Annotated in this window: 23 protein-coding genes (1 of these 23 running past the window's edge); 14 read left to right on the top strand and 9 right to left on the bottom strand. The window is 73.3% G+C overall.

Translation table 11 applies throughout. From position 1 onward, the window contains the following. The 3 genes from ACT2CW_RS29020 to ACT2CW_RS29030 all read left to right on the top strand — a co-directional run. On the top strand, positions 1 to 366 hold a 366-nt coding region (locus tag ACT2CW_RS29020; protein WP_445518749.1), incomplete at its 5' end, for a nitrilase-related carbon-nitrogen hydrolase. Beyond that, entirely contained in the window at positions 363 to 1,766 is a 1,404-nt protein-coding gene (gene hydA / locus ACT2CW_RS29025) for a dihydropyrimidinase (RefSeq protein ID WP_445518750.1), read from the top strand. The genes ACT2CW_RS29020 and hydA, both read left to right, overlap by 4 nt. A gap of 22 nt (positions 1,767 to 1,788) precedes the next feature. Further along, on the top strand, positions 1,789 to 2,787 hold the full coding sequence (locus ACT2CW_RS29030) for a TIGR03842 family LLM class F420-dependent oxidoreductase (RefSeq protein WP_445518751.1): 999 nt from the start codon (positions 1,789 to 1,791) through the stop codon (positions 2,785 to 2,787). A gap of 13 nt (positions 2,788 to 2,800) precedes the next feature. Here the strand turns inward: ACT2CW_RS29030 and ACT2CW_RS29035 are convergent, their stop codons facing one another. Next, complete coding sequence (locus ACT2CW_RS29035; RefSeq protein WP_445518752.1) at positions 2,801 to 4,375, bottom strand: MDR family MFS transporter; 1,575 nt, start codon at positions 4,373 to 4,375, stop codon at positions 2,801 to 2,803. 195 nt (positions 4,376 to 4,570) lie between these two features. On the opposite strand from ACT2CW_RS29035, the gene ACT2CW_RS29040 reads away from it, so the two are divergent. From ACT2CW_RS29040 to ACT2CW_RS29050, 3 genes are all read left to right on the top strand, one after another. Next, positions 4,571 to 5,134: a TetR/AcrR family transcriptional regulator gene (locus ACT2CW_RS29040; RefSeq protein ID WP_445519001.1), complete on the top strand. Its 564-nt coding sequence runs from the start codon at positions 4,571 to 4,573 to the stop codon at positions 5,132 to 5,134. A 98-nt stretch (positions 5,135 to 5,232) separates the two neighbouring features. Further along, positions 5,233 to 6,924, top strand: a complete 1,692-nt coding sequence (locus ACT2CW_RS29045; RefSeq protein ID WP_445518753.1) for a phospholipid carrier-dependent glycosyltransferase — start codon at positions 5,233 to 5,235, stop codon at positions 6,922 to 6,924. A gap of 351 nt (positions 6,925 to 7,275) precedes the next feature. After that, complete coding sequence (locus ACT2CW_RS29050; protein ID WP_182472617.1) at positions 7,276 to 7,842, top strand: CAP domain-containing protein; 567 nt, start codon at positions 7,276 to 7,278, stop codon at positions 7,840 to 7,842. A 1-nt stretch (position 7,843) separates the two neighbouring features. Here the strand turns inward: ACT2CW_RS29050 and ACT2CW_RS29055 are convergent, their stop codons facing one another. Next, positions 7,844 to 8,527: a TetR/AcrR family transcriptional regulator gene (locus ACT2CW_RS29055; protein ID WP_445518754.1), complete on the bottom strand. Its 684-nt coding sequence runs from the start codon at positions 8,525 to 8,527 to the stop codon at positions 7,844 to 7,846. Between the two features lie 90 nt (positions 8,528 to 8,617). On the opposite strand from ACT2CW_RS29055, the gene ACT2CW_RS29060 reads away from it, so the two are divergent. Together ACT2CW_RS29060 and ACT2CW_RS29065 are read left to right on the top strand one after the other, a co-directional pair. After that, entirely contained in the window at positions 8,618 to 9,577 is a 960-nt protein-coding gene (locus ACT2CW_RS29060) for an NAD(P)-dependent alcohol dehydrogenase (protein WP_445518755.1), read from the top strand. Positions 9,578 to 9,714: 137 nt separating this feature from the next. Beyond that, the gene (locus tag ACT2CW_RS29065; RefSeq protein WP_445518756.1) at positions 9,715 to 12,015 is read left to right on the top strand and encodes a HelD family protein; all 2,301 of its coding nucleotides are present in this window, start codon (positions 9,715 to 9,717) and stop codon (positions 12,013 to 12,015) included. Positions 12,016 to 12,063: 48 nt separating this feature from the next. Here ACT2CW_RS29065 and ACT2CW_RS29070 read toward each other — a convergent pair whose 3' ends face one another. Beyond that, positions 12,064 to 13,581: a glycoside hydrolase family 28 protein gene (locus ACT2CW_RS29070; protein ID WP_445518757.1), complete on the bottom strand. Its 1,518-nt coding sequence runs from the start codon at positions 13,579 to 13,581 to the stop codon at positions 12,064 to 12,066. Between the two features lie 224 nt (positions 13,582 to 13,805). Between ACT2CW_RS29070 and ACT2CW_RS29075 the strand changes: the two genes are divergently transcribed. From ACT2CW_RS29075 to ACT2CW_RS29090, 4 genes are all read left to right on the top strand, one after another. Continuing rightward, positions 13,806 to 14,240, top strand: coding sequence for an SRPBCC family protein (locus tag ACT2CW_RS29075; RefSeq protein WP_445518758.1), 435 nt, complete (start codon positions 13,806 to 13,808; stop codon positions 14,238 to 14,240). Positions 14,241 to 14,430: 190 nt separating this feature from the next. Further along, positions 14,431 to 16,398: a beta-N-acetylglucosaminidase domain-containing protein gene (locus ACT2CW_RS29080; RefSeq protein WP_445518759.1), complete on the top strand. Its 1,968-nt coding sequence runs from the start codon at positions 14,431 to 14,433 to the stop codon at positions 16,396 to 16,398. Positions 16,399 to 16,513: 115 nt separating this feature from the next. After that, on the top strand, positions 16,514 to 17,833 hold the full coding sequence (locus ACT2CW_RS29085) for an NAD(P)/FAD-dependent oxidoreductase (RefSeq protein ID WP_445518760.1): 1,320 nt from the start codon (positions 16,514 to 16,516) through the stop codon (positions 17,831 to 17,833). Between the two features lie 131 nt (positions 17,834 to 17,964). After that, on the top strand, positions 17,965 to 20,649 hold the full coding sequence (locus tag ACT2CW_RS29090) for a discoidin domain-containing protein (RefSeq protein WP_445518761.1): 2,685 nt from the start codon (positions 17,965 to 17,967) through the stop codon (positions 20,647 to 20,649). Between the two features lie 24 nt (positions 20,650 to 20,673). Here the strand turns inward: ACT2CW_RS29090 and ACT2CW_RS29095 are convergent, their stop codons facing one another. Continuing rightward, complete coding sequence (locus ACT2CW_RS29095) at positions 20,674 to 21,267, bottom strand: TetR/AcrR family transcriptional regulator (RefSeq protein WP_164423341.1); 594 nt, start codon at positions 21,265 to 21,267, stop codon at positions 20,674 to 20,676. A gap of 133 nt (positions 21,268 to 21,400) precedes the next feature. Between ACT2CW_RS29095 and ACT2CW_RS29100 the strand changes: the two genes are divergently transcribed. Together ACT2CW_RS29100 and ACT2CW_RS29105 are read left to right on the top strand one after the other, a co-directional pair. Then, on the top strand, positions 21,401 to 22,591 hold the full coding sequence (locus ACT2CW_RS29100; RefSeq protein ID WP_445518762.1) for a cytochrome P450: 1,191 nt from the start codon (positions 21,401 to 21,403) through the stop codon (positions 22,589 to 22,591). A gap of 5 nt (positions 22,592 to 22,596) precedes the next feature. Beyond that, positions 22,597 to 22,812 (top strand): ferredoxin, encoded by a 216-nt coding sequence (locus tag ACT2CW_RS29105; RefSeq protein WP_201851960.1) that lies wholly within the window; start codon positions 22,597 to 22,599, stop codon positions 22,810 to 22,812. Between the two features lie 39 nt (positions 22,813 to 22,851). Here ACT2CW_RS29105 and ACT2CW_RS29110 read toward each other — a convergent pair whose 3' ends face one another. The 5 genes from ACT2CW_RS29110 to ACT2CW_RS29130 all read right to left on the bottom strand — a co-directional run. Continuing rightward, on the bottom strand, positions 22,852 to 23,715 hold the full coding sequence (locus tag ACT2CW_RS29110; RefSeq protein WP_164423347.1) for an SAM-dependent methyltransferase: 864 nt from the start codon (positions 23,713 to 23,715) through the stop codon (positions 22,852 to 22,854). Positions 23,716 to 23,864: 149 nt separating this feature from the next. Next, positions 23,865 to 24,068, bottom strand: a complete 204-nt coding sequence (locus ACT2CW_RS29115; RefSeq protein ID WP_037953954.1) for an MbtH family protein — start codon at positions 24,066 to 24,068, stop codon at positions 23,865 to 23,867. Between the two features lie 63 nt (positions 24,069 to 24,131). After that, on the bottom strand, positions 24,132 to 25,382 hold the full coding sequence (locus ACT2CW_RS29120) for an MFS transporter (protein WP_445518763.1): 1,251 nt from the start codon (positions 25,380 to 25,382) through the stop codon (positions 24,132 to 24,134). Then, on the bottom strand, positions 25,379 to 45,418 hold the full coding sequence (locus tag ACT2CW_RS29125; protein ID WP_445518764.1) for a non-ribosomal peptide synthase/polyketide synthase: 20,040 nt from the start codon (positions 45,416 to 45,418) through the stop codon (positions 25,379 to 25,381). Before ACT2CW_RS29125 ends, ACT2CW_RS29120 begins: the two co-directional genes overlap by 4 nt. An 11-nt stretch (positions 45,419 to 45,429) precedes the next feature. Next, positions 45,430 to 57,671: the 3' portion of a non-ribosomal peptide synthase/polyketide synthase gene (locus ACT2CW_RS29130; protein WP_445518765.1), read on the bottom strand. The gene runs 6,403 nt beyond the window's last position; only the last 12,242 of its 18,645 coding nucleotides appear in the window; its start codon lies off the right edge, out of view; its stop codon occupies positions 45,430 to 45,432.

The raw sequence follows: 57,671 nt of genomic DNA on the forward strand, positions 1-57,671 counted from the left end.
TTCCCCGAGGGCTGGCGTGCGCTGGGCCTGGCGGGGGCGCAGCTGGTCTACAACCCCTCGGCCACCTCCCGGGGCCTGTCGGCCTACCTCTGGCAGCTGGAGCAGCCCGCCGCGGCCGTGGCCAACGAGTACTTCATCGCCGCGATCAACCGCGTCGGCACCGAGGAGTACGGCGACAACGACTTCTACGGCACCAGCTACTTCGTCGATCCGCGCGGCCAGTTCGTCGGCGATGTGGCCAGTGACAAGGAGGAGGAGCTGATCGTCCGCGACCTCGACTTCGGCCTGATCGACGAGGTGCGCCAGCAGTGGGCGTTCTACCGCGACCGGCGGCCCGACGCCTATGAGGGGCTGGTGCGGCCATGACCCGCACGCTGATCCAGGGTGGGCTGGTCATCACCGCCGGCGAAGAGCTGTCCGCCGACGTCCTCGTGGACGGTGAGCGCGTGGCCGCCGTCGCCGCCTCGGGCACCGAGGTCACCGAGAGCTGGGCACGCGGAGCGGACCGGGTCATCGACGCCGCCGGGCTGTATGTCATTCCGGGCGGGGTGGACGCCCACACCCATATGGAGATGCCGTTCGGCGGCACGTTCGCCTCCGACACCTTCGAGACCGGCACCCGGGCGGCGGCCTGGGGCGGCACCACCACCATCGTGGACTTCGCCATCCAGTCCGTCGGCGCCACGCTGCGCGAGGGACTGGACGCGTGGCATGCCAAGGCCGAGGGCCGGTGCGCGATCGACTACGCGTTCCACATGATCCTCGCCGACGTCGACGAGCGATCGCTCAAGGAGATGGACAGCCTCGTGGGCGAGGGCGTGACCAGCTTCAAGCTGTTCATGGCCTACCCCGGTGTCTTCTACAGCGACGACGGCAAGATCCTGCGGGCCATGCAACGCGGCGCTGCCAACGGCGGACTGGTCATGATGCACGCCGAGAACGGCATCGCCATCGACGTCCTGGTGGAGCAGGCGCTGGCCGAGGGCAGGACCGACCCCCGCTATCACGGTGAGGTCCGCCGGGAGCTGCTGGAGTCGGAGGCGACCCACCGCGCCATCCAGCTCGCCCGGGTGGCCGGCGCCCCGCTCTACATCGTCCATGTCTCCGCCGAGCAGGCCGTCCAGGAGATCACGGGAGCCCGTGACCTGGGTCTGCCCGTGTTTGCCGAGACGTGTCCGCAGTATCTGTTCCTGTCCACGGACAACCTCGCAGAGCCGGACTTCGAGGGCGCCAAGTACGTCTGCTCCACCCCGCTGCGGCCAGTCGAGCACCAGGCCGCGCTGTGGCGGGGGCTGCGGACCAACGATCTGTCCGTGGTCTCCACCGACCACTGCCCGTTCTGCTTCACCGGGCAGAAGGAGCTGGGCCGGGGCGACTTCTCCAAGATCCCCAATGGCATGCCGGGCGTGGAGCACAGGATGGACCTGCTCCACCAGGCCGTGGTGGACGGCCATATCTCCCGCCGCCGCTGGATCGAGATCGCCTGCGCCACCCCGGCCAGGATGTTCGGCCTCTACCCGCGCAAGGGCACCATCGCGCCCGGGGCCGACGCCGACATCGTTCTCTATGACCCGGAGGCGCGGCAGACCCTGTCCGCCGAGACCCACCATATGAACGTCGACTACTCGGCGTACGAGGGCAGACAGATCACCGGACGGGTGCGCACGGTCCTGTCGCGGGGACACGTCGTCGTCGACGGCGACGCGTACCTCGGCCGGACGGGTCACGGCCGGTATCTGCCCCGCGCCACCTGCCAGTACCTCTAGCGCCCAGCACACGGAGCATGCGATGGACTTCGGAATCGTCCTACAGACCGATCCCCCCGCCTCCGCGGTCGTCGACCGGATGCGGCGCGCGGAAGACGCGGGATTCACCTATGGCTGGACGTTCGACTCGGCCGTGCTGTGGCAGGAGCCGTTCGTCATCTACAGCCGCGTCCTCGAACACACCGAGCGGCTGATCGTCGGGCCGATGGTCACCAATCCCGGCACCCGCACCTGGGAGGTGACCGCCTCCACCTTCGCCACCCTCAACGACATGTACGGAAACCGCACCGTCTGCGGTATCGGCCGCGGCGACTCCGCGATGCGGGTGGCCGGCCGCAAGCCCAACACCCTGGCCCGTCTCGGCGAGGCCATGCACACCATCAAGGAGCTGGCCGAGGGCCGTGAGGCCACGGTGGACGGCAACACCCTGCGTCTGCCCTGGGTGAGAGGTGGCAGCCTGCCGGTGTGGACGGCGGCGTACGGCCCCAAAGCCCTCGCGCTGACCGGCCGTCAGGCCGACGGGTTCATCCTGCAACTCGCCGACCCTTATCTGACGGAGTGGATGGTCAAGGCGGTACGGGACGCCGCCGCCGAGGCCGGACGCGACCCGGACGCGGTCACCATCTGCGTCGCCGCCCCCGCGTATGTGGGCGACGATCTGGCCCACGCGCGGGAGCAGTGCCGCTGGTTCGGTGGCATGGTCGGCAACCATGTCGCCGACCTGGTGACGCGGTACGGTCAGGGTTCCGGTCTGGTGCCGCCCGAACTGACCGAGTACATCAAGGCCCGTGAGGGCTACGACTACGCCCACCACGGCCGGACCGGAAACCCGGACACCGCCTTCGTGCCCGACGAGATCGTCGACCGCTTCTGCCTCCTCGGCCCGGCCGGCGCCCAGATCGAGAAGCTCAAGCAGTTGCGTGACCTGGGCGTGGACCAGTTCGCCCTCTACGCGATGCACGACGGTGTGGAGTCCACGATCGAAGCCTACGAGAAGGAGGTCATCCCCGCCCTGAGCTGACGGCACCGAGATGCTACGGAGCGGCCGGGGCGGCGGCATCCTCGGCCTCCTCGGCCTTGTGCGGCTGGGCCGCCGGGCCCGGCCCGCCCCGCAGCGGGACCTCCTGGACGCACAGGGCGGCGATGAAGGCCACGGTGCACACGACGGCCGCGGTCAGGAAGATCCGCTGAGTGCCGGTGGCCACCGCGTGGAGGTAGCCGTCCCTGACGGACTCCGGCAGCCGGGCCAGCGCCGCCGGATCGGGCCGGGCCTCGCCCGTCTCCGCCCCGGCGGGCGCGTGGCCCCGCACGGCGCCGGTGAAGAGCGAACCGAAGACCGCCACGCCCAGCGAGCCGCCGATGGTGCGGAAGAGGGTGACCGACGCGGAGGCGGCCCCCATGTCGCGCATCTCCACACTGTTCTGCGCGATCGTGGTGACCATCTGCATCTGGCAGCCCATGCCCGTGCCCACCAGGGCCATGAAACACCCGGTGGCCGCGCGGGAGGTCGTGGTGTCCATGGTGGCCAGCAGGAACAGTCCGACGGTCATGCAGACGGTGCCCACGACGGGGAAGATCTTGTACCGCCCGGTGGCGGACATGACCTTGCCGCCGACCTGGGACATGATCACCACAGGGATCATCAGGGGGAGCAGCAGCAGACCGGAGCGGGAGGCGGAGACGCCCTGGACGGTCTGCTGATACAGCGGCAGATACAGCGAGCAGCCGAACATCACCACCCCGCCCACCAGGATCAGCGAGGACGCCAGGGAGAAGTTGCGGTGTCCGGTGAAGATGCGCAGCGGCATGAGCGGTTCGGCCGCGCGCCGCTGCCGCGCCACGAAGGCCGCCACGCCCACCGCGGCCAGGGCGAACAGACCGAGGATCTGCCATGAGGTCCACGCGTAGGTGGAGCCGGCCCAGGTGGCGGCGAGGGTCAGGGCGCATACGGTCGTCGTCATCACGGTGATGCCCGGCCAGTCGATACGGGCCTTGGCGCGGATGGCGGGCAGCCGCAGCATCAGCTGGCACCAGACCAGGGTGAGCACGCCGAGCGGCAGATTGATGAAGAAGGCCCAGCGCCAGCCGAGATGGCCGGTGACGAAGCCGCCGAGCAGCGGGCCGCCGATGGTGCCGATGGCCATGATGGAGGCGGTCATGCCCTGGTAGCGGCCGCGCTCCCGGGGCGGCGCCAGCGAGGCGATCAGGGCGAAGGCACCGGCGCCGATACCGCCCGCGCCCAGGCCCTGGAGCGCCCGGAAGACGATCAGCTGGGTCATCGTATGGGCCGCGCCGGACAGCGCCGAGCCGAGCACGAAGACGACGACGGCGATCAGATACATGTGCTTGCGGCCGTACAGATCGCCGAACTTGCCCCAGACGGGGGTGGAGGCGGCGGTGGCCAGGGTGTAGGCGGTCACCACCCAGGAGATGTGCTCCAGGCCGCCGAGATCGCCGACGATCGTCGGCATCGCGGTGCCGACGATCGTGGAGTCGAGCATCGACAGCAGCATCGCGAGCAGCACACCGAGCAGGGCCAGTCGGACGCTTTTCGGGGTGGTCTCCGGCGGGGCGGGACTGCCGGACGGCGGTGCGTCGGATACGGACATGGCTGATCACTTCCTTCTCAGCGCGCTCGGCGCGGGGTTCCGAAAGACGGGAGCCGAAAGACGGGGTTCCGAAGGACGGGAGCCGAGGGAGCGGGGCCCCGTCCCGAACAGAAGAGCACACTGACTAAAAAAGTGCAACGACTCAACCTTTCTATTCGGTCCACCTACGGGTAGGGTGGTCCCGTGAGCGAGACGATGGGGCGCCGTGAGCGCAAGAAGGCCGCCACCCGCCAGGCGCTGGCGGACGCGGCCCTGAGGCTGTTCCTCGACCGTGGCTTCGACCAGGTGAGCGTGCGGGACATCGCGGAGGCCGCCGACGTCTCCACCACCACGGTCTTCAAGCACTTCGCCAGCAAGGAGGCCCTGCTCTTCGACCTGGACTCCGACCGGGAGGCCGCCCTCATAGCCGTCGTGCGCGACCGGCCGGAGGGGATGTCCATCCCCGGGGCCCTGCGCGAGCACACGCTGCGGATGCACTCCGACGGCGCGGCCGACCCCGAGATGGCGCGGTTCATCGAGCTGACGGAGAGCACCCCGGCGCTGCGGGAGTACGGCCGCCGCATGTGGATGCGCCACGAAGCCGCTCTCGCGGCCGCCATCGCCGAGGCCACCGGCGCCCCCGAGGACGACCCCGGATGTGCGGCGCTCGCCCACTTCGCGCTGGAGACCGTCAGCTTCGCCCGGGGCCGGGCCGACGCCCGGCAGGCCATCGAGGCCGCCTTCGCCCTCCTCGAACACGGCTGGCCCGCGGCCGGTTAGGCGATGCCCGCCGCAACGTCCGGCCCCGTTTGCGGACTTGGCGCAAGTTTCGGGCGGATGCGGGGTGCGGGGCCGCGAGGGCGTTAGCGTCTGTCGCTATGCGGTGGGCGGGTGTGATCGACAGCGTGACCAGGACCGTCGGCGGGCCGAAGGGCCGGTGGCCGGCGGCGCCGGCGCGGCATCGGCGATGGCTGGTGGTGGCCGCCGTCGCGGCGCTCCTCGTCCAGATGGCCGTCGCGATGGTCAGCACGGCGGTGGAGCAGACGCCGACCATCGACGAGCCCGTGTACGTCGGTGCGGCGGTGGACTCCCTGCACCATCACCGGGTGCGGTACAACCCCGAGCATCCACCGCTGGGCAAGTTCATCATCGCGACGGGGGTGGCCTTCGCCCGGCCGCACCTCGACGCCGGTTTCACCGGTGACCAGACGGCGCTCGGGCGGCATGTGCTGTACGAGGCGGGCAACGACCCCTGGCGGCTGATGCTGTGCGCACGGTTGCCGATGATCGCGCTGACGCTGCTGTTCGGGCTGGTGGTGTTCGCGTTCGCCCGCGAACTGACCGGCCCGGTGGGCGGGGCGGTGGCGCTCGCCCTGTACGCCTTCTCACCGGACGTCATCGCGCACGGCTCGCTTGCCACGCTCGACGTACCGGCGGCCGGTTTCCTGCTGACGTCGGTCTGGCTGCTGTGGCGGGCGCGGCGGCGGCCGCGACGGCACCTTCCACTCGCGGGGGTGGCGCTCGGCGCCGCCCTCGCCACGAAGATGAGCATGCTGGCGGCGGTCCCGGTGCTGCTGCTCCTGGCCGTCCTCTCGGTCTGGTACGCCCGCCGTACGCACCACCGCACACCCCGCGACCACATGCGGTCGCTCGGGATCGGCGTGGCGGCGGCGGTGGCCATGGCGCTGATCGCGGTGGCCGTGGTGTGGGCCTCCTACCTCCTGGTCGACCCCCGGCTGCGCTGGACGCCCACCGGGCCCGTGCCCGCCGTCCATGGCCTGCGCGGGCTCGCCGTCCACTGGCTGCCGCTCCCGGAGGCGTACCGCGACGGGATGCGCGTCCAGTTCGGCTTCGAGCAGGACACCTGGCGTGGCTTTCTGCTCGGCCGCCGCTACGTCGGGTCGCTGTGGTACTACCTGCCCGTCGCGCTGCTGGTGAAGACACCCTTGGGCATGCTCGCGCTCTGGTCGGCCGGGGCGGTCGCGATGTTGCTGGTGCCCCGGCTGCGGCCCGCCGCGCCGTATGTGCTGGTCCCCGCGGCCGTGCTGCTGCTCGCCGCCCTGGACGGGGCCCGCAACCTCGGTGTCCGGTACGCCATCTTCCTGCCGATGTTCCTGGCGGTGGCGGCGGCCGGGCTGATGGCCGTGCGGCGGCGATGGGCGTACGGGGCCACGCTGGCGCTGGTGCTGTTCACCGCGGTCAGCTCGCTGCGGACGTATCCGTACTACCTGCCGTACTCCAACGAGGCGTTCGGCGGCCCGTCCCGAACCCATCTGCGGCTGCACGACTCGAACGTGGACTGGGGGCAGGACCTGGGGCGGCTGGCCGACCGCCTCCGGGAGCGCTACCGGGGCGAGCGGATCTGGCTCGTCTACAAGGGCAGCGGTGTGCCGTCCGCCTACGGCATCCACGCCTCCGACCCGCGCCGGGCCGCCCCGGACGAGGTGCGCGGGCTGCTGGTGGTCTCGGACTCCTCGATCGCCCAGGCCACCGGACGGCTGGCGGCGCTGATCGACGGCAGCGAGCCGATTGACGAGGTCGGCCACTCGATCACCATCTACCGCCGCTGACCGCCCCCCCGGCCATGTCATGACATCTCTCACATCGAGCGCCGGAGTAAAGAGAGCGTAGTGGTGCATATCGACTAGGCGGCATAGTGGTTTTTGTCTGCCCTGTCGGATATGGCGGATTCTCCATGGCCCCGCCTCCGGCACTTCGGGCGTGCCCCCCACTCGCCTGGTTGCCGCGACTTGTGATGGTGCGTCGGGCCACCGTGGCCGTCCCCGGAGCCCGCTCAGCATGACTCGCCGCCGAGCGCAAGTTCCGCCCTCACTACGAACGCGCGTCGTACGAACACGTGTGTTGCCCATGTGGCGGACGGCTCCAAGAATGACGGGCCTCAACCGAGTGTGAGGTCCCGAATGAGCAAGCACCGCAGCAGCACGACGCACCGCCGCAAGATAGCCATCGCCACGCTCGCCGTGGCCGCCGTGGGCGTTCCCTCGGCCGCGATGGCGTCGCAGTCCGCCACACCCGCGCGCTCCCACTTCGCCTCCGCGCGCTCCCACTCCGCCACCCCCACGGGTTCCCCCTCCGCCACCACCGCGGCCGCCACGGACCAGCAGGAAGTGGTGGATCTCGTCAACAGCGAGCGCGGCAAGGCCGGTTGTGAGCCGCTGACCGTGAACGAGAAGCTGACCAAGGCCGCCCAGGACCACAGCGAGGACATGGCGGCCCACCGCAACATGTCGCACACCGGCTCCGACGGCTCCTCCCCGGGCGACCGGATCGAGCGCGCGGGCTACTCCTGGAGGGCCTACGGCGAGAACGTGGCGTACGGCTATGACTCGCCCAAGAGCGTCATGGAGGGCTGGATGAACAGCTCAGGCCACAAGGCCAACATCCTGAACTGCGACTTCAAGGAGATCGGCGTCGGCCTGGCGCAGCCCGGCAACTACTGGACGCAGGACTTCGGCACCGCCCGATAGCTCATCCCTCGGCTGTCCGGGGCAACTGGCCCAGCCCCAGCGGGGCGGGTGGCGGGAGGGGGCGGGCCGGTTCGGCCCGCCCCGCCTCGAAGGACCGCAGGAGGTGGGCGACCAGCCGCCGGGACGCGGCCGGTGCCGTTGCCGGGTCGCCGATGACACCTCTGTTGGCCAGGAAGACGAGGCTCAGGTCGGACACGTCGAAGTCCTCGCGCAGCCGCCCCGCGGCCTTGGCGCGCCGTACCACCTCGGCGAAGCCCTCTTCGATCCGCAGCCGCTCCCGCTCGAAGCCGACCACATCGGGAAGCGTCGACAGCAGGGCGTCGTTGAACTCCCGGTCCCGCGTCTGTGAAGCACACACCGTCTCGATGGTCCGGCGGAAGGCCCGCCACGCGTCGTCGTCGGCCAAGGCGTCGTCGACGATCGCCGCACAGGTGGTGAACTCGTCCGAGAACACCTCCGTGACCAGCGCCTCCCGGGTGGGGAAACGCCGGTAGAGCGTCGCCACCCCGACCCCGGCATGGCGGGCGATGGTGGCCATCGGCACATCGAGCCCACGCGAGACGAACAGTGCCCGGGCCGCCTCGAGAACACGCCGGCGGTTGGACGCCGCGTCGGACCGCAACCCCGGAATTCTCGTGTCCCGGACACCGGTGGCGGGCGCTATCTGAGAGACGTGAGCAGGCATGTTTCTCACCTTACGCCGACCGGGCGGTTTCCCCCTTTGCGCGCATTAGCTTGGCGACAACCCCGATGTGCGAAAGGGACGATGAGGGCGATGAGCGAGATGCGCGCGGCGCGTTACGACCGGTACGGACCCCCCGAGGTGCTGTACGTGGGCACAGTGCCGAAGCCGGTGGCCGGTCCGGGCGAGGTGCTGGTGCGGGTGCACGCCACGAGTGTGAACGGCGGTGAGCTCTCGGGCCGGGCGGGCAAACTGAAGCTGGTGACCGGGCGGAAGTTCCCCCAGGGCACCGGCGTCGACATCGCCGGGGAGATCGCCGAGGTGGGCTCCTCCGTGCGCCACCTCGCGGTGGGCGACCGGGTGTGGGGCGCGATGCCGCACCTGAGGTTCGGGGCGGCCGCCGAGTACGTGGCCGTCCGGCCCCGTCAGCTCTCCTACGCCCCCGAAAGCCTCGACCTCGTCCGGGCCGCGGCCCTGCCCGGGGTCGGCACCACGGCCATCACGGCGCTGCGCGACAAGATCGGCCTGATGAGTGGCGAGCGGCTGCTGGTGCGGGGCGCGGCCGGCGGTGTCGGCAGCGTCGCCGTCCAGCTCGGACACGCGCTCGGCGCCCATGTCACCGCGCTCGCCGGGGCGAAGACGCTCGACCTCGTCCGGGAGCTCGGAGCCGATGAGGCGCATGACTACCGGACCACCGGCCCGGCCGCCCTCGGGCCGTTCGACGCCGTGCTGGACACGGTGGGCACCGAGCTCGGAGCCTATCGCCGGCTGCTGGCACCCGGCGGGCGGATGGTGGGCATCGCCTTCGACACCGACCGCCCGCTGTCCTCGCTGGGCTCCATACTCCGCTCCACCGTGCACGGCGCCCGGCGGGTGCGGATCTTCACCGGAAACCCCCTGCACCAGCTCTTCGCGGACCTCGCCGCGTATGTGGAGAACGGGGCGATCCGGCCGGTCGTCGACACCGTCCATCCGCTGTCCGATATCGCACGGGCCCATCGCGCCATGGAGGCCGGCGGTGTCCGCGGAAAGCACGTCATCCAGGTGAAATGAGGCCATAAAACAGAGAAACGCCCCGGCTGCCTTGACGGCCGGGGCGTTTCTCGGCGTATATTGGGGATTTCCTTGTGCCATTGAATTCATGGCATGGGGAAACCTGATGAAGTCATCGTATCCCGGCGGGAGTCGAATTGTCAAACGAGGAATGGGACCGTGAGCAAGAATTCCTTGATCTGCTCAACGGGCGCCTCGCCGAGCTCAGGGCACGCGCCGAGGAGTCGGTGACCGAGGCCCTGTCCTTGGAGGGCACCACCTTCCAGGCGCGGCTGGAGCGCGATGTGCTGGTGGCCGAGCGGTCCGGGCTGCTCGCCGCGTTCGAGGCGGGGGAGCGGGGGCTGTGCTTCGGCCGGCTGCTGTTCCGTGACGGCCACGACTACCACATCGGCCGCATCGGCATCCGGCGCGATGACGCGGACCGCACCCCGCTGGTCATCGACTGGCGGGCGGATGTGGCCCGTCCGTTCTACCTCGCCACCGGGCACACCCCCATGGGGCTGCGCCGCAGGCGCCACATCACCACCGAGGGACCCAAGGTCACCGGGTTGCACGACGAGATCCTGGACCTCTCGGACACCATACGGACCGGGCATGAGGGATCCGACGCGGACGCCGTGCTGCTCGCCGCGCTCGACGCCGCCCGCACCGGCCGGATGCATGACATCGTGCAGACCATCCAGGCCGAACAGGACCAGATCATCCGCGCCCCGCACCACGGCGTCCACGTCGTGGAGGGCGGCCCCGGCACCGGCAAGACCGTCGTGGCGCTGCACCGCGCCGCGTATCTGCTCTACGCGCACCGGGAGTCGCTGGCCCGCCGCGCGGTGCTGATCGTCGGTCCCAACCCCGCGTTCCTCGGCTACATCGGCGAGGTGCTGCCCTCGCTCGGCGAGACCGGTGTGCTCCTGGCCACGCTCGGCGAGCTCTTCCCCGGTGTGACGGCCACCGGCACCGACACCCCCGAGGCCGCCGAGGTCAAGGGCCGGGCGGAGATGGCGGACGCGCTGGCCCGCTTCGTACGGGACCGGCAGACGGTGCCCGACCCCGCGATCGTCATCGAGCACGACGACGGCCATCTGGTGCTGGACAAGGACATCGCGTCCGAGGCCGGCCACAAGGCCCGGGAGACCGGGCTACCGCACAACCTCGCCCGCCCGCACTTCGCCTTCCGCGTCATCGACGCCCTCACCGACCAGCTCGTGGACCGGATCGGCGCGGACCCCTTCGGCGGACCCAACCTCCTCGGCGCGGACGACGTCGCCCAGCTCGGCAAGGCGATCGCGGTCAACCCCGAGGTGCACGCGGCCATCGCGGAGCTGTGGCCGTCCCTCACCCCGCAGCAGCTCGTGGCCGACTTCCTCAGCGACCCCGTCCACCTCTCCGACGCCGACGCCGCCGCGATTCGCCGCACCGACGGCGAATGGACCCCCGCCGATGTGCCGTTGCTGGACGAGGCGGCCGAACTCCTCGGCCACGACGACGCGGCGGCCCGCGCCGCCGCCGAGGCCGAGCGCCAGGAGCGCATCGAGTACGCACAGGGTGTCCTCGACCTCTCCTACGGCTCCCGCACCCTGGAGTTCGAGGACCGCGAGGACGAGGAGTCGGAGGTGCTGGCCGCCCATGACCTCATCGACGCCGAACGGCTGGCCGACCGCGCCGAGGAGCGCGACCACCGCAGCGCCGCCGAACGCGCCGCCGCCGACCGCACCTGGGCCTTCGGCCACATCATCGTGGACGAGGCCCAGGAGCTGTCCGCGATGGCGTGGCGGCTGCTGATGCGGCGCAGCCCGACCCGTTCGATGACGCTGGTCGGCGACCCCGCGCAGACCGCGGAGCCGGGTGGCTGCGGCTCCTGGTCCTCGATCCTGGAGCCGTACGTCGGCGACCGCTGGGAGCACAGCCGGCTCGGCGTCAACTACCGCACGCCGACCGAGATCATGGACGTGGCGGCGCGGGTGGCCCGTACCGTCGACCCCGCCTTCCGGCCGCCGCGCTCGGTGCGCGCCACCGGGGTGCGGCCGTGGGCGGAGCACACCGGCGATCTGCCCGGCGCGGTGGCCGCGGCCGTGGCGCGGGAGACCCGCACCGAGGGCCGTCTCGCGGTGATCGCCCCGAAGGACCGCCATGACGCGCTGTCGGCCGCCCTCCCGCAGGCGTCCACCGGCCGGTCCCCGGACCTGACCAGCGCGGTGGTGCTGCTCGACCCCCGGCAGGCCAAGGGTCTTGAGTTCGACACCGTGATCGTGGCCGAGCCCGCGGAGTTCGGCACCAGCGACCTCTATGTGGCGCTCACCCGGGCCACCCAGCGGCTGGGTGTGGTGCACACCGGGCTGCTTCCGGAGGGGCTGCGCGGCCTGGCCGACGTGGCGGATCCGGCCGGCCTGCCCGACGTGGCCGGTCACGAGGCTGCCGACGGCTCCGAGCGGCGCGGCTGACCGCCGTCGACGGCCGGCCGTGGTGTGCCACGGCCGGCCCGTCGTGGGTCACGAGGAGCAGTTCTCGCTGGATCCGCCGGCGCTCACCCGCAGCGCTCCGCCGGAGGTGTTGGCGCTGTCGGCGAGGCAGTAGCCGGACACGTTCTGGACGACGACGTCCGCCGGGCTGTCGCTGCCGCGCTGTGCGGTGAAGTGGTCGAACCGCAGCGCGCTCCCGGAGTTGGCGATGACCGCCGGACGTCCGTCGTTCTTGGCGAACCGCACCGAGCTGTCGTTGAAGGTGATGTGATCCGCGTTGTGCAGATACCAGCCGAAGGCGGGACGGGTGCCGATGCTCTTCGGGTTGTAGTCGTCGGCGTCATTGCTGGGCACACCGGTGGACATGGTCCCGTTGCCGCCGGGCACGGTCAGATCGACGTCGTTGAAGGTCACACCGCTGATGTGATTGCCACCGGACTCGCCCCACAGCGTCGGGCTGAAGGAGGGGGTGTTCCCGGTCCCGGTGATGTTGTCGTAGGTGATGTCGCTGATGTGGCCGACTCCCGGATTTCCACCACACCGTTTTCTCGTCCCGATCTTCTGCATGATGGGGGAGTGCACATTGGTCATGGTGATGTCGCGGTAGTGCACATCGGAGATGTTGGCACCGTCCATCGAGACCATGCCGAGCCCGGACTTGTCCGCACCGGTGATGGTGATGCCCTGGAAGTCGTAGTCCGAGAAGTCGCCACAGGTCTCGGAGCCGAACATCAGGGCGTTGCAGCACTTCGCGGAGAGCTGTGAATCGGTCACCTTCACATGGCCGTTGGCCAGTTTGGCGCCCAGGGCGTAGTCGCTCTTGAAGGCGAGCGCGTCGTCGTTGGCGGCGATATCGGCATGGGTGATGGTCACATTGGTGGTGCTGATGATGTTCCAGCCGTCGCGGTCGCTCGCCGTGTCGATGGTGAGATGGTCCGAGGTCACGTTCTTGCAGCCGTTGATGAGGGCCGCGAAGTGGCCACCGCGCCGCAGGGTGATCCCGTCGAGGGTCAGCCCGTCGCAGCGGGTCAGCGAAATGATCTTGTCCGCCTCGCCGGAGTCGGGGTTGCCGGTGATGAGGTTGCCCGCGCCGTCGATGGTGCCCGAACCGGTGAACCCGATGTTGGTGAGCTTGTCGCCGTAGAACATCGCGTTGTGGAAGTGGCTGTGGCCGTAGTCCTGGTAGTCGTCGTTCGGATTGGACTCGGGCTTGTCGTAGGTGTCCGCGCTCGAACCGAGGATGGTGGCCCCGGAGTCCAGCTGGAGGGTCACCTCGCTCTTGAGATGGACGGTGTTCTTGGACTTGTACTGTCCGGACGGAAAGCGGACGATTCCGCCCCCGGCGCTGTTGGCCGCCGTGATGGCCTTGTCGATGGCGGCGGAGTCGTTGGACGAACCGTCGGCCTTCGCGCCGTAGTCCATCACGCTGAACACCGGTGCCACGGTGGTGGCCGTGTCCCGCGCGGGAGCGGCGGCCGCCTGCGGCACCTGTGATAACCCGAAGACGGCGGCGAGGGCGAGCGCCGCGCCTGCGGCGAGTCTCTTCATCTCTCGTTCTCCTTCTCCTGTGGAGCCGTGGAGATCCGACGTGTTGTAAGGTTTGGACCTGCTTGAGCTGGGAGGATCCCTCTGGTGGGGCGACATTCGTCTGCGCCGGACCAGAAAGGTAGGACCTCTCTCCTCGCTGTGGAAGGTAACAGGCGGATCCGAACTGTCAATGGCCTCAGCCGCCACGACCGCCTCCCCGGCCGCCGATCGCCTACGATCCCGCTGTGGCCCCCTTCCGTATCGAGCGCCGCTCCCCACTGCCCGTCGACGAGACCTGGCGACGGCTCACCGACTGGCCGCGCCACGGCGCCCATGTGCCGCTGAGCGGCGTCACCGTCCGCCCGGCGGGGCCGACCCGGGTGGGCACCGTGGTCGTGGTGCGCACCGGCGTGGGTCGCGCCGGATTCGACGACCCCATGGAGGTCGTGCGCTGGGACCCGCCCACCGGAGACACCCCCGGCAGTTGCAGGCTGGAGAAGCGCGGCTCGGTGGTCCTCGGATGGGCCGAGATCGAGGTGCGCCCGCGGGACGGTGGATCCGAGGTGGTATGGCGCGAGGAGGCGCGACTGCGGGGGCTGCCCCGCCTGTTCGACCCGCCGACGGTCTGGTCCGGCCGCCTGCTCTTCGGCCGAGTGGTCGACGCGTTGCTCAAGGGGTGACGGCCGCCCCTTCCGCCGATGGCGCGTCCCCGCGCCGATCATCCGGGCGCGTCGCTGGGTAGGGATACGCCCGGCCCCACCGCGGGGCCGCTCCGCGCGCGGCACACCGCACACCACTCCGGCATCACCGCAAGGCACCGCACCGCCCCCCCGAAGGCCCGGCCCCCGAACGCCACGGAGGAGATGTCCCATGCGCAGTCGCTCCAGAGCCCTGGCCCCCGTCACGGTGTTGTTCACCCTTCTCGCCCTGCTGCTGCCCGCCGGCGCGGTCGCCACCGCGGCGGCCACCGCGCCAGGGCCGCTGCCGGTCGTCACCCCGCGTCCGCAGGAGATGTCCCGCATCGGAGCGGACATCCACGTCCCCACCCGCGTCCGCCTCGTCATATCGGACGGTGTGGACCGTCCGACCCGCGATCTCGTCACCTCCGTGCTGCGCCGCGCGGGCGCCTCGCGGATCCAGGACGGCCCCGGGCCGAAGCTGACCGTGACCGTCGGCCGGATCGCCGATCCACGCGTCGCGCGGGCGCTTCGGGCCGCCGGGGGCGAGGTGCCCGCCCGGCTGCCGGCCGAGGGGTACGCACTCGCCGCGGGACGCGGCTCGGTGGCGCTCGCGGGCGCCGACTCGGACGGGACGTACTACGCGGCGCAGACGCTGCGTCAGCTCGTCTCCGGCCACCGCACGATCGCGTCCGTCTCGGTCGCCGACCATCCGCTGATGCCGCTGCGCGGGGTGATCGAGGGGTTCTACGGGAGCCCCTGGACCCACGCCGAGCGGATGGACCAGCTGGCGTTCTACGGGGACGTCAAGATGAACACCTACATCTACGCGCCGAAAGACGACCCGTACCACCGCGAGAAGTGGCGCGAGCCGTATCCGGCCGCGAAACTCGCCGAGCTCGGCGAGCTCGTCCGGCAGGCCACCGACCACCATGTGCGGTTCACCTTCGCCGTCTCCCCGGGCAACTCCATCTGTTACAGCGACCCCGCCGACCTCGCCGCGCTGGAGGCCAAGCTGGACGCCGTCTACGACCTCGGGGTGCGCAGCTTCTCCATGCCGCTGGACGACATCAGCTACACCCGCTGGAACTGCGACTCCGACCGCGCCACCTACGGAGACCCCTCGTCGGAGGCCGCCGCCAAGGCCCAGTCCGACCTGCTCAACACGGTGCAGAAGACCTTCCTGGACGAACGGGCGGACACCAATGCGCTCCAGATGGTGCCGACCGAGTACGGGGACGTCACCGACACCCCGTACAAGCGCGTCCTGCGCGAGCGGCTGGACTCGCGGGTCGAGGTGATGTGGACCGGAACCGATGTGGTGCCGCCGCGGATCACCGTGGCCGACGCGGAGCGGGCCGCCACCGTATGGGGCCGCAAGGTCTTCGTCTGGGACAACTACCCGGTCAACGACTACGGCCAGGCCGAGGGACGACTGCTGCTCGCGCCATACGACGCCCGTGAGCCCGGGCTGCACCGGCAGCTCTCCGGTCTGGTCCTCAACCCGATGAACCAGGCCGCCGCCAGCAAGGTCGCCCTCTTCGGCGGAGCGGCCTTCGCCTGGAACGACACCGGCTACGACGCCACCCGCACCTGGGAGGCGGCCGCCCGCCACCTCGCCGGGGAGGGGTCCGGCGCGCGGGCGGGCCGTACGGACGGGACCGTTCGCTCGCTGCTGGCCTTCTTCGACACCCAGCATCTCGCGCCCACCTTCGGCGCCGAGCCCTGGCAGCCGCAGGCACCCGAACTCGCCACCCGGCTCGACCGGTTCCACACCGCCTGGGAGGCGGGGCGCGAGCGAGCGGCCCTGCGGGAGCTGCGCCCGTACGCCCGGCTGCTCGCCGCCGCGCCCGAGCGCATCAGAGCCGGTGTCACGGACCGGGGCTTCGTGGCGGACTGCGCGCCCTGGCTGGACGCGCTGTCGTTGTGGGGGCGCGCCTTCGAGCGCACCCTGGACGCGCTGGGCGCCCGTCTCGACGGCCATGACGCCCAGGCGGCGCGGTGGTTCGCCGAGGCGGCGGCCGACGCGCGGCGGGCCGGGGAGATCCACACCATCCCCGGCGAGACCCGCCCCGAGGGCCCGGTGCGCATCGCCGACGGAGTCCTCGACACCTTCATCGCCGAGGCGGCCGAAGGCGCCGGGGTCACCGAGACCGCCTGAAACCGTTGAATCGATTGCCTTGCCACCCTTGTGGGTGGTGACGCTCGGATGATTCTGCACTACGCTCCGTAGCATGGGGGTACCGGGGGAAGGTACGGAGCGAGGGACCGCGGTAGTGATCGGCGGAGGTCTCGCCGGGCTGCTGGCCGCATGGGCGCTGCGGGGATATGCCGAGCGCATTGTCATAGTCGAGCGTGACCGCTATCCCGACGGGCCGGTGTTCCGCTCGGGCGTTCCGCAGGCGCGCCACGCGCATCTGCTGCTCGAGGCCGGGCATCGGGCGCTGGAGGAGCTGATGCCCGGCGCGCGCGAGGAGTTGCTGGCCGCCGGCGCGGTGCGGGTGCCGATGTCGGGCGTGCGCTGGCTCAGCGCGGCCGGGTGGCTCGCGAAGTACGAGAGCGAGGTCGCGTTCCTCTCGTGCACCAGACCGCTGCTCGACCATACGGTGCTGCGCCGGGTGCGCGCCGAGCCCACGGTGCGATGGCTGGAGAACACCGACGTCGTCGGACTCCTCGGCACCCCGGGCGAGCTGACGGGCGTCCAGGTTCGGGCGCGGGGCGATGCCCGCGCCCGGGTGCGCGAGCTGCGTGCGGAGTTGGTGGTCGACGCCTCCGGGCGTACCTCCTCGGTCCCGGCCTGGCTGGCCCGGCTGGGCTGTCCGCCCACCCCCGAGGAGCGTGTCGACGCGGGAGTGTCGTACGCCAGCCGGATGTACCACCGCCCCGCCGGGGCGGATCCGGGCTTCGACGTGCTCTATCTCCAGACCAAGGCCCCCGACGCGCCCAGGCTCGGCGTGGTGCTGCCCGTGGAGGGCGGCCGGTGGATCGTCAGCGTCGGCAGTATGCGGGGCGCGCAGGCCGAGCCGGGCGCGGCCGGTTTCGATCGGCAGCTGCGGCTGCTGCGGGACCCGAGCCTGCACGAGTTGCTGGCCGCGGCCGAGCCCGCAGGCGCGGTCCGCGGCTTCTGGCCCGGCCCGGGCGTGCGGCGTCACTACGAGCGCCGGGCGCCGCGAGGGCTGGTCGTCATCGGCGACGCCGTATGCACCTTCAACCCGGTCTACGGCCAGGGCATCACCGTGTCCGCGCTCGGCGCCCGCGCCCTGCGGGCCGCCGCCGAGCGCCACGGCGGCATCGGCCACCGCACGGCGCACACCGCCCGTAAGAGCATCGCGGCCGCCGCGGACACCGCGTGGATGCTGTCCTCCAGCGAGGATGTGCGCTTCCCCACCACCACGGGCGGCCCCGCCGGACTGGGGGTGCGGGCCCAGCACCGCTATCTGGACCGGGTCATCCGGCGCGCCACCGTCGACCCGGGGGTCTGCAAGGTCCTGCACGAGGTGATGTCCATGGTCGCCGCGCCCACCGCGCTGATGCGCCCCGCCGTCCTCGGGGCCGTGCTGCGCGGGGGAGGGAGCGGCCGACCCGCATCCCCCTAGAGATCGTCGCGGATCACGGACGGTACCGGCCGGCCGCCCTAGCATCGGCAGCATCCGGGTGTTGTGAGGCCACCCGCACCCATGCCCCGACGACATGTCAATGGACCAGACGGCCCCATCAGGAGCACAGCGTGCGAGCGACTTTCGCGGATTTCACCATCGATCCGCCTCGATTCGGCAATGGCACGGCCCGGTACATACGGTGCCATCCCGACCGGGACCGTCTCGCGATCGGCGCGGGCGGACGTGTCGAGCTCGACTTCGCGCTGGACGGCGGCGAGCTGCCGGAGCAGCTGACGCTCACCCTGATCGCGCGGGTCTCACCGCTGGGGGAGTCCCTGGGATGGGCGCCCATCGACATCACCGTCAACGGGCATGCGGTGATCTCGCGGTTCACCGTGCCCGGTGGCGCCCGCCCACGGGAGGTGGCCTTCGCGGTCCCCGGTGAGGCGCTGGTGGCGGGCCTGAACACGCTGTGCGTCCGGGGCTGTGCCGAGGCGCGTGGGCTGCTCTGGCTGTACCGGATCAGCGTCGAACCGTCCCGCATCTGCGCCCGTATGCACCCCATGGCGGAGGAGCGCCCGGCCGAGGCGGCGGTGTGCGCCTACCGCACCGAGTGGCGCGCCCCGGGCTCCGCCGAATGGCGGCCAGCCCCACGGCTGCTGGTCCACCTCGACCGGGGCGAGGGCTCGCTGCCGGTCCGGCTCGCCTGGCGCGGACAGGACGGCGCGGAGGCGTCGATCGGCTTCCAGCCGGCGATGACGGAGTTCTACGGGCACCGCAGGGCCGCCGACGGCACGCTCACCGAGTACCGGGGGGCGCTGGAGGGCCGCTCACCGCTGCGGGACAGCGCGCTCGAGGAGGTGATGCACCGCTTCCGCACGGTGGAGGGCTGCGGGTCCGGGGGCCCTGGCCTCCGCCAGGAGCTGCGGCTGCTGATCGAGGACGGGGGGTCGCCCGTCGAGCGGGTCATCTGGGGCGATCCGTCGGGCCACTCGGGCACGGTGTCGCTGCTGGCCGCCGAGCCCGGCCCGGAGGCCGAGGTGACCGACCTGGTCACCAGGGTCCGGGCGCACAGCGAGTTCGCCGAGGCGGGTGAGGTCGCGGAGAACCTGCTGCACGACTCATGGCACAAGTGGCTGGGCCATGGCGACCGCGCCTGGCTGGAGTTCACCCTGCGGCGGCCGGTGGCCGTCGGCCACTACGTGCTGACCTCGGCCGACGACATGCCGGGACGCGATCCGAAGGACTGGACCCTCAAGGGCTCGAACGACGGGGAGCACTGGGCGGACCTGGACTCCCGCGTCGAGGAGAGCTTCGCGCACCGCCATCAGCCCCGGGGATTCACCTTCGCCGCCACCACCGCCTACCGTCACTACCGCCTGGAGATCACGCGGAACGCGGGGGAGGACCAGATCCAGCTCTCCCAGGTCCGCCTCTTCACCTCGGCGCCGCAGCCGAAGGGCTTCATCGGCCACTACCAGCGGGCGGGCGAGGCACCCACCGGATACCGCGGCACATCGGTGTCGGCCGCCCCGGAGCCGGGGTCCGTGACGGGGCCGCCGCGGACCGTCGAGCAGTGGCGGTCCTATCTGGCGGAGTACAGCGCGACCATCCTGCGGGTGGCCGACGAGGACGAGCTGAGCGAGGTCGACGACGAGCAACGTGCCGCCGGGTGGCTCGGGTTCGAGGGCGCGGACGAGGAGAGCGTCCTGGCCCTGGAGGAGCGGCTCGGCACCCGGCTCCCGCCGAGCTACCGCACCTTCCTGGGCGCCTCCGACGGCTGGCTGAACATCAGCCCGTTCATGTGGCGGATGCGCCCGGCCAAGACCGTCGGCTGGCTGCGCGAGGCCGACCCCGAGACCTGGAGCGTCATCCGGGGCGGCGAGGGCGAGGACTGGGACGACACCGCGTTCATGGACCGGGCGCTGCTGGTCTCGGAGGAGGGCGACGCCCAGCACTGGCTGCTGGACCCCGCCGATGTGTCCGAGGACGGGGAGTGGGCCGCGTACATCTGGGCGAGCTGGTATCCGGCCCTGGGCGACCGGCACGCCTCGTTCGCCGAGCTGGTCGTCGAGGAGCGCAAGGGCTTCGAGGCCCGGGCGGCCCATGAGGTGCGCATGGGGCGTCCCGGGACCGCCGAGGACCTGGTGGCCGAGGGCAGGGCGCAGGCCCTGCGCGGCGAGGTGCGCAAGGCGATGGCCACCTTCGAGCAGGCGGCGGTCAAGGGCTCGGGCGCCGGTGCGTATCTGGGCATCATCCTGGGGGCGTTCCTCGACATCAGCGCCGCCCACCACTGGATACGCACCGGCATCCTCGGGGACCCGCGCGTCCTCGAGGCGATCGGCATGGAGCAGTTACGGGCCGAGGCCGCCCCGCTCTATCTGCGCTGCGCGGCCGAGGAGTGGACCGGCGCCCCCGGCGGCTATCTCTCGGCCCTCGGCGACATCCTGCCGCGACTCCCGGACGGCGTGGACGGCGTGGTGGGCGCGGGCGGTGTGGCCGCGAGCGGCGCCGCCACCGAGGGCGACGACACCGCCGCCTGGATGGCCAGGGCCGCCGCCTTCGCCCCGCCCGTCCTGCCCGAGTCCCGCACCTTCCAGCAGGCCCTGGACCTGGCCAGGGCGCTGGCCGACCGCGGTGCCACCGATCAGTCCTGGGCCGTGCTCGAGGCCGCCCTGCCGCACTGGCACTGCGACTCCCCGCACCGCATCGCCCCGGTCGTGCTGCTCACCGATCCGGCCTTCCGCGAGGTGGTCACCCCGGCCCGGGCCCGTCGCGTCGTCACCACGCCCCGCGGGGAGTTCCGCGAGTAGCGCCCCGGCCCGCCGCACGGCCGGCTACGGTCTGCCGCCTGCCGCCGGAAGGCCGTCCAGGAGGGTGCCGAGCGCGGCCGTGACCAGCGCGCACACCTCGTCCGGATCCGCGTCCGCCAGCGGCTCCTTGCCCACCAGCACCCGCATCATCCCTATGCCGAGCAGCCAGGACAGCGCCAGATCCGCCCGCAGTTCGTGGTTGTCGGCGCTGGACAGGGAGGCCAGCACCCGCGCGTAGTCGTCGCTGATGGCGCGCACCGCGGTACCGATCTCGTCGCCGCTGTCGACCGAGCGCAGCAGCGTGGCCAGCGCGCGGCTGCCCGGTTCCCTGCCGCCGTGGCCCAGCAGCCCGCGCAGGGCGGCCTCCAGCAGCTCATCGGGCGGGGTGGTGCGCAGCTGCTCCTCCCCGTTGTGCGCGATCACCTCGCCGAACAGCGCTCTCTTCGAGCCGAAGTAGCGGAACAGCAGCGCCTGGTTGACCCCCGCGCGATCGGCGATGTCCCGGACCGTCGCCCGTTCATAGCCCCGCTCGGCGAACAGCGCCGCCGCGGCCTCCAGCAGCCGCCGACGTGTGTTCCGCGCGTCCCGGCGCTGCCCCTCGGACACGGTCGTCCCCATCACGACACCCCTCTCGTCTGCCTCCGGCGATTTCCCTGCGGTCCGTCAGATCAACGGCGCAAAGGGGCCGTTGACCGTACCAGCCGCCGCCTCCTAGCTTTGTAAGCACGTGCTTACGCAAGGGAGAATCACGGTGACCACAGCGGAGACGACACCCATCGCCTATCCCTTCAACTCCGCCGAGGGGCTCGCGCTGAGCGAGGCGTACGACCAGGCCAGGAACCGCACCGGATTACTCCGGGTGCGCATGCCCTACGGTGAGCCCGCCTGGCTGGCCACGCGGTACGCCGACGCCCGGCTGGTGCTCGGGGACCGGCGCTTCAGCCGGGCCGCGGCGCTCCACCACGATGTGCCACGGCAGTCCGAGGCCCGGCGCGACAGCGGCATCCTGGCCATGGACCCGCCCGACCACACCCGGCTGCGCACCCTCGTGGCCAAGGCCTTCACCGTCCACCAGGTGGAGAAACTCCGGCCGTGGGTCAAGCAGTTGACCCATGACCTGCTCGACGAGCTCGAGGCCGCGGGGCCACCCGTCGATCTCGTGGACCGCTACGCCCTGCCCATTCCGGTCGGGGTCATCTGCGCCCTGCTCGGCGTCCCGGAGGAGGACCGCCCCAAGTTCCGCACCTGGAGCGACGCCGCGCTGTCCACGAGCTCCCTGAGCGCCGAGGAGTTCGACCGCAACCGCGAGGAGCTGCGCGCCTATATGGCCGGTCTGATCGAGGACCATCGCATCCGCCCGCGGGACGACATCATGACGTCGCTGATCGAGGCGAGGGACGCGGGCGACCGGCTGTCCGAGCTCGAGCTCGTCGATCTGTGCGTGGGCATCCTGGTGGCCGGGCACGAGACCACGGCCACCCAGATCCCCAACTTCGTGCTGACGCTCCTGGACCACCCGGACCAACTGCGCCGGCTGCGCGAGGAGCCCGCACTGCTGCATGGCGCCGTCGAGGAGCTGCTGCGCTTCGTCCCGCTGGGCATGGCGGCGTCGTTCCCCCGCTACGCCACCGAGGACATCGAGGTGGGCGGCACTCTGGTGCGCGCCGGGGAGCCCGTGCTCGTCGCCGTCGGCTCGGCCAACCGCGACGCGCTGCGCTTCGACGAGCCGGGCACCCTGAATGTCGCCCGCCCCGCCGGCCAGCACCTGGGCTTCGGCCACGGTGTGCACCACTGCCTGGGCGCGCCCCTGGCCCGGCTGGAGCTCCAGGAGGCGCTCGGCGCGCTGATCACCCGCTTCCCCGGTCTGCGGCTGGCCGGGGATGTGGAGTGGAAGGGCCAGATGCTGGTCCGCGGGCCCCGCGTCATGCCCATCGGGTGGTGAGCCGGATGACCTGGAAGGCTGAGGTCGACGGCGGCCGGTGCATGGCGTCCGGCATGTGTGCCGGTATCGCCCCCGATCTGTTCGTCCTCGACGAGGAGCACGCCCGGCCGCGACGCGAGGAGGTCCCGGAGGAGGAGCGGGTGCTGGACGCGGCGGACTCCTGTCCCGCGCTGGCGATCACCATCCGCGACGGCACCACGACCGTCGGACCGCGTCCCTGAACCCCGTCCGTCCCTGAACCCCGTCCGGGAGACCCCGGGTCAGGACTTCTGCGCGACGCCCGCCCAGAAGGACACCTCTTCGTCGGTCACATCGCCGGTCTCCACATGGGAGTCCGTTTCGGCCAGGTCGGCGCGCCAGCGGTGCGGCACCTCCAGGCCCGGTTCGACCAGCTCCAGACCGGTGAAGAAGCGCGCCACCTCGTCCCTGGTGCGGATTTTCCCCTGGATGCCGCCGCTGTGGTAGACCTGCACGGTCTTCTGGGTGGCCTCGGGGTCGAAGTCCGGGGTGATGTGGCTCAGCACCAGGAAGGAGCCCGGGGCGAGCGCGTCGACCAGCCGCTGGACGAGGTCGTACGGGCCCCACTCGTCGGGGACGAAGTGCAGGAGCGAGACCAGGCTCAGCGCGACCGGCTGGGAGAGGTCCAGCACCTCGGTGAGGTCGGGCGAGGCGAGGATGGCCTCGGGCTCGGTGACGTCCCCGTGCACATAGGCGGTGCGGCCCTCGGGGTGGCTCTTGAGCAGGGCCTGGGCATGGGCGAGGACGATGGGGTCGTTGTCCACGTAGACGACCCGGGACTCCGGGGCGATGCCCTGGGCGACCTCGTGCAGATTCGGCCGGGTGGGAATGCCGGTGCCGATGTCGAGGAACTGGCGGATGCCCCGCTCGGCGGCCAGGAACCGGATCGCGCGGTGCATCCAGGCCCGGTTGGTCCTGGCGGCGATCATGACACCCGGCCACAGGGTGAGCACCTTGGCCGCGGCCTCACGGTCGGCGACGTAGTTGTCCTTGCCGCCCAGGAAGTAGTCGTACATCCGGGCGCTGTGCGGTCGCCCCTGGTTGAGGGGGGTGTTGGGGGGCTCCGGCCCGCTTCCGGTCTGGGATGCTACCCCTTGCGCGGTCACGTGGTGTTCTCCTCCGTATCCGGGCGCGATCCCTCACGCCGCGGCCGACTGTTCCAAGGATGGTAACCGCGTGATCGTAGGGGGAAGTTGAGGGGCCCGGTGCGGCCGGCGCCATCGCGCGCCGGCCGCGCCGCGTCACCGGACCCGGGTCAGGAGGCCGCGTTGTCCATGCGTTCGCGCAGGCTGCGCGGCCGCATGTCGGTCCACACCTCGTCGACGTAGGCGGAGCACTCGTCCTTGGTGCCCTCCTTGCCGACGGTGTGCCAGCCCTCGGGCACCTCGAGGTCGGCGGGCCACAGCGAGTACTGGTCCTCGTCGTTGCGCAGCACCTGGTAGCGGGCGTTGTCGTCCATGGTCGTTCTCTCCTGTCGATGATCGGTCGGATCGGAAATGGTCGGTGAGGTGTCGGATGACGGTCAGCCGGCCGGCCGCCCGGCCTCATGGCGGCGGGACAGCGTGCGCAGGGTCGGGCTGACGGTGGCCAGGACGGCCGCGGCGGCCATCCCCGCCGAGCAGAGCAGGATCGCCCGGTCGCCCGGCAGGGCCTGGGCGAGCGATCCGCCCAGCGCGGGGCCCGCCGCGCCCGCGGCACCGCAGGCCAGGACGAGTGTGCTGGTGAGCCTGCCGCGCAGCTCGTCGGGGGTGCGCAGCAGTTGGTCGGTCATGATGGCGGTGTTCGCCGTGGGCGGGAACAGCGCCATCAGCGCGAACAGCACCCCGATGAGATAGCCGCTGTCCATCAGCACGGTGACCGGGGCGAGCACGGCCAGCGCCCAGAACACCGCGATGATGCCGCCGTACGGGCCCAGCCGGCGGTGCAGTACGGGCGCCAGCAGCGCGCCCGCCACCCCGCCCACCCCGAGCATGGCGGCCATCACGCCGACCTCCCCGGAGGGCACACCCCGGGACTCGGCGAGCACGATGACGACGAGGTAGAAGGCGCTGAAGAACAGGTTGAGCACCACCGCGCACACCACCGTGACCCGGATCCGGCGCTCCCGCCACACCCACCGCAGCCCGGCCAGCGCCTCCCGGCCCAGCGGACCCGCCCCGGCGGCGGATCGCTCGCGCCGGGGCAGCCGGACGAAGAGCAGCGCGACGAAGGAGAGCGTATGTGTCACGGCGTCCACCAGGAAGGGCACGAACCGCCCCACGGCGAACAGGAACCCGCCGGTCGCGGTGCCCGCCAGCTGCCCCATCGAGGCCCGTGCCGTGTTCATCGCCACCGCCGTGGGCAGATGCTCGTCCGCCACCAGCGCGGGCAGCGAAGCGCTCTCCGCCGGTTCGAAGAGCGCCGCGCTCGCCCCGAACACCGCCGCCACGACGACCATGTGCCAGACGGTGGCCGCGCCCGCCCACACGGCGGCCACCAGGCTGATGGCGGAGACCGCCTGGGCCGCCTCACAGCCCAGCATGATGGCCTTGCGGTCGTAAGCGTCCACCAGGACACCCGCCGGGAGCCCGGCCACCATCTGCGCGGCGGCGATGGTGCCCATGACCAGACCGGAGGCGGCACCCGAGCCGGTGAGCGCGAGGACCAGCAGCGGAAACGCGATCAGCGCCGTGTGGAAGCCGAACTCCGAGAGCGCCTGACTGCCCCACAGCAGCCGGTAGTCCCGGTTGCGCGACAGCGGAACCGGTGGCGACACCGGCGGGGCCGCGGTCATACGGCGCCCCGGCAGTCCCCGGCGATCCGGCGCAGCGCCTCCGCGAAGTCCCCGGCCACGGCCTCCACGGTCGCCCGCTCGTGCACATCGGGGCGGTAGCGCCAGGTGAAGCCGAGCCGGCCGTCCTGCACCGCGCCCACCACCTCCAGCAGATGGGAACCGCCCTCGCGCGGATCGTGGTCCTGGCCGAACGAGCCGTGCTCGGCGTGGACCAGACCGCCCTGGGACTCGGCCGACCGGGCGTCCCACTGGCCCAGGTAGTTGAACACGATCTGCGGCCCGTCGCCGTGCCGGGACAGCCGCTCGCGCAGCCCGGGTGGGCCGAAGGCGCGCAGCGCCCCGAAGCCGAAGCCGTTGCCGGGGACGGTCCGCAGCCGCCGCCGTACCGACTTGACCAGCCCCCGCCAGTCGGCCGGCCCGCCCTCGGGGAGGTCCGGCAGCTCGAAGGAGACCGGATACATGGTGGTGAACCAGCCCACCGTACGGGAGAGATCGACACCGTCCAGGATGTCCTCGCGGCCATGGCCCTCGAGCTCCACCGACACCCGCTCCCGGCCCGTCCAGCGGGACAGCGCCAGCGCGAGGGCGGCGAGCAGCACATCGTTGATGCGGGTGCGATAGGCCGTGGGCGCCGAGCGCAGCAGCGCCTCGGTGTCCCGCTCGTCGAGCTCGACCGGCACCGTACCGATCTCGGGCCCGGGGGTGGCCACCTGATGGTCGACCGGCAGCGGCCGGGCGTCGAGGGCCTCGCACCAGTGGTCGGCCTCGTGGTCCAGGCCGCCCTCGGCGACATGCTCCGCGAGCCGCCGCGCCCAGTCGCGGAAGGCGGTGGTCTTGGTGCCGAGGTCCACCGGTTCGCCCCGTACGCCCTGCTGATAGGCGATGTCCAGGTCGTCCAGCAGGATCCGCCAGGACACCCCGTCGATGACCAGGTGGTGCGCGGTCAGGAAGAGGAACGGCCGCCGGGCCTCGCCGAAGCGGAACAGCGCGGCCCGCAGCAGCGGCCCCCGGCCCAGGTCGAAGCCCGCGTGGAGCGCGTCGGCCGCCTTCTCCATCGCCGCGTCCGCCTCCCGGGCCGGCAGACCGGACAGGTCGTGGCGGTCCAGGACGGCGCCGTCGCCATCCGGTTCCGGGACGTGGCCGTGCCACTCGCCGCCGTCCTCGGTGAATCGGGTGCGCAGCGCGTCATGGTGGACCAGGAGCGCGGCCAGCGCCCCCTCCAGCGCCTTCTCGTCCGGCTCCTGGTGCAGCTCCAGCAGGGTGGACTGGTTGAAGTGGCGTGGATTCACGGTGTGGGTGGCGAAGAACCAGCGCTGGATCGGGGTGAGCGGAAGCGCCCCGGTCACCGGCTCCGCGCGGCCCTCGTCCCGCTCGGCCGTGGCCACGGTGGCGAGCCCCGCCACCGTCTGATGGGTGAACAGGTCCTTGGTGGTCAGCCGGAGCCCGGCCTGCCGGGCGCGGGAGACCACCTGGATGCTGAGGATGGAGTCCCCGCCGAGCTCGAAGAAGTTGTCCTCCACGCCCACCCGTTCCAGGCCGAGCACATCGGCCCAGATGTCCGCGATCCGGCGCTCCATCGGGGTGCGCGGGGCCACATGGCCCGCACCGGAGGTGACGGGCGCCGGGTCCGGGTCGGGCAGCGCCCGGCGGTCCACCTTGCCGTTGGCCGTGAGCGGAAGGGCGTCCAGGGTGGCGAACGCCGACGGCACCATATGGGACGGAAGGGTCCGCCCCAGGACGTCGCGCAGCGAGGCGGCGGTCGGCGAGGTGCCCGGCGCCGGGACCACATAGCCCACCAGGCGCTTGCCGCCCGAGGGCTGCTCCGGTGTCGGGGCGGTCTCCCGTACGGCGATCACCGCTTCCCGCACCTCCGGGCTGCGCCGCAGCGCGCTCTCCACCTCGCCGAGCTCGATCCGGAAGCCCCGCACCTTGACCTGGTCGTCGGCCCGGCCCAGGAATACGAGCTCACCGTCGCCGGTCCACCGCACCACATCGCCGGTGCGGTACATCCGGCCGCCCGCCGGGCCGAACGGATCGGCCACGAACCGTGTGGCGGTCAGCCCCGGACGGCCCAGATAGCCCCGCGCCAGACCCGTGCCCGCCACATACAGCTCCCCGGCCACGCCCACCGGCACCGGGCGCAGCGCCTCGTCCAGTACGTAGACCCGGGTGTTCGGGATCGGCCGGCCGATCGGCGGCACTCCCGACCCGGCGGTCAGCGGCCCGGACCAGGTGCTCACCACCGTGGCCTCGGTCGGGCCGTAGGAGTTGACCATCCGGCGCCCCGGCGCCCAGCGGTCCACCAGCTCCGCGGAGCAGGCGTCGGCGCCGACGATCAGGGTCCGCAGCTCCGGCAGCGCCGTCCGCCGGCCGGCCTCCTCCATGGTGGCCAGCGCGGCCGGGGGGATCAGCGCATGGGTGATCCGCTGCCCGCCGAGCACCTCGGCCAGCCGCTCGCCCAGCAGCGGGCCCTCGTCGCCGATCACCAGCGCCGCGCCACGGGGCAGCGAGACACACAGCTCCAGGACGGAGGCGTCGAAGCTGGGCGAGGAGAACTGGAGCACCCGGTCCCCTGCCCGCACGTCGTAGTGCGCGGCCGCGGCGGCCGAGAAACCGGCCAGCCCGGCATGGGTGACCACGACCGCCTTGGGCACACCGGTGGAGCCGGAGGTGTAGATGACATACGCCGGATGGTCCGGTGTCAGGCCGCGGAGGGGCGGTGGCCCGGCGGGGCCCTCCTCGGCCCACACCGAGGCCGCGTCGTCGAGCACCACCGAGGGCGCGGCGTCCCGCAGCATGAACGCCACCCGCTCCTTCGGATAGCCGGGGTCGACCGGCAGGAACGCACCGCCCGCCTTCGCCACGGCCAGCTGCGCCACCAGCATCTCCACCGAACGCGGCAGCACCAGCGCCACCAGCCGCTCCGGCCCCACGCCCCGGCCGATCAGCCGGTGCGCCAGCCGGTTCGCGGCCACCTCCAGCTCGGCGAAGGTGAGATCGCCCTTCCCGTACCGCACGGCGGTGGCGTCCGGCGAGACGGCCACCTGCCGTTCGAACAGCTCGCGCAGCGTGGCCCGCTCCACCTCCAGACGGGTGTCGTTCCACTCGACCAGGGTGCGCCGCAGCTCGGCCGGGGTGGCCAGCGGCAGCGCGCCCACCGGCCGCTCCGGATCCTCGGCGATCCCGGCGAGCAGCGTCCGCAGGGCCGTGCCCATCCGCTCCACCGTCGAGGCGTCGAACAGATCGGTGCTGTAGCCGATCAGCCCGCGCAGCACACCCTCCTCGGCCTCGGCGAACTCGAAGGTGAGGTCGAAGGCGGCGGTCCGGGTGTCGAGTTCCACGTCCGCCAGCTCCAGACCGGGCAGCTCCAGCGCCTGCCCCGGGACGTTCTGGAGCACCACCATCGCCTGGAACAGCGGTGTCCGGCTGGTGTCCCGCACCGGCCGCACCTCGTCCACCACCCGCTCGAACGGCACCGCCTGATGGGCGAAGGCGTCCAGGACGGTGCCGCGCACCTCGGCCAGGAAGTCGCCGAAGCGGGCGTGCGGATCGACGGTGGAGCGCAGCACCAGGGTGTTGACGAAGAAGCCGATCAGCCGCTCCACCTCGGGGCGCTCCCGCCCCGAGGTGACGGTGCCCACCGCGATGTCCCGCCCGCCCGACAGCCGCGCCAGCAGGATCTGGGCCGCCGCCACGAGCGTCATGAACAGGGTGGTGCCCCGCGCCTGCCCGAACTCCTTCAGGCGCGAGCTCACCCCGGCGGGCACCGTGAACTCCACGGTGGCGCCGTTCTTGGTCCGCACCGCCGGGCGGGGCCGGTCGGTGGGCACCTCCAGTGGCGGCACCCCGGCCAACTGCCGTGTCCAGTAGGCCAGTTCCTCGTCCGCGCGCGGGGCGGTGAGTTCGGTGCGCTGCCAGGCGGCGAAGTCCGCGTATTGCACCGGGAGCGGGGGCAGTGCCGCGGGCTCACCGCTCAGCGCCGCCCGGTACAGCTCCCGCAGATCGCCGGTGAGCACACCGGTGGACCAGCCGTCCGTGATGATGTGGTGCAGCGTCAGGCTCAGCATGTGCTCCTGGGCGCCGAGCCGGATCAGCCCGGTGCGCAGCAGCGGGCCGCGCCGCAGATCGAACGGGCGCGCCCGTTCGTACGCCAGCAGCTCCCGCAGCTCCGCCTCCCGCTCGGCGGCGGGGAGATGGGACAGATCGTACGGGTCGAGCCGGATCTCCCGGGGGGCGTGCACGATCTGCACCCCGCGGCCGTCCACCGCGTCGAAGGTGGTCCGCAGCGACTCGTGCCGGGCCACCAGCGCGGTCAGCGCCGCGCCGAGCGCGGCCACATCGAGGGCTCCCCGTATCCGCAGCGCCAGCGGGGTGATGTACTCGGCGCTGTCGGGGGCGAAGGAGTCCAGGAACCACAGCCGCTGCTGCGGATACGACAGCGGCAGCTCGCCGTCCCGGGCCACCGGTGTGATCGGGGCGGGCCGGTCCGTGCCGCGGCCCTCCGCGCCACCGAGCGCCTCGGCCAGGGCGGCGACGGTCGGATGGGTGAACACCAGGCGGGGCGACGGATCCACCCCGAGCACCTCCCGCAGCCGCGAGGTGAGCCGGATGGAGAGGATCGAGTCGCCGCCGAGCTCGAAGAAGTTGTCCCCGGCGCCGACGCGCTCCACCTCCAGCACCTCGGCCCAGACCGCCGCCACGGCCTGCTCGAACCCCTCGCGCGGCGCCCGGTAGGGCGTGCGGCGGGTGTCCGGGGCGGGTGCGGGCAGCGCCGCGCGGTCCAGCTTCCCGGTGGGGCCGAGCGGCAGCGCGTCCAGCGGGACGACGGCGGACGGCACCATGTAGTCCGGCAGCCGCTCCGCCGCGTACGCCCGCAGCGGGCCGCCCTCCACCGGGGTGTCGCCGGCGGCCACCACATAGGCCACCAGCCGCTTGCCACCGGGGCCGTCCGCGCGGGCCACCACCGCGACATCCGCCACCTCGGGATGCCCGGCCAGCACCCCCTCCACCTCGGCCGGCTCGATCCGGAAGCCACGGACCTTGACCTGGTCATCGACGCGGCCGAGGAACTCCACCGTGCCGTCAGGGCGCCGCCGCGCCAGATCGCCGGTGCGGTACATCCGCTCCCCGGCCGGCCCGTACGGATCGGGGAGGAACGCCGCGGCGGTCGGTCCCGGCCGGCCGAGATAGCCGCGCGCCACCCCCTCACCGGCGACGAAGAGCTCGCCGACCACACCCGGCGGCACGGTCCGCATCCTGGGGTCCAGGACATGGACCCGCATGTTGTCCAGCGGCCGCCCGATCGGCACCACCTCGGGCACCTCCTCGGCGCGGGACATCGGGAAGTACGTGGCGAAGGTGGTGGTCTCGGTCGGCCCGTAGCCGTCCACCACGGTCAGCCCGGGGCAGCGCTCCAGCACCCGGCGCACCGAGGCCGCGGGCACCACATCGCCACCGGTCCACACCTCGCGCAGCCCGGTGAAGCAGTCCGGCGCGTCCCCAGCCAGCAGCCGGAACAGCCCGGCGGTCAGCCAGAGCCCGGTCACCTTCTGCTCGGCCACCAGGCGGCGCACCGCGGCGGCGTCCAGCTCGCCCGATGTCACCACCACCCGGCCACCGTTCAGCAGCGGCACCCACATCTCGTAGGTGGCGGCGTCGAACGCCACCGGCGAGTGCAGCGGCACCCGATCGTGCCCGCCACCGCCGAAGGCACGGTCCAGGGCGAGCGCCGCCACATCGCGATGGCGCACCCCCACGGCCTTCGGCACACCGGTCGACCCGGAGGTGAACATCACATACGCCAGCTGGTCCCGGTGCACCGGCACCGCGGGTGCCACCGGCTCGCCCTCCCGGGCGGCGGCCACCTCCTCCGGTGTCAGCACGACCGCGGCGCCCGCCTGGTCCAGCAGCGTCCGCCGCCGGTCGCGCGGGGCGCGGGCGTCCACCGGTACGTACACCCCACCGGCCCTGACCACCGCCAGCTGGGCCACGACCAGTTCCACCGGCCGGTCCATGAGCAGCGCCACCCGGTCCTCGGGACGCACCCCGGACCGCAGCAGATGCCCCGCCAACCGCCCTGCCCACTCGTCAAGTCGGGCATAGCTGAGTGAGGTGGCGCCGTCGGTGACGGCGACGGCGTCCGGGGCCCGGCGGACCCGCTCGGCGAACAGCTCCGCGAGCGAACCCTCCGGCAGCGGCCGGGCGGTGGCATTCCACTCACCGGCCGCCTTCAGGCGCTCCGCCTCCGTCAGCAGCGGCAGCTCGTCCAGCGACCGCCCGGCGCCGTCCGCGATCCCGGTCAGCAGCGTCTCCAGATGGGCCGCCGCCCGCTCCACCGTGGCCGCGTCGAACAGCGCCGGATCGTAGGCGAGGTCGAAGCCCAGCCGGTCGCCGAGATAGGCGCGCAGACACAGCGGGAAACTGGTGGAGTCCTCGGCCCGCACCTCCCGCACCCGGATCCCGGCACCGGCCGCCGACGCCTCGTCGAAGGGGTAGTTCTCGAACACCACCATGCTGTCGAAGAGCGCCTCACCGGCCGGGACCGGGCTGAGCGCCTGGATCCGGGGAAGGGCGACGAAGTCGAAGCGGCGGGACTCGCTCTGCTGCTCCTGGAGGTCCCGCAGCCACGTCACGACCTCACGGCCGCCCTCGGCCACGGCCCGGGTGGGGACCGTGTTGATGAACATGCCGACCATCGTCTCCACGCCCGGCAGCCCCTCGGGACGGCCCGAGACGGTGGTGCCGAACACCACGTCGCGCACCCCGCCGTACCGCGACAGCAGCAGCGCCCACGCGCCCTGCACCACCGTGTTGACCGTCAGCCCGCCGCCGCGCGTGGTCTCCCGCAGCCGGGCGGACACCTCCTCGGTCAGCTCCAGCCGGGTCAGCGCGGTCGAGGTGGTGCGATGCGCCTCCCGCGGCGGCCGGTCGTACGGCAGCGGTGTGCGGGCGCCGAACCCCGCCAGCACCTCGCGCCAATGCCGCTCCGCACGCTCCTGGTCCTGTTCGCGCAGCCAGCGCAGGAAGTCCCGGAAGGCCCGGCGGGCGGGCGGCCGGGGCGAGCGCCCGGCCACGAGGGCCGCGTAGGTCTCGCACACCTCGGCGAAGACCTGGCCGGTGCTCCAGCCGTCGAGCATCAGATGGTGCGCGGTCCACACCAGCATGACCTCGTCATCGGGCAGCCAAGCCACCGCGATCCGGCTCAGCGGGGCCGAGGTCAGCTCCATCCCGGCGGCGCGGTCCTCGGCCAGCAGCCGCCGCAGCGCCTCCTCCCGCGCGGACGGCGTCAACTCCCGCCAGTCCAGCCGGACGGTGGGCAGGTCGGCCCGGCGGTGGACGACCTGGACCGGCTCGGCCAGGCCCTCCCAGCGGACGGAGCTGCGCAACACCGGCGTACGGTCCACCACCCGCTGCCAGGCGGCCGCGAACGCGTCCGGGTCGGCGATCCCGCCGATCCGGATGGCGATCTGGTCGAAGTAGGCGCCACCGGTGGCACCGCTGTCCACGAGGCCATGGAAGAGCATGCCTGCCTGGAGCGGGGTCAGCGGATACACGTCCTCCACCGCGCCGCCGTCACCGGCGATCAGATCCACCTGCCGCTGGCCGAGCCGGGCGAGCGGGAAGTCGGACGGGGTGCGCCCGCCCGCGCCGGGCTCGGCGCAGTGCGCGACGATCTCCTTCAGCGCGGCCAGGCAGTCCTCCGCGACCCGGCGCACGGTGGCCTCGTCGTACATCCGGGCCGGATAGCTCCAGCCCAGCTCGAGACGGCCGTCCTGGACTGCCCCTGTGACCTCCAGCAGACACGGGCGGGTCTCCCCGGGCGCGGCGTCCCGGCCGGTCACGGGCAGGGCCGCGCGGTACAGGCCCCGGGCGCTTTCATCGGCCGCGGCCACGTCCCACTGGCCGTGGTAGTTGAAGACGATCTGCGGCGACGGACCGCCCCGCAGCTCCCCGGCCGGGGAGCCCTCCGCCGCCAGATGGCGCAGCGCCCCGTGGCCGAGCCCGTGGTGCGGAACGGCCCGCAGCTGCTCCTTGACGGACCGCAGGGTGTCGCGCCACCCCGCCCCGGCGTCGACGGCCAGCGCGAGCGGGTACTCGGCGGTGAACCAGCCGACCGTACGGGAGAGGTCCAGGTCCTCGAAGAGATCCTCGCGGCCGTGCCCCTCCACGCCGATCAGCACCGTGTCCCCGCCGGTCCAGCGCGCCAGGCTCCGGCCGAGCGCGGCGAGCAGTACGTCGTCGATCCGCGTCCGGTAGACGCCGGGGACCTGGCGCAGCAGCGCCTCGGTCTCGGCACGGCCGAGGACCGTGGTCACCGTGGCCGCCGTCTCATGGGTGTTGGGGCCCTCGCGGTCGACGGGGAGCGCGGCGGGCGCGGAGCGCGCCACGCCCGTCCAGTACTCCAGGTCGCCGTCGAGCCCGCCGGAGCGCACATGGTCCGCCAGCCGGGCGGCCCACTGGGTGAAGGCGCTGCTCGCCGGGGGCAGGGTGGGCGCACCACCGGCGGCGGCGCCGCGGTAGGCCGTCTCCAGATCGCCGAGCAGGACCCGCCAGGAGACGCCGTCCACCACCAGATGGTGGGCGGTGAGCAGCAACTCGGGCGGCTGCCCCGGGCCGAAGGTGAACAGCAGCGCCCGCAGTACGGCCCCCTCGGCGATGTCCAGCCCCGTCTGCGCCGCGACCGTGGCGTTCCGTACGGCTTCGGCGCGTGCCGCGTCGTCCAGACCGGACAGATCGTGCCGCTCCAGGACACCGCCGGGGGCGGTGGGCAGGACCTCCTGCCGCCACTGCCCGTCGACCACCAGGAAGCGGGTGCGCAGCGCGGCGTGGTGTGCCACCAGGGCGTCCACCGCCTGCCGCAGGGCGGCCTCGTCGAGGTCGCCGGTGAGCTCCAGCCGGTGGCTCATGGTGAAGTGGTGCCGGTCGCCGGGGTGCCGCCCGTCCAGGTACCAGTGCTGGATGGGCGTCAGCGGCGCCGGTCCGGCCACCGCCCCGGCCGGTTCGGCGAGCGGCCCCCGCCGGGCCGTCTCGACGCTCAGCGCCAGCTCCGCGATGGTCTGGTGGCGGAAGACATCCTTGGAGGTGAGCGTCAGCCCGGCCTGGCGGGCGCGGGAGACGATCTGGATGCTGAGGATGGAATCGCCGCCCAGGGCGAAGAAGTTGTCCTCCACTCCCACCTCGGGGACGCCCAGCACCTCGGCCCACACCCCCGCCAGCACCGTCTCGGCCGGGGTCCGGGGCGCCACATACGGCGAGCCCCGCTCCGGGCGGTCCGGGGGAGCGGGCAGCGCGCGCCGGTCCACCTTGCCGCTGTCGGTGCGGGGCATCCGGGCCAGCGTCACGAAGGCGGCCGGGACCATGTAGTCGGGCAGGGTGCGCTTGAGCAGGGCGCGCAGCTCCACCGGATCGGGGGCGTCGGCCGAGTCGTCGGAGCAGGTCACCGGATCGGAGCAGGTCACCAGATAGGCCACCAGCCGCCGGTGGCCGGTGTCCTCGCGGGCCACCACCACCGCCTCCTGGACCGCCGGATGGTCCAGCAGCGCGGCCTCGATCTCGCCGGGCTCGATGCGGAACCCACGGATCTTGAGCTGTTCGTCGGCGCGGCCCAGGAACTCCAGCGTCCCGTCCGCCGTCCAGCGCGCCCGGTCGCCGGTGCGGTACATCCGGCTGCCGGGCGGGCCGTACGGATCGGCGACGAAATGCGCCGCGGTGAGCCCGGGGCGGCGCAGATAGCCGCGGGCGACCTGCGCCCCGGCCAGATGGAGTTCACCGGGGACGCCGGGCGGCACCGGCCGCAGCGCGCCGTCCAGGACGTACGCCCGCAGATTGCGGCCGGGCCGTCCGATGAGCGGACGGTCGCCGAGACCGGCCAGGTCGCCGTAGACCGCGTCCACGGCGCATTCGGTGGGCCCGTAGAAGTTGTACGCCGCCACGCCCGGCACCGCGCGCAGCTCCCGCCACAGCCCCGCGCCCAGGGCCTCGCCGCCCACCATGACGATCCGGGGGCGGTGCCGGTCCCCGGCGAACAGCCCGGCCGCCATCAGCTCATGGAGGTACGACGGGGTGACGTCGAGGAAGTCCAGGCCACGGTCCTCGACCAGGGCCACGAGCGCGGCCGGGTCCAGCCGTACCGCGTCGTCCACCAGGTGCACCTCCTGGCCCGAGGCCAGGAACACCGCGCCCTCCCAGGAGGTGTCGAAGGAGAACGCGGCGGTCAGCGCCGAGCGCAGCGGACGCCCCGCCTCGGCCTGGCGCGGGGCGATGAGCCCGGCCCGGTGGTCGAGGCAGAGGTTGACCAGCTGGCGGTGTTCGACGGCGACACCCTTGGGGCGGCCGGTGGACCCCGACGTGTAGGTGATGTACGCGGTGTGCCCGGGCAGCAGGGGGGCCGTCCGGTCCGCGTCGGTGGGATCGGTGTCCGGCAGCCCGTCGAGGCGCGCGTCGCGCAGGACCTCCGGGGTGAGGACGACCTCGGGCGCCGCGTCCTCCAGCAGGAACCGGGCGCGTTCGGCGGGCAGCCCCGGGTCCACGTACAGCTGCGTACCGCCCGCCTTGAGGACCGCGAGCAGGGCGACCATCAGCTCGGCGGTGCGCGGCAGCCTGACCGCGACCACCTTCTCCGGGCCCACGCCCAGGGCGATCAGATGGTGGGCCAGCCGGTTGGCGGCCGCGTTCAGCCCCGCGAAGTCGTAGGCGGCGTCGGAGGTCACCAGCGCGGTGGCGCCCGGGGCGCGGGCGGCCTGCTCCTCGAAGAGCCGGGGGAAGGTGGTGTCCGGCACGGCGAGCGCGGTGTCGTTCCACTCCTCCAGCACCGTCCGCCGCTCCCCGGCGGTCAGCAGCGGCAGTTCGCCCACCCGGAGCCCGGGGTCCTCCGCCACCGCCTCCAGCAGCAGCCGCAGCTGACGGGCCATCCGCTCCACGGTGGCCGCGTCGAACAGATCGGTGTTGTACTCCACGAAGCCGGTCAGCCCGCCGGGGCCCGCCACGAAGTCGAAGCCCAGGTCGAAACCGGCGGTCCGGCCCGGGATCCGTACCGCCTCCACGGTGAGACCGGGCAGGTCGGGCACCTCGGCGCCCAGGTTGTGCAGCGCCACCATGACCTGGAAGAGCGGGGTGCGGCTGGTGTCCCGCTCCGGCTGGAGCGCGTCCACGATCCGCTCGAACGGCACGTCCTGGTGGGCGAAGGCGTCCAGCACGGTGCCCCGCACCCGGGTGAGCAGCTCCTCGAACGACTCGTCGGCCGCCACGCCGGTGCGCAGCACCAGCGTGTTCACGAACATCCCGACCAGGTGCTCAAGCTCGGGCCGCTCCCGTCCCGAGGTCACCGTGCCCACCGCGATGTCCTCCTGCCCCGACCAGCGGGCCAACAGCACCTGGCAGGTGGCGAGGAGCGTCATGAAGAGGGTGGAGTCGCGGCGCCGCCCGGCCGCGCGCAGCCGCTCCACCAGCGCGGCGGGCAGGGTGAACTCCAGCAGCGCCCCATTCTTGGTCTGCACGGCCGGCCGCGGACGGTCGGTCGGCAGCTCCAGCGGCGCCAGATCCGCCAGCCGCGTCCGCCAGTACTCCAGCTGCGGCTCCATCCGCGCCGCGCCGCCGAGCGGATCGCGCTGCCACGCCGCGTAGTCGGCGTAGCCCAGCGGCAGCGGGGCGAGCGCGGGCCGCCGCGCCAGGACCGCCGCGCCGTACAGCTCGCTCAGATCCGCGCTGATGACGGCCGTGGACCAGCCGTCCGTGACGATGTGGTGCATCGTCAGGGTGAGCACGTGCTCCTCGTCGTCCAGCCGGATCAGGGACGCCCGCAGCAGCGGCCCGGTGCGCAGCTCGAAGGGGGTGGCACCCTCCCGCTCCAGCAGCCGCTCCAGCTCCCGCTCGCGCTCGGCCACGGGACGGGCCGAGAGGTCGTGCACCGGCAGCGCCACCGGGTACGGGTCGTGCACCCGCTGCACCCCGCGGCCGTCCACTTCGGCGAAGGTGGTGCGCAGCGGTTCGTGCCGGGCCACCAGGGCGTCCAGGGCGGTGCGCAGCGCGGCGGTGTCCAGACGGCCGCGCAGCCGCAGCGCGAACGGCGTCACATACTCCGTGCCGCCGCCGTCGAAGGAGTCCAGGAACCACAGCCGCGCCTGCGGATACGACAGCGGCAGCTCCCCGTCCCGTGGCACGGCCGGGATGATGTCGGCCGCCCGGCTGTCCTTCGCCGCCCCGTCGCCCTCCGGCGTTCCGCCCGTCCCCGGCGCGCCCAGCGCGGCGGCGAGTTCGGCCACGGTGGTGTGGGTGAACAGCGCGCGCGGGGTGACCTCGGTGCCGAAGGCCGTCCGCAGCCGGGAGGCCACCCGGATGGCCAGGATCGAATCGCCGCCCAGGGCGAAGAAGTCGTCCGTCGCCCCGGCCTCCTCGACCGGGAGCACCTCGGCCCACACCCGTGCCACCATGCGCTCGGCCTCGGTGCGCGGGGCGTTCCGCTCGGCGCTCGCGGCGAAGCCGTCGAGGCCGGGTGTGGGCAGGGCGCGCCGGTCCAGCTTGCCGTTGGCGGTCAGCGGCAGCGCGGCCAGCGCCACGAACGCCGCCGGGATCATCTGCGCGGGCAGCGTCCGCTGGAGGAACTCCCGCAACTCACCCGCCTGCGGCGGCGCGGCCGGACCGGCGGCCACCACATAGGCCACCAGCCGACGCACCCCGGGCTGGTCCTCCCGTACGGTCACCACCGCGTCGCCGACCCCCGGATGGGCGGCCAGCGCGGCCTCGATCTCCCCGGGCTCGATCCGGAAACCGCGGATCTTCACCTGGTCGTCGGCGCGGCCCAGGTACTCCAGCTCGCCGTCCGCACTCCACCGGGCCCGGTCGCCGGTGCGGTACATCCGGCTCCCGGCGGGCCCGTACGGATCGGCCACGAAGCGGGACGCGGTCAGGCCCGGGCGGCGCAGATAGCCCCGGGCGAGCCCGGCCCCCGCCACGTACAGTTCGCCGACCGCACCCGGCGGCACCGGCTCCAGCGCCTGGTCCAGCACATACACCCGCAGATCGGGGATGCCGGTGCCGATGGCGCTCGCCGCGACGGACGTTGCCGCGCGGTCGAGCGGGGCGTAGGTGACATGCACGGTGGTCTCCGTGATCCCGTACATGTTGACCAGCACCGGCGCGGTGTCCGGATGCCGCGCGTACCAGCCCGCCAGCCGCCGCGTGTCGAGCGCCTCACCGCCGAACACCACCCGGCGCAGCGCGAGTTGAGCACCCGGGTGCTCCTCGTCGGCGCGCATCAGCCCCTGGAAGGCGGACGGCGTCTGGCTGAGCACCGTCACCCCCTCGTCGGCCAGCAGCCGCAGGAACTCCTCGGGGGAGCGGGAGACGGCGTACGGGACCACCACGAGCCGGCCGCCGTGGAGCAGCGGCCCCCAGATCTCCCAGACCGAGAAGTCGAAGGCGTAAGAGTGGAACAGCGTCCACACATCGCTCGCGTCGTACGAGAACCACTCCCGGGTCCGGGAGAACAGCCGGACCACATTGGAGTGCGGGATCAGCACTCCCTTGGGCAGGCCCGTGGACCCGGAGGTGTAGATGGCGTAGGCGGGGCTCTCCGGCAGCGGCCCGGAACCGGCCGGGCGGGCGGCGGGACGGCCCTCCAGATCGGCGATCAGGGCCGGGTCGTCCAGGCACAGCCGGGTCACACAGGTGTCCGCCTCGTCGTCCCCGCCCAGCCGTGCCGCGAAGGCCGCGGTGGTCAGCAGGGCCACCGGTTCGGCGTCGGCGAGCATCCGGGCGATCCGGCCGGACGGCTGGTCGGGATCGAGGGGCAGATAGGCCGCCCCCGTCTTCAGCACCGCCACGATCGCCACGATCAGCTCCGGCGAACGGGGCAGCGCCAGCGCCACATACCGCTCCCGCCCGGCCCCCTCGGCGATCAGCCGATGCGCCAACCGGCCCGCCCGTGCGTCGAGTTCGGCGTACGACAGCGAAACCCCGGCGCAGGAGACGGCCGTGGCCCCGGGGGTGCGGGCGGCCTGCTCCTCGAACAGGTCCACCAGCGTCCGCTCCGGCGCCTCGGGGGCCGCGCCGCCGCCCCACTCCACCAGGATCCGCCGCCGCTCCTCCGCGGTGGTCCACGGAAGCGCCCGCAGCGGACGGTCGGGGTCCGCCGCGATCGCCGTGAGCAGCAGACACAGCCGGTCGGCGAGCGCGGCCGCGGTCCGGGCGTCGAACAGCCCCGGGTCATAGCCGAGGTCGAAGCCCAGCCGGTCGGAGAGATGGGCCCGCAGACTCAGACCGAAGTTGGTGGCGTCGATCGAGCGGACCTCGACGATCCGCAGCCCCGCCTCGCGTGCCGAGGAGTCGTCAAAGGGGTAGTTCTCGAAGGCCACCATCGAATCGAAGAGCGAGGTCCCGGCCGGAATCTCGCTCCAGCCCGCCACCTGCGCCAGCGAGACGGACTCATGGCGCCGGGACGCGGACTGCGCCATCTGGAGGTCCCGCAGCCAGTCCCCGGTGTTGCGGGCGGCGTCCACCCGCACCCGGGTCGGCAGGGTGTTGATGAACATCCCCACCATCGACTCGACCCCGGCCAGCTCTGCCGGACGGCCCGAGACCGTGGTGCCGAAGACCACGTCCTCCTCGCCGCCGTACCGGGAGAGCAGCAGCGCCCAGGCGCCCTGCACGATCGTGTTGACGGTCAGGCCGCCGCCGCGGGCCGTACGGCGCAGCTCCTCCGACACCTCGGGGGTGAGCGACACCGCCACGGTCGCCGACGACCGGGCCCGGTGGGACTCCACGGCCTTGCGGTCGGCGGGGAGCGGGGTCGGGGCGGTGAAGCCCGCGAGCGCGTCCCGCCAGTGCCGCTCGGCCTCCTGCCCGTCCCGCCCGTCCAGCCACTCCAGATAGTCGCGGAACGGGCGGCGGGCGGGGAGCGCCGGAGCGCGGCCCCGGGCGGCCGCGGTGTACCGCTCGCACACCTCGGTGAACACCTGCGCCAGGCTCCAGCCGTCCAGGACCAGATGGTGCGAGGTCCACATCAGCGCCACCCGGGCGTCGGTCAGCCGGGCGATGGCCAGCCGCATCAGCGGCGGCGCGGTCAGATCGACGCCCCGGGCCAGGTCCTCGGCCCGGAACCGCTCCAGCTCGGCCTCGCGCCGCTCCTCCGGCAGCCCGCGCCAGTCAAGCTGGGTCACGGGCACCTCGGCCCGGTGGCGGACGATCTGGAGCGGCCGCTCGACGCCCTCCCAGACGACGCCGGTACGCAGCACCGGTGTGCGGTCCACCGTCTCCTGCCAGGCGCGGGCGAACGCCTCCGGGTCGCCCACCCCGTCCAGGATCAGCGTGGCCTGGTCGAGGTAGACGTCCTCCTCGCCGCCGACCAGCCGGTGGAAGAGCATCCCCTCCTGAAGCGGCGTCAGCGGATAGACGTCCTCGATCTCCCGCCCGTCGCCCACCAGCCGGTCGACGGCGGCCTGGTCCAGCCGGGCCAGCGGGAAGTCGGAGGGGGTACGGCCGCCCGCGTCCGGTCCGTCGCAGTGCGCCACGATCTCCCGCAGCGCCGTGAGCATCCCGTCCGCGAGCCCCCGCACCGTGGCCGCGTCGTGCACCAGGTCGGAGTACAGCCAGGTCAGCTCCAGCTCACCGTCCGCCACCACGGCGGACACATCGAGCGGATACACCGACGGCTCGTCGGCGGCCAGATCCCGGCCCAGGCTCTCCCCGGTGAGCGTGAACGCGCCGCTGCTCCCGCCCGAGCCCCACTGGCCGTGGTAGTTGAAGCAGATGCCCGGCAGTGGCCCGTCGGCGAGCGCCCGCGCGGGGGAGTCGGGGGCGCTCAGATACGCCAGCGCCTCATGGCTCAGCCCCCGGTGCGGCACCGCGCGCAGCTGCTCCTTCACCGACTTCAGCACCGCGCCCCAGCCGTCCCCGGGCAGCGTCAGCGCCACCGGGTACTGCGTGGTGAACCAGCCCACGGTCCGGGACAGATCGACGGCCGCGTCCAACTCCTCGCGGCCATGGCCCTCCATGGCCACCAGCACCCGGTCCTCACCCGTCCACCCGGCGAGCACCCGCCCCAGCGCGGCGAGGAGCACATCGTTGATCTGCGTCCGGTACACCCCGGGCACCCGGCGCAGCAGCCCGTCGGTGACCTCGCGCTCCAGCGTCACGCGCACGGAGTGGGTGGACCCGGCGGTGGCAGTACCGGGACGGTCCACCGGAAGGTCCGCGCCGCCCGCCCGCCGTACGCCCTCCCAGTACGGCAGGTCGGCGTCCAGCTCGCCCTCCCGCACCCGCTCGCCCAGCCGGTGGGCCCAGGTGGTGAAGGGGGTCGAGGCGGGCTCCAGACGCACCGGCTCCCCGGCGGCGGCCTGTCGGTAGGCGCTCTCCAGATCGCCCAGCAGAATGCGCCACGAGACGCTGTCCACGGCCAGGTGGTGCACGGTGAGGAACAGCCGCGGCCGGGTCCCCGCCCCGCGCCGGAGCAGGGCGCCCCGCAGCAACGCCCCGGTGGTCAGGTCGAGTTCGGCGCGGGCGGCCTCGGCCGCCGCCTCGGCAGCGGCCGTCTCCGCCGCGCCGCCGAGCCCGGACAGCTCGTGGCGGCGCAGTACCGGCCCGCCCGGTGCGCCGTCCGCGAGCTGCCGCCACTCGCCGTCGTCGCCCTGGACGAACCGGGTGCGCAGGGCCGGGTGGTGCGCCACCACGGCGTCCAGCGCGGCCTCCAGCGCGCCCTCGTCCAGGTTGGCCGGCAGCTCGAGCACCATCGACATGGTGAAGTGGCGCAGCGGGCCGTGGGTGGCGAAGAACCAGTGCTGGATCGGGGTGAGCGGCGCCGGGCCCCGCGCACCCGGTTCGTCCGGGGCGGCTTCGGGCGCGTTGCGCGGTGCCACGGTAGCGGCCAGCTCGGCGATGGTCTGGTGCAGGAAGACATCCCGTGAGGTGAGCGCGAGTCCGGCCTGGCGGGCGCGGGAGACGATCTGGATGCTGAGGATCGAATCGCCGCCCAGCTCGAAGAAGTTGTCGTTCACCCCCACCGTCCGGACGCCAAGCACCTCGGCCCAGATCCCCGCCAGCTCCCGCTCCGCCTCGGTGCGCGGCGCGGTGGTGTCACGCTCCGGCCGGTCCGCCTCCAGCCGTGGCGCGGGCAGCGCCCGGCGGTCCAGCTTGCCGCTGGTGCCCAGCGGCATGGCGTCGAGCGCGACGAAGGCACCGGGAACCATATGGCCGGGCAGGGTCCGCCCGAGGGCCGCCCGCAACTCACCGGGGGCGGGCGGCTCACCACCGGGCGCGGGCACGTAGTAGGCGGCCAGCCGGGCGTGGCCGCGGTCGTCGGTCACGGCGACGACGGCCGCCTCGGCGACGGCCGGCAGCTCGAGCAACGCCGCCTCGATCTCGCCCGGTTCGATCCGGTGGCCCCGGATCTTCACCTGGTCGTCGGCCCGGCCGAGGTAGTCCAGCTCCCCGTCCGCGGTCCAGCGGGCCAGGTCCCCGGTGCGGTACATCCGGCTCCCGACGGGCCCGTACGGATCCGCCACGAAGCGGGACGCGGTCAGCCCCGGACGGCCCCGGTACCCCCGGGCCACCTGCTCACCCGCCAGATACAGCTCACCCGCCACCCCCACCGGCACCGGCTGGAGCCGGGAGTCCAGCACATGGGCGCGCAGATTGCCCAGCGGGCGGCCCACCACCGGGCGCCCCGCACCGCCGATCCGGGCCGCGAGCGCGTCGATGGTGCACTCGGTCGGACCGTAGAAGTTGTACGCCGTCGTCCCCGGCGTGTCCGCCAGCCGCCGCCACAGCGACGAACCGATGGCCTCGCCGCCCAGCATCAGCACCCGCGGCCGGTGCCGGGGGTGGTCCAGCAGCCCGGCCGGGAGCAGCTGCCGCAGATACGAGGGGGTGAGGTCGAGGAAGTCGATACGGTGCTCGGCGACGCGCGCCACGAGCGCGGCCGGGTCGAGCCGGGTGGCCTCGTCGACGAGGTGCAGCTCATGGCCGTCGGCCAGCAGCAGCAACCCCTCCAGCGAGGTGTCGAAGGAGAACGACGCGGTCAGCGCCACCCGCAGCGGCCCGCCGCCCGCCTCGGCCACGAAGCCCTCGCGGTGGCCGACCAGCAGATTGACCAGCGACCTGTGCTCCACGGCCACCCCCTTGGGGCGGCCGGTGGAGCCCGAGGTGTACAGGACGTAGGCGGCGCTGTCGGGGTGCAGCGCGGCGGTCCGGTCCGCGTCCGTGGGGTTCGCCACCGGCAGCGTGTCGGGGACGGCGCGCAGGGCGGCCTCGTCGAGCACCAGCGCGGGCTCGGCGTCGGCGAGGAGGAACGCGACGCGCTCGGCGGGGAGTTCGGGGTCGATGGGCAGATAGACCCCGCCCGCCTTGAGCACACCCAGGATCGCCACGATCATGTCGGAGGTCCGGGGCAGCTTCACCCCGACGACGCGCTCCGGGCCGACGCCCTGGGCGATCAGATGGTGCGCCAGCCGGTTGGCGGCCGCGTTCAGCTCCGCGAAGCCGTAGCCGGTGTCGGAGGCCACCAGCGCCGTGGCCTCCGGGGTACGGCCCGCCGCCGCCTCGAACACGGCCGGGAACGTGGCCGGTTCGACCGCGAGCGCCGGGCCGTGCCCGACGGCCGTCATCCGCCGCCGCTCCCCGTCCGTGAGCAGGCGCAGCTCGCGCACCGGCCGGTCCGGTTCGGCGGCCACCCCGTCCAGCAGCACCAGCAGATGCCCCGCCATCCGCTCGGCGGTCGCCCGATCGAACAGCTCGGTGCTGTACTCCAGCAGCCCCCGCAGCTCCTCCCCGTCCTCGACGAACTCGACGCTGAGGTCGAAGGTGGCCGACCGCCGGGGCACGGCCACGCTCGTCGCGGCCAGGCCGGACAGCCGGGGCGCGCTCCTCGGCGCGCTGTGCAGCAGCACCATCACATCGAACAGCGGATTGCGGCCCGCCTCCCGGCGCGCCCCCACGGCCTCCACCAGCCGCTGGTACGGCGCCTCGTCATGGGCGAAGGCGTCCAGCACCGTGGCCCCGGCGTCGGCCAGCAGCTCGCGGTAGGAACGGGCCGTGTCCACCGCGGAGCGCAGCACCACCGTATTGACGAAGAAGCCGACGGCGCGCTCGAGTTCGGTGCGGCCACGGCCGGAGGTGACGGTGCCGATGGCGATGTCGTCCTGCCCCGACCAGCGGGCGAACAGCCCCTGGCAGGCGGCGACCAGCGCCGTGAACAGCGTGGTCCGCTCGTGCGCCGCGAGCGCCCGCAGCCGGTCCGCGGTGGCGCGGCCCACGGTGAACTCGTGGATCGCCCCCGCCGAGGTGGGCGCGGCGGGCCGGGGCCGGTCGGTGGGCAGCTCCAGCGGGACGACGCCGTCCAGCCGCCCCTTCCAGTAGTCGAGCTGACGGTCCATGGCGGCCCCCGAGAGCCGCTCCCGCTGCCACACGGCGAAGTCCGGGTACTGCACCGGCACCGGGGGCAGCGGGTCCGCGCCGGGCCCGGCGCCGTAAAGCGCGCACAACTCGTCCTGCAACACCCCCATCGACCAGCCGTCGGTGACGATGTGATGGGCCGTGAGCAGCAGTACGTGCGCGTCCTCCGCCAGGCGGATCAGCAGCGCCCGCAGCGCCGGACCGGTCCGCAGCTCGAACGGCCGGGCGTACTCGGCCAGCAGCAGCCGGTCCAGCGCCCCGGCGTCCCCGTCCTCGCCGGTCAGGTCGGCCACCGGCAGCGGTACGGGCCCGGCCGGGCGCACCACCTGGACGGGCCGGCCGTCGAGGTCGTCGAACGTGGTCCGCAGCGCCTCATGGCGCTCCACCAGGGCATCGAGCGCCCGGGAGAGCGCCGCCACGTCCAGGGCGCCGGTCAGCCGCAGCGCCAGCGCGCTGTTGTACCCCGCCTCCTCCGGCTGGAGGGTGTGCAGGAACCACAGCCGCTCCTGGGCGAAGGACAGCGGCAGCGGCCGCGCGCGGTCCGTGCGGGGGATGGCGTCGGCGCGCCCGGCCTTGCCCGCGAGGCGGCGGCGCAGCGCCTCCCGCAGCTCCTCGGGCAGGGCGGAGGCGCGATCCTTCCTCGAAGACGTCATGTCGTCCTTCCTCACCGGTCGTCGTGGTCGCTGCCGCCGGAGGCGGCGTCTTCGAGTTCGCGCAGGATGTGCTCCTCGACCAGGTCGGCGAGGGCGGAGACGGTGCGCGCGGTCAGAATGTCCCGCGGGGTCAGCTCGACGGCGAACGCCTCCTTGGCGCGGGAGGCGATCAGCAGACTGCGGACCGAGTCACCGCCCAGGGCGAAGAACTCGTCCTCCGCGCCGACCGGCGACACCTCGAGCACCTCCGACCAGATCTCCGCGATGACCTCCTCGGTGGGGGTGCGCGGGGCGATGTGGGCGGCCGGTGCGGCGGTGGTGGTGGCGGGGCCGGGCGCGGGGAGCGCCGCGCGGTCGGTCTTGCCGTTCTGGTTGAGCGGCAGCCGGTCCAGTACGGCGAACGCCGACGGGACCATCGGGCCCGGGAGCGTCCGGCCCAGATGGGTGCGCAGCTCGGTGTCGGCCGGGGCATCGGCCCCGGGCGCGAGGACCAGATGGGCCACCAGCCGGCGCGCCCCGGGCTCGTCCTCCCGCACCGTCACCACGGCCTCCGCGACGGCGGGGTGGCCGCACAGCGCGGTCTCCACCTCACCGGCCTCGATGCGATGGCCGTGCAGCTTGAGCTGGTGGTCGCCGCGCCCCAGATGGTGCAGGCGGCCCTCCGCGTCGTAGCGGGCGAGATCTCCGGTGCGGTACATCCGGGAGCCGGGCGGCCCGAACGGGTCGGCGACGAAGCGGGCGGCGGTCAGCCCGGCGCGGCCCAGATAGCCGCGGGCGAGCGACGGACCGCTGACCCACAGCTCGCCGGCCACCCCCACCGGCACCGGGCGCAGCCGCGCGTCCAGCAGATGGACCCGGGTGTTGGGGATGGGCCGCCCGATCGGCGGCGGGGCGCCGTCCGGGTCGAGCGGCTCGGACCAGGTGGCCACCACGGTGGTCTCGGTCGGCCCGTACGCGTTGATCATGCGGTGGTGCGGCGCCCAGCGGGCGGCCAGCTCCGCGCCGCAGGCGTCCCCGCCCACGATCAGCGTGCGCAGCTCGGGCAGCTCCCGCTCGGTGCCCGGGGGCAGTGTCGCGAGGGCGGCGGGCGGGATGAGGGTGTGGGTGATCCGCTGCCGCCGCAGGACGTCCGCGAGATGGCTGCCCAGCAACGGGCCGGGCTCGGGCACCACCAGCGTGGCCCCGGACGGCAGCGCCATGCACAGCTCCAGGACGGAGGCGTCGAAACCGGGCGAGGAGAACCGCAGCACCCGGTCGCCCGGCCGCACCTGGAAGTGCTCGGCCTCGGCGGCGGCGAACCCGGCGATCCCGCGGTGGGTGACCACCACGCCCTTGGGCGTTCCGGTGGACCCGGAGGTGTAGATGACATACGCGGGGTCGTCCGGGTGGACGGCGGTGAGCCGGTCCTCGTCCGTGGGGCGGTGCGCCGGGCCGTCCGGCGCCTCGACCTCGGCGGTCCGCTCGATCACCAGATGCGGGGCGGAGTCCTTGAGCATCAGGTCGACGCGCTCGGCGGGGTAGTCGGGGTCGATGGGCAGATAGGCGCCCCCGGCCTTGGCCACCGCGAGCCGGGCGACGACGGACTCCACCGAGCGGGGCAGCACCAGCGCGACGATCCGGCCGGGGCCCACGCCCTGCCCGATGAGGCGATGGGCCAGGCGGTTGGCCCAGCCGTCCAGCTCCGCGTAGGTCAGCCGGAGGCCGGGGGAGTCCACCGCCGTCGCGTCGGGCCTGCGGTCCGCCGCCGCCTCGACGAGCTCGGCCCAGGTCGCCCGGGGCACCTGCCGGGCGGTGTCGTTCCAGTCCACCAGGAGGCGGCGGCGCTCGGCGGCCGGGAGGATGTCGATCCGGTCCAGCGGCAGCTCGTCGGGGGCCGCGGCCAGCGCGCCGAGGAGATGGGTGAGCCGGTCGGCCAGCGCCCCGGCGGTGTGCTCCTCGAACAGCCGCGGGTCGTAGCCGAGCTCCACGGACAGTTCGGAGCCGGGCGAGACCACTACGGTCAGCGCATAGTTGGTGGACTCCAGGGCGTTCAGATCGCGCACCCGCAGCCCGTGCTCGGCCGCGGCGGAGCTGTTGATGGGGTAGTTCTCGAACACCACCAGGCTCTCGAAGAGGTCGGCCCCGGCAGGCAGTTCGCTCCAGCCCCGCAGCTGGGCCAGTGGCACATTGCCGAAGCCGCGCGCGTCGGCCTGCTCGGCCTGGAGCTCGCGCAGCCAGGCGGCGATACCGGCGGTGCCGTCCACCGCGCACCGCACCGGGAGGGTGTTGATGAAGATGCCGGTGATGTCGTCCGCGCCGGGGAGCTCCGCCGGCCGTCCGGAGACCGTCGTCCCGAAGCAGACGTCCGACTCACCGCTCAAGCGAGATACGAGCAAGGCCCAAGCGCCCTGCACGATCGTATTGAGCGTGAGCCGGTGTCGCCGTGCGAAGTCCTCGAGGGCGGCGGTGTCCCGCTCACCGAGCCGGTGCGACAGCCAGCGCGAGGACCTGGTGGCGAGCTCCGGCGTCGGCCTGCGGTCATAGGGGAGGGGAGTGGGAGAGGTGAATCCTTCCAGGGCCTGCCGCCAGTGCGCCTCGGCACGCGTGCGGTCCTGACGAGCGAGCCAGGCCACATAGTCGGCGAACGGCCTGCGGGCCGGCAGCCTCGGCTGCTCACCTGCGGCCAGGGCGGCATGGGCGGCGAAGACATCGCCGAGCACCTGGAAGACGCTCCAGCCGTCCAGCAGCACATGGTGGAAGGTCCACAGCACCCGCACCTCACCGGGGGAGAGCCGGGCCAGGGTGACGCGGAGCAGCGGGGCCGCGGTGAGATCGATCCCGCGGGCGCGGTCCCGGTCCAGCAGCCGCTCCAGCTCGGCCGTGTGGTCATCCTCCGTAAGGCCGCTCCAGTCGAGCTCCTCGACGGGTACGGCCGCGGTGCGGCGCACGATCATCAGCGGCTCGGGCACATCGTGCATCACCACCGCGCCGCGCAGCACCGGGGTGCGGTCCACGACATGCTGCCAGGCGGCGGCCAGCACTCCGGAGTCGGCGACCCCGTCCAGGACAAAGGTCGCCTGCTCCACATAGAGCCCTTGGTCCCGCTGGGCCAGGGCATGGAAGACCAGCCCGGACTGGGTCGGGGTCAGCGGATGGATATCGGCCACGTCCCGGCCGTCGCCCGCCAACCGGTCGACGGTCTCCTGGTCAAGCCCGGCCAGCGGGAAGTCCGAGGGCGTCCGCCCGCCCGCCTCCGGGCGGGTGCACAGCCGGACGATCGCCCGCAGCTCCTCGGCCATCTCCTCGGCGAGCCTGCACACCGTGGCGCGTTGGTGCAGCGACCGGGAGTAGGACCAGCTGAGCTCGAGCCGTCGGTCCGTCACCCGGCCGATCACATCGAGCAGATGCGGCCGGGGCGCCTCCGGGCTCATATCGCCCTCCAGCCCACCGGCCAGGGCGTGCAGCAGACCACCCGCCGGGGGCTCCCAGTCCTGCTGCCCGAGGTAGTTGAAGCTGATCTTCGGGGTGGCGGGGAGCCCGGAGGCGGCCGTGCCGGACAGCCGGCGCAGCGCGCCGTAACCCAGGCCGTTCCCGGGGACCGCCCGCAGCCGTTCCTTGACGGCCTTCAGCGTCCGCTCCAGCCCCCAGCCGGCGGGGGCCTCCAGCGCGACGGGGAACATGCTGGTGAACCAGCCGACCGTACGGGACAGATCGACCCCATCGAAGATCTCCTCCCGGCCGTGCCCCTCCAGGGCCACCGCCACCGTGTCCCGGCCGGTCCAGCGGGCCAGCACCCGGCCCAGGGCGCACAGCAGCACATCGTTGACCCGGGTCCGGTACGCGCCCGGCACCTCGTGCAGCAGCAGCCGGGTCTCCTCGGCGTCGAGCCGGACCGTCACCTCCTCCTCCGATGCGGCGGTGTTGGGGCCATCGCCGTCCGTGGGGAGGTCGGCGCCGCCGTGGGAGGCCGCCCAGTAATCGCGCTCGGCGTCGAAGCCCCCGGCGGCGGTGTGCTCGGTCAGACGCAGCGCCCAGGTGCGGAACGATGTGGTCCTGGGGCCGGGCTCCGGCGTCCGTCCCGCGACGATCTGCCGGTAGGCGGTGTCCAGGTCCTCCAGCACGATGCGCCAGGAGACGGCGTCCACCACCAGATGGTGGGCGGTCAGCAGCAGTACCGGCCGTATCCCCTCGCCCCGGGTGAAGAGCACGGCGCGCAGCAGCGGCCCCCGGGCCAGGTCGAACCCGGCCCGGATCCGCCCCGCCGTCTCCCGCATCACCGCGTCCCGCCGCTCCGGCGCCACGGCGGACAGATCGTGGAGGTCCAGCACCGGCTCCGCGTCCGGCGGGGCGTTGTGCTGGCGCACGGCGCCGTCCTCGGTCCGCTCGAAGCGCAGCCGCAGGGCGTCATGGTGGGTCAGCACCGCGGACAGGGCGGTGCGCAGCGCGCTCTCGTCCACCGGCGCGGTCAGTTCGGCCGAGACCGACTGGGTGAAGTGCCCGGCCGTGGCGCCGAGTTGGTCGAAGAGCCAGTGCTGGATCGGGGTCAGCGGCACTTCGCCGACGATCGGGCCCCGCTCGGTCTCGGCCGCCGTGGCCGGGACCTCCCGCGCGGCCGCCGCCAGGTCCGCCACGGTCTGGTGGACGAAGAGATGGCGCGGGGTCAGCTCGATCCCGGCCCGCCGGGCGGCGGAGACGATCTGGATGCTGAGGATGGAATCGCCGCCGAGGGCGAAGTAGTTGTCCTCCACGCCGATCCGCTCGGCGCCCAGCACCTCCGCCCAGATGGCGGCGAGGGCCTTCTCGGTCTCCGTACGCGGCTCCACATGGCCGGTGGCGCGGGCCGCCCAGACGGGCGCGGGCAGCGCACGCCGGTCCAGCTTGCCGCTGGACCCCAGCGGCAGCCGGTCCAGGACGACCACGGCCGAGGGGACCATATGGTCCGGCAGGCTCGTGGCGAGGAACGCGCGGATCGCGGCGGTGTCCACCGGCGGGGAGCCCGGGACCTCCACCACATAGCCGGCCAGCCGCTTGTGACCGCCGGTGTCGACGACCGCGGCGGCCGCCTCGGCGACACCGGGATGGCGCGCCAGGGCCGCCTCGACCTCGCCCAGCTCGATACGGAAACCGCGCACCTTGACCTGGTCGTCGGTTCTGCCCAGGTACTCCAGCTGCCCCCGCTCGTCCCAGCGGACCAGGTCGCCGGTGCGGTACATCCGGCCCCCCGCGGGGCCGTACGGATCGGCCGTGAACCGCTGTGCGGTCAGCCCCGGGCGGCCGAAGTACCCCCGGGCGAGGCCCGGCCCCGCCAGATAGAGCTCTCCCGGCACCCCGACCGGAACCGGCCGCATCCGCGCGTCCAGTGCGTAGGCCCGGGTGGCGGCCACCGGGGCGCCGATGGGCGGGGTGCGGTCCGGATCGGCCGGGTCGCAGGTCCAGGCGGTGGCGTAGACGGTCGCCTCGGTGGGCCCGTAGATGTTCGCCACCCGGCAGCCGGGGATGGCCGCCCGGACCTCCTTGACGGTGCGGGCGGCGAGGCCCTCACCCGCCAGCACCACGGTGCCCGCCGTCACCGAGACCGACCCCTTGCCGAGCACCTGCCCGAGCGCCGACGGCACGGCGCTGATCAGGCTCGCCGTCCAGGTCCCCGTCCGCTCGGCCAGGGTGAGCAGATCGCGGACGATCTCGATGGCGCCACCGGCCAGCAGCGGGCAGAGGATCTCGAAGACCGACACATCGAAGTTGAGGGAGGTCGAGGCCACCACATGGGAGAGCCCCTGGGCGCCGAACTCCTCCCGCGCCCACGCGGCCAGCGCGGCCACGCTCTCATGGGCGACCACGACGCCCTTGGGCGTGCCCGTGGACCCCGAGGTGTGGATGGCGTACGCCGGATGGGCGGGGAGCAGCGGGGCTCGCCGCTCGGCGTCGCCGATGTCCCGGGCGGGCAGTTGGGCCAGCCGCCCCCGGCACTCCGCGTCGTCCAGCAGGATCCGCCCGCAGCCCGCCCCGGCGGGGATCCGGTCCGCCACCTCCCCCGTGGTCACCACCGTGTCCGGGGCGATGTCGCCGAGCATGAAGGCGATCCGCTCCGCCGGATACGCCGGGTCGACCGGGAGATAGGCAGCCCCGCTCTTGAGCACCGCCAGCACCGCGACCACCAGCTCCGGTGTGCGCGGCAGGGCCAGGGCCACGAAGCGCTCCGGCCCGGCGCCCGCGGCGATCAGCAGCCGGGCCAGCCGGTTGGCGCGCTCGTTCAGCTCCCGGTAGGTCAGCGGTCCGCCGTCGCCCATCACCGCCACCGCGTCCGGCGTACGGGCCGCCCGCGCCTCGAACAGCGCGGGCAGCACCGCGTCCGGCGCGGCGGAGACCGGGCCGCTGAAGCGGTCGAGGATGCCGCGCGTCTCGGCCTCGCCGACCAGCGGCAGTTCATCCAGCCGCCGCTCCGGATCGGTCGCCATCTCCACCAGCAGATTCCGCAGACGGCCGCCCAGCCGCTCGATCGTCGGGGCGTCGAACGCGGCGGGGTCGTAGTCCAGGCAGATCGACAGCCGCTCCTCGGGCGCCACCACCACGCTGAGCGCGAAGTTGGTGGGCTCCACATCGCGCTCCTGCCGGATGCCCAGGCCGTGGGCCGCGATGGCCTCGCTGTCGAACGGGTAGTTCTCGAAGACCACGATCGAGTCGAAGAGGCTCACCCCGCCGGGCACCTCGCTCCAACTCCCCAGCTGCGCCAGCGACACGAACTCGAAGAGCCGGGACTCCGACTGCGCCGACTGGAGCTCCCGCAGCCAGTCCAGCAGCCCGCTCTCCCCGGTCACCCGGACCCGGGTGGGGATGGTGTTGATGAACACCCCGACCATGGACTCCACGCCCGGCAGCGCGGCCGGCCGCCCCGAGACGGTGGTGCCGAAGCACAGGTCGTCGGCCCCGCTGTAGCGGGAGAGCAGCAGCGCCCAGGCGCCCTGCACCACCGTGTTCATGGTCAGCCCGCCCCGCTGCGCGGTCGTCCGGAGCCGGGCGGACTCCTCGGCGCCCAGCGTGACCCGGTGCGAACCCGAGGAGGCGCTGCGGTGCGCCTCCGACGCGGGCCGGTCGCGCGGCAGTTCGGTGGGCGAGGTGAACCCGGCAAGGGCCGTACGCCAGTACCGCTCGGCCTCCGCCGTGTCCTGTTCGCCCAGCCAGCCCAGGTACTCGCGGAACGGTCGGCGGGCGGGCACCACGGGCGCCCGTTCCGAGGTCAGCGCCGCGTACCGCTCGCAGACCTCGTCGAAGACCTGCGCCGCGCTCCAGCCGTCGAGCAGTGCGTGGTGGAAGGTCCAGACGATCCGCACCTCGTCGGCGGACAGCCGGATCAGCGCCAGCCGCATCAGCGGCGCCGTGGCCAGGTCGATCCCCTCGGCCCGGTCCTCGGCGAGCATCCGGTCCAGCTCGGCCTCGCGCCACTCCTCGGGCCGCCGGGTCCAGTCGTGGTGGACGATCCGGAGCGCCGCCCGGTGCGTCACCACCTGGAGCGGCTCCGGGGTGTCCGCCCACACCAGATGGGTGCGCAGGATCGGATTGGCGTCCACCGTCTGCCGCCACGCGGTGGCCAGCGCCCGCGGATCGCCCGCCCCGGTCAGGGTCAGCTGGACCTGGTTGACATACGCGTCCGACGCCGGGTCCATCAGCCCGTGGAACAGCATCCCGGCCTGGGTCGGGGTCAGCGGATAGATGTCCTCCACCGCCCGGCCGTCGGCGGTGATCCGGTCCACCGCGGCCTGGTCGAGCCGGGCCAGCGGGAAGTCCGACGGGGTGCGGCCGCCCGCCGCGGGGTCGGCGCAGTGGCCGATGATCTCCTCCAGCGCGCGGAGCATCCCCCGCGCCAGCCCGGCCACCGTCTCCTCGGTGTGCGTCCCCGAGCCGTAGTACCAGGTGATCTCCAGGCACCGGCGCTCCACCCGGCCCACTACGTCCAGCAGATGCGCCCGGGCCGTATCGGGCGCGGCGTCACCGCCAAGACCGTCCCGTACGGTACGGACGAGACCGGTGTCGTCATCCGCTGCCGACCAGTCGAACTGCCCGAGGTAGTTGAAGCTGATGCCGGGCTCCGCCGCGCCCCGGAGTCCGGAGCCGGGGGAGAGGTGGCGCAGCGCGCCGTAGCCGATGCCCCGTGCGGGCACCGCCCGCAGCTGCTCCTTGACGGACTTCAGCGTCTCGCCCCAGCCGCCGCCCGGGACGTCCAGAACGACCGGATAGAGGCTGGTGAACCAGCCGACGGTGCGGGACAGGTCCACCCCGTCCAGCAGATGCTCCTCCCGGCCGTGGCCCTCCAGGTCCACGGCGATCCGGCGCCGCCCGGTCCAGTCGCCGAGCACCCGGCCCAGCGCGGCGAGCAGCACGTCGTCCACACGGGTGCGGTAGACCTCGGGGACCTGCCGCAGCAGCGCCTCGGTGCGCTCCCGGTCGAGACGGACGGTGACCGACGCCATGGACGCCACCGTGTTGTCACCCTCGCCGTCCACGGGCAGCCCCGCGGCGCACTCCGCGGACACGGCCCGCCAGTGGGGGAGTTCGGCGTCGAAACCACCGGCGGCGGTGTGCTCGGTGAGCTTTCGGGACCAGTCCCGTACGGAGGTGGTGCGGGGGCCGGGGTCGGCCCGCCCGCCCGTGAGCAGCTGCTGGTACGCGGTGTTCAGGTCCTCCAGCAGCACCCGCCAGGAGACACCGTCCACCACCAGGTGGTGGGCGGTCAGGAAGAGCGTCGGCCGCTGCCCCTCGCCACGGTGGAACAGCCGCGCGGCCAGCAGCGGACCCCGCGCCAGGTCGAACCCGGCCTGCGCCTCCGCCATCGCCGCGTCCTCGGCGGCCCGGCACTGGTCGGCGTCGAGCCCCGACAGATCGTGCTCCCGCAGGGGCGCCGGGGCCGTCAGGTCCGGCCGCGGGCAGTACTGCCGCGGACTTCCCTCCGCGCCGGGCTCGAACCGCGTGCGCAGCGCGTCATGGTGGACCAGCAGCGCGTCGAGCGCCGCGCGCAGCGCGCGGAGGTCCGGTTCCCGCTGGAGCTCCACGACCACGGACTGGTTGAAGTGGCCGGGCCGGTCGGTCCGCATCCCGAAGAACCAGTGCTGGATCGGGGTGAGCGGCACCTCGCCGGTCACCGGCCCGGTGTCGGCGGCGGGCGTGGCGGTGGGCGTGGTGACGGCGGCGAGCGAGGCGATGGTGGGATGCCGGAAGAGCTCCCGGGGGGTGAAGGCCAGCCCCGCCTGCCGGGCGCGGGAGGCCACCTGGATGCTGAGGATCGAATCCCCGCCCAGATGGAAGAAGTTGTCCTCGGCGCCGATCCGCTCCCGGCCCAGCAGGGTGCCCCAGATCTCCGCGAGGGCCCGCTCGGTGTCGGTGCGGGGCGCCACATACCCGGCCGTCCCGGCCGCCGCCGGGTCGGGCGCGGGCAGCCGGCGGCGGTCCACCTTGCCGTTGCGGGTGAGCGGCAGCGCGTCGAGGGTGACGAACGCCGAGGGCACCATGTAGTCGGGCAGCAGGCCGCCCAGGAAGGACCGCAGCTCCCCGGCGCTTGGCAGCTCGGCCCCGCCCACCGGCACCGCGTAGCCGGTGAGCAGCGTGCGGTCGGCCACTCGGGCGAGCGCGACGACCGCCTCCGCCACGGCCTCGTGGCGGGTCAGCGCGGCCTCGATCTCGCCCGGCTCGATGCGGAAGCCCCGGACCTTCAGCTGGTCGTCGGCGCGGCCCACGAAGCGCAGTTCACCGTCGTCGGTCCAGGCCACGATGTCCCCGGTGCGGTACATCCGGGAGCCGGACGGCCCGAACGGATCGGCGAGGTACCGCTCGGCGGTGGCGCCGGGGCGGCCGTGGTAGCCGCGCGCCACCCCGGCGCCCGCGATGTACAACTCCCCGGGAATGCCCGGCGGTTGCGGCTGGAGGGCGCCGTCCAGGACGTACGTCCGGGTGTTGTCCAGCGGCCGTCCGATGGGCAGCGAACGCGGCAGTTCCTCCCCGGCGCGGAAGGGGCGCCGGGTGGCGAAGGTCGTGGTCTCGGTGGGCCCGTAGCCGTCCATCACCGTCAGATCGGGGCAGGCCGCGAGCACCCGGCGCACCGCGCCCGGAGGCACCGCCTCACCGCCGGTCCACACCTCACGGGCGCCGCGCAGACACTCCGGCGCCTCCTGCGCGAGCAGCCGGAACAGCCCGGCGGTCAGCCACAGGCAGCTCACCCCGTACGCGGCGATCGCCCGGCGCACGGTGTCCGCGTCCACGTCCCCGGCGGGCGCCAGCACGGCCCGGCCGCCGCGCAGCAGCGGCACCCACAGCTCGTACGTCGAGGCGTCGAACGCCTGGGGCGAGTGCACCAGCACCCGGTCGTGGTCCGCGAAGGCGCGGTCCGCGACGAGGGCGGTCACATCGCGGTGGCGCACCGCGACGCCCTTGGGCCGCCCGGTGGAGCCCGAAGTGAACATCAGATACAGGGCGTTGTCGGGCGAGAGCGCCACGTTCTGCGGCTCCGACGGTCCGCTGTCGCCGTCGCCGTCGCCGGACTCGGGCCCGGACTCCACGAGCAGGGTCCGCGCGGCGTCCGAGATGTCCGCCGCCGTACGCTCCCAGGCGCGGTCGGTCAGCAGCACCTCCGCCCCCGCCTCCGCCAGCACGCTCCGCAGCCGGCCCCCGGGGGCGCGGGTGTCCAGCGGTACGTACACCCCGCCCGCCTTGACGACCGCCAGCAGCGCCACCACCAGCTCCACCGACCGGTCCATCAGGACGGCCACCGGGCGCTCCGGGCCGACGCCGTGGCCGATGAGCCGGTGGGCCAGCCGGTTGGCGCGGATGTCCAGCTCCCGATAGCTCACCGGGCCCGAGTCGCCGTCCAGGGCCACCGCCTCCGGCGCACACCGCACCCGCTCGGCGAACAGCCCGGCCACCGTGGACTCGGGCAGCGGGACCGCGGTGTCGTTCCACTCCCGGAGCACCTGGTGGCGGCGGGCGGCGGTGAGCATCGGAAGGTGTGCGGGGGCCAGGTCCGGGGTGTCGGCCATGGCCGTCAGCAGCGCCGTCAGATGCTCCGCCATCCGCCGGGCGGTGGCCTCGTCGAACAGCGCCGGGTCGTAGCCGAGCCGCAGCGCCAGTTCCTCCCCGGGGTAGACCACCAGGGACAGCGGATAGTTGGTGGTCTCGACGCCGTTCAGCTCGCGCAGGGCGAGGCCGTGCGCGGCGGCGAGGTCCCCGCCGATCGGATAGTTCTCGAACACCACGATGGAGTCGAAGAGGTTCACCCGCTCGGGCAGACCGGTCCAGGACCGCAGCCGGGTGAGCGGTACGAAGTCGAACCGCCGGTCCTCGGTCTGCCCGGACTGCACCGCGCTCAGCCAGGACAGCAGGGTGGACCCGGCCGGCACCGTGAGGCGGGTCGGCACGGTGGTGATGAACAGCCCGTTCATCGTCTCCACACCCGGCAGCTCCGGCGGCCGTCCGGACACCGTGGTCCCGAAGACCACGTCCTCGCGGCCGGACTGGCGGGCCAGCAGCAGCGCCCAGGCGCCCTGCACCACGGTGTTCAGGGTGAGCCCCTCGTCCCGGGCCAGGGCCTGGAGCCGCCGGGTGGTGGCGGCGGGCAGGGTGACGCGGAGGTCCTCGGTGGACTCGGCGTGATGGGTCTCGGTGGGCTCCCGGTCGTACGGCAGCGGGGTGGGTTCGGTGAGATCGCCGAGCCGGGCCCGCCAGTGCTCCTCGGCCAGGGCCCCGTCGCGCTCCCGCAGCCAGGCCACATAGTCGCCGAACGGGCGGCGGCCGGGCAGCCCGGCGGCCATGGCCGCGCCGGACGCCCCGTCACGCGCCCGTGCGTGGCAGTGGAAGACATCGGAGAGCACCTGGAACAGGCTCCAGCCGTCCAGGATCAGATGGTGGAACGTCCACACCACCTGGACCTCGGTCTCCGACAGCCGGGCCAGCGCCAGCCGCGTCAGCGGCGCGGCGGCCAGGTCCAGGCCGCGCTCCCGGTCCTCGGCGAGGTACCTCCGCAGCTCCTCCCGGCGCTCGTCCGGGCCGGACAGCTGCCGCCGGTCGAGCAGGGCCACCGGGATCCGGACCCCGCGCTCCACCACTTGGACCGGCTCCGGCACCCCCTCCCACACCGCCCGGGCGCGCAGCACCTGGGTGCGGTCGGCGACCTGCTGCCAGGCCGCGGCCAGCGCCGCGGGCTCCGGCACCCCGTCGAGGACGAAGGTGAGCTGCTGGAAGTAGGCCCGCCGATCGTCCTGCGCCAGGGCGTGGAACAGCATGCCCGCCTGGG

The sequence above is a fragment of the Streptomyces sp. NEAU-174 genome (genome assembly GCF_052665095.1).

Coding starts and splice junctions, on each gene's coding strand:
- ACT2CW_RS29055 (WP_445518754.1), bottom strand. CDS start 8,527: ATGCCTGCTCACGTCTCTCAGATAGCGCCCGCCACCGGTGTCCGGGAC.
- ACT2CW_RS29120 (WP_445518763.1), bottom strand. CDS start 25,382: ATGACCGCGGCCCCGCCGGTGTCGCCACCGGTTCCGCTGTCGCGCAAC.
- ACT2CW_RS29125 (WP_445518764.1), bottom strand. CDS start 45,418: ATGACGTCTTCGAGGAAGGATCGCGCCTCCGCCCTGCCCGAGGAGCTG.
- ACT2CW_RS29035 (WP_445518752.1), bottom strand. CDS start 4,375: ATGTCCGTATCCGACGCACCGCCGTCCGGCAGTCCCGCCCCGCCGGAG.
- ACT2CW_RS29050 (WP_182472617.1), top strand. CDS start 7,276: ATGAGCAAGCACCGCAGCAGCACGACGCACCGCCGCAAGATAGCCATC.
- ACT2CW_RS29105 (WP_201851960.1), top strand. CDS start 22,597: ATGACCTGGAAGGCTGAGGTCGACGGCGGCCGGTGCATGGCGTCCGGC.
- ACT2CW_RS29060 (WP_445518755.1), top strand. CDS start 8,618: ATGAGCGAGATGCGCGCGGCGCGTTACGACCGGTACGGACCCCCCGAG.
- ACT2CW_RS29070 (WP_445518757.1), bottom strand. CDS start 13,581: ATGAAGAGACTCGCCGCAGGCGCGGCGCTCGCCCTCGCCGCCGTCTTC.
- ACT2CW_RS29115 (WP_037953954.1), bottom strand. CDS start 24,068: ATGGACGACAACGCCCGCTACCAGGTGCTGCGCAACGACGAGGACCAG.
- hydA (WP_445518750.1), top strand. CDS start 363: ATGACCCGCACGCTGATCCAGGGTGGGCTGGTCATCACCGCCGGCGAA.
- ACT2CW_RS29045 (WP_445518753.1), top strand. CDS start 5,233: ATGCGGTGGGCGGGTGTGATCGACAGCGTGACCAGGACCGTCGGCGGG.
- ACT2CW_RS29095 (WP_164423341.1), bottom strand. CDS start 21,267: ATGGGGACGACCGTGTCCGAGGGGCAGCGCCGGGACGCGCGGAACACA.
- ACT2CW_RS29080 (WP_445518759.1), top strand. CDS start 14,431: ATGCGCAGTCGCTCCAGAGCCCTGGCCCCCGTCACGGTGTTGTTCACC.
- ACT2CW_RS29030 (WP_445518751.1), top strand. CDS start 1,789: ATGGACTTCGGAATCGTCCTACAGACCGATCCCCCCGCCTCCGCGGTC.
- ACT2CW_RS29040 (WP_445519001.1), top strand. CDS start 4,571: ATGGGGCGCCGTGAGCGCAAGAAGGCCGCCACCCGCCAGGCGCTGGCG.